Here is a 57149-nt window from a genome sequence, read left to right on the forward strand (position 1 = left end):
CCGCCTGCGCAGATGGTACTGCAGTTATGTGGGAGAGTATGTCGTCGCCTTTCTTTAAAAACCCCTATCCTTATCGGATAGGGGTTTTTTGTTTTTAATTAATTATGTATTTATGTGGGAGCTCTCCTGAAAGTTTTAGTTATGATCCCTTTTTCATGCCATCGAGCTAATTTGCTTAGACCATAAATTTTATCGGTAGTATTCTCAAAAACATTTCGTAAGTCTTGACATAGCTGGTATGCTTTTTCAATATCAGGATACAATTCGAATAAGAATCTCGCTCTTTCAGTTTGGTTTTCAGTCCATTTTGATTTGTTTTTGCATAAGATATAGCGGCTTCTAGCTAATAATTGCTTAATGGTATCACCGTTTGATAGTATTTTGGGTTCGAATTTAGTTTTTGTGGATTTAGCTTTTTCAATAGCATCATTCTCGATGTTAATTGCTTGCCATCTATATTTAATGGATCAAGCGCAAAAGTTGGGGATTAAGCAAATAATTTAGTTAATCTAAATAGAAAGAAATCAACTTTTCTAACACCTCTGAACTGATTTCTAAAAGCCTTTATTTTAGCATTGAAAGATTCTGCAGAAGCATTAGTGCTTCTATTACCAAAATAATTCAAAATAGAATCATAGTTAATTTTAATGGTATTCATTATTGTATTAAAACTTTTTATTCCTAAGCGCTCAACGTCGTTATACCAGTGTGCTAATTTTTTGATAGCTATTAGTTTATCAGTATTGTTATTGTAAATATTGCGTAATTTTTGACTTAAAAAGTAAACTGTTTTAATTTCTGGATATGCTTCAAATACTATTGTTGCCCTATCTTTTTGACTTTCGCTCCATTTGTTAGGGCTTTTGTAGAGTAGAAACCTGCTCCTGGTGAGTAATTGCCTGGCAGTATCTCCGTTAGAGAATTCTTTAGATATAAAAGGTGCATTGTTGAGTTTAGCTTCTAATATGCTTTGGTTTTCTTGATCTAGCGCCTCCCATTTTAATCTAATGCGAACTTCTTGTACAGCTTCTAAAGCAAGTTTTTGAACATGGAAACGATCTGTTACTTGTGTTGCTTTTGGAAAAGATTTTTTAGCAATTAATTTCATGCTATTAGCCATGTCTAGAGTAATTTCAATAACCTGAGAACGTTTTTTAAAATCTATCCTTTGTAAATGATTAATAACTACTTCTGCTTTTGTTCCAGCAATAATGGCTACAATAGAACCTTTTTTACCTTTTCCTGCTTTATTGGTCACTACGGTATAAAGCTCTCCCATTGAAAAGTTTACTTCGTCTATAGATAAATGACTACCCATGTTTTCAGGGAAAATTAGCCACTCATTTGCAAGTTCTCGTTGTTCCCAATTGGAAAAATTACTAAGATGTTTTTTATATTGTCGTTGCAATTTTTTACCATTAACACCAAAGAAAAAACCAATAGTATGACAATCGTTTGCTTTAGTATCTATTAATTTCTTTTAAAAAATCCGCAAACTCATGAGTCATGCGGGTTCCTTGTGCTACAATATTCCAATCTCGTTGTATGATTTCTTGAGTTTCTTTATCTGTCCAACGACGTCTTTTAATATGGAGATATACGAATTTCCCTCTAAGTGGAAAATCTTGAATAGTAATCTCATGTAAAAAACCTTTTGAAACTAGTTGTCGATTATTATACTCTTTGGGTGGAGCACTCTTTTCTTCAAAAAACAAATGCATTTTCTCTTGTTCAGTTTTGGTATTCACCAAATCAAAGTGTTCAACAATTAATTCTGGCAGTATGAGTTTTAATAGTTCTATATAATTTTCCAAGGGGTACTTTTTTATCTGCTAATTTAATAAAAATCAAATCTCTCCCCAACTTTTAGGATTGATCCGTTTTGGTATTAATAGATGGTGTATTAAAAAGTGTGTGAAAGTTGTTTTTATTGTTTCATTATTCTTTTTAATTCTGCAACTACTCTAAAGGCGGATACAAGGAATTTATATGATTTATTTTCTTTTTCCATAGCTACTGCAACCATTAAAAACAGAACTTATTCAGGACTTGGTATCGATTTTCTTATTTTTAAAACACGTTTGTCGTTCTATCCAGTTAAGTAGAATATACCATTCTTTGTATTGAAATTGGGTAGTCTAAATACGTAAAATAAGTGGTATTCCGCTGGTTTAAAATTGACTTTAAACTAAGATACTCTTTTGTACTTCTCTACGAATTTATATAAATTTTCAAATCCTTTAACAGGTGTTATATCTTTAATGTCAATTGCAAAAACTTGCAATAGTTCTTCTGCTATTTCTAATCTTTTTATTCTGGGAAAAATCGCCAATATATTGCGTTTTATAGGTACTACGCACAATTGATGCTTTATTGTTGGAAATACTTTTGCTGTAGCATTTTCAATGGAACTTAGTCCATCAGAAACCACTAAACCTAGTCTAGAAACTCCTCTAACTTTTAACTCCTCTAATTCATATTGCCACAATAATACCCCTTCAGTTGGGTGATTTATAATACTCAAATCTCCCTTGATCCATCTTCTTTAATACCTAGTATCGTAAAATATCCTTCTTTAGTAACAGATTTATCTCTGCGAGTACGAACTTTCTCAGGCAATAACCATTAGCATAATCTCTTGTGTTCTCCTGCTTCTATAAATGGCGCTCACTTTTCATAAACACGTCATGAGTCATTTGCATGAGTAAATTTGTGTCGTTTTCAAAATTTGCTATCTTCAATAATAATTCCGAAATTTAATTGTGTTTAAGGTTCATTAGCTTATAATTTTATTGATAGTAATTTAAAAACACAACTTTTTTACTTTGCATACTTTTTTAGGACAGTATCCTCCTACCTATTTGAAATCGACAATATCAAAATGAAATAATAAATCTTCGGGTAGAAAATATGAAAATATTGAAAAATCCATTTGCTTTTTCTTTAATTATAGGACTTATTCCCAATTTTTATTTGAGCCAAAAAAAGACCTCTTTTAATGGAGGTCTTTTCAAATTATAGTAAGCATTAATTTTATTATTCCTCAGTAGATTCTGGATACATTATAGACACAATTACAGAAAGCACAAGAATTCCACCCACAATTCCTAATGAAATTGGAGATGGAATATGAAACCATGGAGAAATTAGCATTTTGAATCCAATGAAACTTAAAATTATAGCCAAACCATAAGGTAATTTACTGAACATATGTATAAAATTCGCAAGCAAGAAATATAATGATCTTAACCCTAATATCGCAAAAATATTTGACGTGTAAAGGATAAATGGATCTTTAGATATGGCAAAAATTGCAGGAATACTATCTACTGCAAATAATACATCTGTAAATTCAATTACCGCTACAACAACCAGTAACGGTGTTGCCATCTTCATTCCATTCTGCAAAGTAAAGAATTTGTCACCGTCGTAATTATCTGAAACTTTATAAAATTTTTGCACAAGTTTTGCACCCGCAGTATCACTAAAATCCTCATCCTCATCACCTTCTCCGCTACCCCAAGATTGTATTCCTGCATATATCAAGAACAAACCAAATATTGTCATTACCAAATTAATTGGAGGTAAATCAAGCTGATTTACGTCAAGAAAATATTTAGCATTAACTCCTCCTAAAATAAATAATCCGAAAATTATTGCTAGAATTAAAAATGCTTTTTCATCCTTTAGGAACTTTATAGCTAATCCAATTAAAGAAAGTGCGATTAAACTCCACACCGCATAAAATGTAGTGCTATCATTCTTTAAAAATGATTCCAAATAAGTTAGATTAATAATACCTACTCCAGCAAATATAAATATGGCTCTAAATAGTAAAGCACCTATAATACCCCAAAATAACACTTTATGATGCAGGTGTTTAGGAACTTTAAAAAAGCCAAAAACTAAAATAAAAACAAAGAGATTATCTACTGAAAGTGCTTTTTCAATCCAATATGCTAATTGAAACTGTGTGAATTTTTCTACGGCAACCTCATGTCCACCAGCATCTTGGTTAAAGATATAATATACTACTCCAGAAAACACCATTGAAAGTGAAATCCAAATAACGCTCCAAGTTAACGCTTCTTTTGAAGATACTTCATGTGCTTTTTTGTTAAAGATACCTAAATCTAATAACAGCATTATAAAAATTACTACTGCGAATCCGACTACTAGTCCAGGATGTAAATCGATAATGTTTGTTTCCATTTGTTTAATTAAAGTTATTTAAATTATTTATTTATTGGCCATTGTAATTACTACAACACGTCCACCTTCTTCTTTTGAGAGTAACAATTTTTTTCCATCTGTTAATTCTACCATGCTACCTATAGGGATTTCTTTGTCTTCAGTTACATCTCTTAAAGAGGTCATTTTTTGATTTACTAATACCCATTTATTATTGTGAAAAGTAAAATACCCTACAGGAACCTTTTGCTCAGTACTTAATTTTTCATTTCGAGTGGTATTTCGATTAATATGCCACTGAAAAAGATATTGATTATCATAAACCATTAAACGATGATTCTCTGGTTTCCAAACAGCGTCTTTAAATTGATAATAAAGGTCTAAGATAGGTAATGTTCCTTTATGAGGTGTACCACAAAAGGGACATTTTGGTGAATTTGTGTTATCAAAAACATACCACTTTTGTTCACAAGAACTATTGTAGCATTTTTGCATTAAATCAGTTGTTTTTAATAAACCTATTTCCCATTCCTCAGCAGTTGGTCTTTGCATGGGGTTGTGTAAACCATCTATAAAAACTTTATCAAATAAAGCTTTTAGATAGGGACCTGTAAGTGTGTAAGGCAGTTTATTAACATCGGCCCAAGGTAGATCCCATTTAGAAACTTGGTCTAGTTTGGGTCTATTCATTGCATTGGTAGGGTGTTCAATAAATAGTGCCTTTTCTCCCATTGACAATAAATCATCTTTCTCCGTGTCTAAATCATGCACTTTCCCACCTTTTAAAGGATGTCTATGCAATAAAAACATGTAAATAAGAATAGGCAAAGCGTGCAAATCCGTTAATCTATTTGGCAGTTTTCTGTTTGGATCGTTTTTATTTAAATGTTTAGATGCTAATACTTCTGGAGCAATAAACTCAGCTGTACCTATTACTTCTGCAGGAAACATACCAGGAACAACTAAACCATCTAAATCAATTATACAAGCAGTCTTTTGAACAGGATCAATCAAAACATTTTTATATGATAAATCAGAGTGTGCCAAACCCATAGCATGCATTTTTTTTACTCCACGAGTCAAGTTTACACATACCTGAAAATAACTCAACCAGTCACCTAATTCTGATTTTGCCAGTTTCAGGGGAAACTGAGTATTTCTAAATTTTGCTCCCGCATACCATTTACCTTCTTTCTCATTATCTTTTATTAGATCACTTGTTTCGTATCCCTTTTTAAAAAAATAATTTGAATGATATAAAGGAACAATTATTCCAGTCAAACCATTATAGTCAATAATATCAGTTGGCCATCTAAATACTTCGTTCAAATAATAATCCCCAGCCTCTTTATTTTTAATTTGAGGCAAATAGTAATTTGTGATTTTTTGAAGGCGTTCTTTTTGGTTAAAATCTAATTTGTCTCTATAAATAGCAACAACATATTTCTTATCAGGACTAAAATAAACATCTTTGACACCGCCTCGCATAGGCTCTCCATTATCAACGAATTGATATGATTTAGATTTATCATTAATTGATTGTACCGTAATTGTCTTCATATTCTAATAGATTATTGCAAGAGTTCTGTCATCATGATTTCCGGGATTCCAAAAATCCATCCAATTCGAAAGTTGGTCTGCTATTTCGGCATTTTCATAGTTAAAATCTACTTTAAGACCCTCTTGATTTTCACCTTGTAAATCTACTAGAAATTCATTCCATTTTTCTATTTTTTCTAAATTTGCTTCAACTACAAATTTTGGATCATAAATACCGTCAGTCATTAGCATTAAATAAGAGAAATCATCAACTAGCTTAAACCCAAATCTTGTTTGAAATTGTTCACTCTGAAATATTTCAGGCATGGTTATAAAACGTGTTCCTCCACCAAACTCGCCTACATCTAACCAGTTCATTAGTTTAATTTCAGTCATATCTTTATTAATTAGTCCAATAGGGCAGTCCCCAACTCCAAAACTTAAAATGGCATAACCAAAATCATATTTTTTTACTAGAGTAAAAATTAAAGTAGCATGAAAATCCTTTAATGGTCTTTCTAGTTTAGTAGCAGTTTTTTCTAATTCTTTATTTACAAACCATGCTGCTTTAGAAAGGTTTTCGTAGACAAAACGGCTTATTTTTTTTGAGGTATCTTCTCCTGTTTTATTGTGATGATTAAACAATGTCTCATCAAATTCTTTTAAATTTTCTGGCGTAAAATGTTCTTCAAAATAACTAACTATTAATTCACAAGAGATCTTTGAGCCTTCTCTTGATAAACTTGCAGAACCTGCACCGTCCGAAACTGCCACAACGCTCCAGCCACTATCATTAATATTTTTGTACGTAAAATGATCATCTCTAAAAGAACCCACATTAGCATGACTTCTACCTCTTTTAGAAGCAATAACTATTTTCTTATCTAAAAAATCACTTGATGTTGAAACATTATCTTCCTTCCAAAAAGGGTCATCTTGATCACTTTCAATATTTTTCCACAATGATTTTGGATCGGGATTTATAATTAAAGTGATTGTTTTTACATTAGGAGTAATATTGTCATCTTCTCCTTCAACACGAAATAAAATTTGTATTTTTAGATCACCACTTATTTTTGGGTTTCCAAAAAGTATTTTGTCTTCGGGGTTGAATTCTAAACCAATTTGTTCTAGACCTTGAATTTCAAAAGATATGAAGTCGCTCCAACCAAGTTTGTCAAAGTCAATTTTTGTTTCATAATTTTTATTTACTGTTCCATTAGGTAATGAAATAGATTGCGAAATGATATCATCAATTCTTGTTTTTAATTTCCAATTGACCATAATCTTTCTCTGATTTTCTTGAATTATTTTTACGGAATTAATATTCTCTTCATTTTCAATAAAGGATTTAAAGAGCGCAGCTTTATTAGCCGTAATATCGATCTTATTTTGCGATAAAAATGCTTTGATGTATTTTTCTATCTCTTCCATAGATTAGCCTTGTGTCCTATTAACATCAAAACCACCGCCGCCAGTACCGTATCTACCTTGATTATCACACCAAGGACAGCTACTTATTTCTTCTTCACCAATACAATGTATTTTACCACAAGTACAAACAGCAAATGCAATTTGATTCCCGCAGCAAGGACAAGTGGGGCCACCTATCAACTCATCACTATTGACGGTATTGTTGAAACTAGTATTATCAGCTAATTCAAAATAGGAATTGTCAATTTGATAAGCTCCAACTAATTTATAGCTTTTAGTGCTTAATTCAACACCAGCAAATTGTGAGGGTACGATTGTTTTTCGGTATTTCATTAAATAAGGTCTTTTAGTATTTTGACACTTACCATTAAGAACAACAAAATTATCATCGACCGACTGATTGTTAGTATTTAATTTTTCTAAATTAATTTTAGAAAGCGTTTCACCATCTAATTTTGCTAATTCAAAGCCTGTAGTGTTATTTTCAACACTTATACTGCTTGTTTTGATAGAATCAGTTACCCATTTAAAAAACTCTTTGTAAGATTGAACATTGGTGTTTTTAAATTCTAACACTGTGTCAGTTAATTCAGATAATAGTTTAGCGTCTGTATTATTTCCAAATGAAACAGCTATTAAGTTGGCTGCTTTACTCCAATTTTGTTTCCATTCATTGATAGCTGCTTTACTATCATCAGTAGGCACTCCGTCAGTAAATAGAAAAATAATAGGTTTCCAATCACCTTTAACTTCATAGGTCGTTTTGACAATGTTAGTTCTTAGTTCATGCATTAAATGTCCTAAACCTTTACTTAAAGAAGTACCACTACCGATAGGGAATTTGGGAGGGTAGAAACTCACAATTTCTTGTAAAGGAACTAAAGTTTTAGGCTGTCCTGCAAAAACTATTATAGATACAAAAACGGTTTCTAAAGCATGGGGATCCGTCTTTAATGCTTGGATAATAGTGGCCAATCCTTCTTCAACTTGTTGAATAGGTTCCCCAACCATTGACTCTGAAATATCAATTAAGAAATATATAGGTAATCTTCTCATTTTAGAAAAATATTAGGAGAGTTAATAAAATAATCAGCAACACTATTTGTGACATATCAATTGATAAACCGTATCCCACTTGGAAAGGTTTTATCATGTTTTTAAAAAAAATAAATATCGGTGAAAAAATGCTATTAAAAAAATCAAAGATTTTCTTGTACTGAGGATTTAATTTGTTTTTGTAGGGTAATAATTTTGAATATAAAAACAGCCCTATAATCAAAATACTTATTAAAATTTTTGCTATCATATTACAACAGTTATTTCACTTGGAGGCGGAGGCAACGTAGTACTTTCTCCTGTTCCTTGGCTTTTATTACCTTGCTCAATAGTTTCAGATACCCACTTGAAAAACTGTTTTAATGTAGCACTATCAGCAGAGTCTAGGTGCACCACATTTTCAGTTAATTCTTTTAAAATTTGATCGTCAGCTTTTGGTCCAGCAGCACAACCAACAACGGCACCAAAGTTTAATCTTTTGATTTCGATAATTTTTTCTCTGTAAAGAGGCATATCAGAGGGTTTACCATCGGTGAAAACAAAAAGTAGTGGTTTCCAATCTCCTTTTTGCGTAGGCGAACTTTTTATTACATTAGTTGTCACTTTTTCAATTACAAATTCTAAACCTGCTCCTGTATTTGTTGGGCCACTTTGAGGACATATTATTTCTGGAAGTTGAAAACTAACTAATTCAGTTAACGGAGCAACTTCAATTACTTCACGGTCGTAAGTTATAATGCTAATCCATAGCGAATCTAATGCCTGAGCATCTGACCGTAATGTATTTATCATGCCACTTAAAGCATTGTTTAATGCTTGTATTGGCTCACCACGCATTGAACCTGATGTATCTAATAAAAAATAAACGGGTAATCTTCTCATGTGTTTTTTTAGATAATAAATTAATTAAAGACTTCCTAAAGTAATTTTTACTGTTATTAAGAACATAAAACCTTCGATTTTCACAAAGGTTTTATGTTTTGTATTCTATATAAGTCACTTTACTGACATTTAAAGCAATGTTTTAAAGAATCATAATCGTTAAACAACAATATTTAATTCCGAGGGTGGTGGAGGCAATTCATCTAATCCAATTACTTCTTTTCCAGATTCCTCCACCTTTGTGGAACTCACTCCAATTGAAGCGGTCACCCATTGAAAGAATTTACCAATACTTGCACTATCAGCAGTATCTAAACTAACTACATTGTCTGTAATTTGTTTTAATATATTAGTATCTGCACCATTTCCTGCAGCACAAGCTACAGTAAACGCCACTTTAGTTTTCTTGAATTCATTTAAACCGCTTTGCCAATCATCAGTAGGTATTCCATCAGTCATTATAAAAACTAATGGTTTCCAATCTCCTTTTTGCTCCGTGGTTGTTTTTTGAACTTCAGTATTAATTTTATTACTGACTAGTTTTAAAGCTTCTCCTAAAGCTGTAACTCCGGTAGCTTTAATATCTACCATTTGGAAAGAAGCTAAATCAGTTAGCGGAATTATTTGCTGTGCCGTAGTATCAAAAGTGATAACGCTTAAAAAAGCAGTTTCAATAGCTTGAGGATTTTGTCTTAATGAACTAATCATTATTTGTACCCCATTTTTTACAGCTTCTATTGGTCCTCCTGACATGGAACCAGAGGTGTCTAATAATAAATATACGGGTAGTCTTCTCATGTTATAAATATTGATTGGTTACAGTATTGACTGTTTGCTCTAATTTTTTATCCTTAGTAGGTTCTCCAATAGCATTGAATTTCCATTCTCCGTTTTTCTTATAAAAAACACCCATAACCATAGAAACGTGACCAGCAAAACCGGAACCATTTGCAATATCAAATGTTGCGAAGACTTCATTAACTCTTGTTGGTGTACCTTCATAAATTCTTATTGAAGCAAAAGGAATGGTACCAAAGTCATGTCCTTGAAAGCTATTTAATACAAATGCTACATAACTACAAGAAGCGCTTAATCTTGAAAAATCTACAGTTATAATTTCATTGTCTAATCCATCATCACCCCCCATATCTCCAGTCAAATCATCACCACTATGAGCAATTGAACCGTCTTTAGATCTTAGCTGACCGAAATATATAATGTCTATTAAATTTTTATTATCATCATATAAAGCACATGATGCATCTAAATCTACTGCCTCCTTTGATTTTCCACCGAACCAGCCTTTTTTCTCTATTGCCCCCCAGTTTATTCCAACACAAATATTTTGTAATTTATTACCATTACTTTTTTCTAGGTTTATTCTTTGTCCTTTAGTTAAGTTAATTGCCATTTTATATTTTTTTTTTTAGTTATACTTATTTAAATAATCTTGTAACCCGCCTTTCATACCAATTCCTACGGCTTCAAATTTCCACTCGTCGTTTCTTTTGTAAATTCTACCAAATTCAACTGCTGTTTCAATAGAAAAATCTTCATCTAATTCGTATTTTACTAACTCTGTATTGGTTTGGTCAACAATTCGAATAAAAGAGTTACGAACTTGTCCAAAATTTTGTCTCCTAGTATCAGCATGGTGGATTGTTACCACAAAACAAATTTCTTTGATATCTGCCGCTATTTTTGATAAATCGATTACAACTTGTTCATCATCGCCATCTCCCGCACCAGAAAGGTTGTCTCCAGAATGCGTAACAGCACCATCAGGTGACTTTAAATTATTATAATAGACAAAATGATTTTCATTACTGATTTTACCATTTTCTCCAACAAGAAATACGCTTGCATCTAAATCAAAATCTTCACCAGTACTACTGGAATTACTATCCCAACCAAGTCCTACAGTGAATTTGGGTGCATCGATAGATTGTCTTTGTCCTTTTTCTAAATTAATAGCCATAATTCTAATTAATATTAATGTTTAACATTGCCTTTAAAATATTTGTTTGCTCATCTACATTTTGTAAATCATCTAAGAAATCTACTGATGAAATTTTTTGTAAATATTCATTTAATACTATTTGGACATCATCTGTTAAATCAGTTTTTACTGTTTTTAGTTTTTTATTTAATGCTTTATTCTTTGTTTTTAAATCTTCTACAATTTCATTTTTACCAGAATAATTTTTAGAAATATCAAGACCTTCTCTGTCTTCTTCATTTAAAAAGAAAAAGGATTTATTGTTCATTATGTAAATAAACAAATCATTAGAATCTCTAAACTGGTATACTTCAATTACTTCATTTTTACAAACTAACCCACATAAGAACTTAACTTTGAAGTTTAAAATATTTAAGCGCCCTAAAAGTTTTTTTTCTACAATAGCACTTTTATTCTCATAAGTTTTTCTATCAAAACAAACTAATTCCTGATACTTTTCCAAGGATATTTCTCTGTAGTAATCAGCTTTGAAATCATTTGAAAAATTTGTAATCTCGTTCCAGTTAAAAGCTTTGTCATCATCAGTCACAAACATTTTATACATCTCCTCTAGTTTTAGAGACATTGTTTGTGAATGCAACCTTATGCGTTGAGAAATTCTTTTACTATCAATCTCTGAATTTATTTTAGAGATGTAATCATCATTTATATAAATCTCATCAGACAATAATAAATACTGCTGTTCCTTATTTTTCTTTATTTTTTGAAATAAATTGATAAGGGTATCCGTATACTGAATGTGAAAAAGTTCGAGCTTGTTGGTGTCGAGATCCTTGTTTTTTTCAAAAAGATTGTGAATTATTTTTGTTCGAATTATTATGCTAATAAAATCCTGATGGTTAAAAAAGTTGGACAACAACTTTAAAACCAACAGTCTTTTTTTACTATCACTAATTATTTGAGCAAAAAACTCTTCGTCATTTTGCATTATTGTCCTTATTGATGTTGTTAACTAACAACAGATTTTTTTAATTCACTTTCAAGACTTTGTAAACCAGCATCAAGTTGTCTTCGCGTTTCAGTACCTTGTTCGTGAATTTGTTTTACCTCTGTTAAGGTATCAATTAATGATTTTGTTGTCATTTTTAAAGTTTCAAGAGATACAATTGTATTTTCATTTTCTCTAGCTACTTCAATACTATTTTGTTTTAGCATTTCTGCATTTTTCTGTAAAATAGTATTTGTTGTTTCAGAAACTCTACGTTGTACTTCAATATTTTGCTTTTGTCTTTGTAAAGCAACAGCAAGTGTTAATTGGTTTTTCCAAACCGGCATTGTTGTCGTCAAAATAGATTGCGCTTTTTCAGCAATTGAAACATTGTTATTTTGTACTACTCTAATTTGTGCTAAAGACTGTAACATGATAAAACGTACAATTTTCATATCAGCAAGACGTTTGTCTAATCTATTGATGTAAGTTTTCTTGTCAGAGATCTGGTAGTCTTGATACTGGGCACTATTAGCTTCCATTTGAACAAGCTCTTCATTTAATTCAGCAAATCTTATTTGCCCGCCAATAATGTGTTTCTCCATCTCTTTAATAAGATTCACATTGCCATCAAACATTGTTTGTAATGAAGTATTGTCTTTAACAGAATTGATCATTCCTGCTTTTACTTTATTACTTATTTTGTCAACATTTACGGTGATTTTATCATATTGCTGAAACAATTTTTTTACGTCTATAACTAATTTATTCAAAATAGGAATTTTAGACATAAACCTTTTCACGGGTCCTTGATCTAATTCATCTACATCTACATAATTAAGTTCAGTCAATAAATCATTGATCAATGTTCCTACTTCTCCAGAATTGTAAGTTCTAACATTGTGTAAGAAAGTATCACTTTGTTTTGAAATCGAATTTTGAATTTCAGATCCATAATTTAAAATAGAATTGACATCATTCTCATTTAATTGACTCGTTATTGATTTGTAATTGCCTTTTTCTGATTCAGAAATAGTTTCTAAATTTACATTTCCGTCTTTATCAATCAATTTTTGATTGTCTGAAATTGTTGGTAAATTGTCCATATATTGCTTTTATAGGTGATCTTGTTGAATTGTAATAATGGTTTCTTCTAATTTTCTGTCGGTCGTAGAAACACCGATTGCATTAAATTTCCAGTCGTTATTTTTTTTATAAAAAACACCTAGTACCATTGATACTTTTCCTGAAAATGTAGCATCGTTTGCAATGTCATAGCGAGCAAATTCCTCAGTAACTCTTTTTGGAGTTCCTTCATAAATCCTAATTGACGCAAACGGAATATCTTTAAAATCTTGCCCTCTAAAGCTATTGACATAAAAAGCAACATAACTAGCATTAGGAGATAATTTTGAAAAATCTAATGTTATTACTTCATTATCTAATCCATCATCACCGTTTAAATCTCCAGTTAAGTCATCACCACTATGCAGAATTGCGCGATCGTTTGATTTTAATTTTTGAAAATTTACAGAATCTATATGATTTTTATTTTCATCATAAATGGCACAGCTTGCGTCTAGATCTACAGCCTCTTTCTTTTTACCAAAAAGACCTTTTTTTTCTATTGCTCCCCAATTAATACCAACACAAATATTTTGTAATTTAGTTCCGTTGTTCTTTTCTAAATTAATTCTTTGTCCTTTTTCTAAATTGATTGCCATTCTATTAATTGTATTTGTTTAAATAATCTTCTAATCCACCTTTCATTCCTGCACCAATAGCTTCAAATTTCCATTGACCGTCTTTGTTGTAAATTCTTCCAAATTCAACAGCAGTTTCTATAGAAAAATCTTCTTCTAACTCATAGTTAACTAACTCTACATTATTACTGTCATCAACAATTCTAATGAAAGAATTACGAACCTGACCAAAGTTTTGTTTTCTATTCTCAGCATCATGTATTGTTACTACAATACAAATTTCTTTAACAGATCCGTCTATTTTGCTTAAATCAATTTTAACTTGCTCATCATCACCATCACCATCACCAGTTAAATTATCACCAGTATGAATAACTGATCCATCTGGAGACTTTAAGTTGTTGTAAAATATAAAATGTGCATCAGAAATAATTTTTTTATTATCTCCTAAAATGAATACTGAAGCATCTAAATCAAAATCTACACCTGTCGTGCTACTATTAGTATCCCAACCTAAACCTATTGTAAATTTTGGTGCGTTAATGTTTTCTCTTTGTCCTTTTTGTAAATTGATTGCCATTTTTAAGTTGATTTTATTGTTTTTAAATTATTTAAATACTCGCTAATCTGATGATAATTATTACTTATTGCTAATAGAAAAAGTTCTTCTCGAACCTTAAATGTAATACTTTCTAAAAAGAGGTGTAAATCCTTTTCGTTAAAGTTTAAAATGTACTTTATGATTCGGGTGTTAAATTGAAAATCATCTCGATTAACTACAGTTATTATTTCATTAACTCCTTTTACTGAAAAATAGTTCAAATAATTCTCAATATTAGGATGAATTTCTTTATTTGTTAATTCAGCAAAGTAGACAAATAAAAACTTTCCATCAACATTATATTGACTTAAGATTTTATTAATGGTGAATTCATGACTTCCAGTAATTTTAATATCATCAACAAATACACAAAACTTATCGTTTATAAATTCTTTATCAATGTAATACGTATCATTAGAAATTAACTTTACACGCTCTTCAAAATCTAAATTTCCATAATCAGTTACATAGGTTTGGTTTCTAAATATTTTAGATTCGATTGCTGCCTTTCTATCATTTTCAAATAAAAAAATGTTTAAATATTCTTTAAAATAAAAACATAAAAAGTTAGAGGCCGTAGGAATTGATAAATAGGGACTCGGTAAAATGATGATTTCCTCTTGTTTTAAAATTGTATCACCGTGGATGATTATAAAATCATCAAAAAGTTTTTTTGCAAAAGACTTTGCGTAAAATTTATCACCAAATTTAAACCAACTGTAATCTGATGGGTTAAAACTAAAGGCATCTGCCGCTGCTATTTTATGTAAACTGTAACTCTGATTCACGTTCTATATTTATATTAATAATGCACTAAACCCAAATTTTAAAGCACCATCACGGTCTGCTATTGGGTTATCTCCTACATGTAAAACTCTTTTTTTCTCTACAAACTCTTTTTCACAAACCTGATCATAAACTAGTTTAAACATGTCTTGATTGGGCTTTGAAATTCCAGTTTCGTCTGAATACAATTGGAATGAAAAATAATCATTTAAATCATAATGAGTTAAAAGTTTTCTTAATGTAAACCCTTTTATAAACCCCGTATTGCTTAAAATGTTAATTGTTTTTCCTTTTTCAGTAACTTCTTTAAATAATAAGCCTATGTTAGGGTCAATTAAGTTGGGCTTATACTGCATAAACAATAATTCAGTTTCAGTGTAAAACGCCTCTAATTTGATTGCATCAATTACTTCTATCTTAACATTTAGGGAGTTTAAAATTAAATAATAAATTTCAAACGTATTAAAGTTGAGCCCTGTTTTTTCATTAATACTGTTGCACAATACATCATAATACCGTACTACTTCATTCACTTTTTCTATCGAGTCTTCAATTTCAAAGTAATCTTTAAATAATTTGTTTCTCTTACTTTTAAACTCTGGATTTGACTTTATTAAAGTGAGCCAAAGATCAAAGGAAAGATGGTTGTAATTTGCGTAATCTAATTTCAATTGATTGTTTTTAATTAATATATTTTTTTAAAACATCGACAAAATTGTCTGTATGTAGTGGCTCTCCAATTGCTCTAAATTTCCAGCCGTTATTATGACGGTAGGTTTCCCCAAAAACTAAAGAATGTTTATTTTCTAATTCGGGACTGTTTGAAAGGGTGTATTTCGCAATTTCCTTATTATTACTATCACATGCTCTTATAAAAGCATTTTCTACTTTACCAAATTGTTGGTTTTTTTGAATACCTTGATAAATACAAACTAAAAATACTATTTTTTCAATTCTTGCAGGAAGTGATTCTAATTTAATAATAATTTGTTCATCATCACCGTCACCTTCTCCAGTCAAGTTATCACCAGTATGAACCATAAGTTCACCATTGCTTAGTAGTTGATTGATTTTTTGTTGTATAGTATGTTTTGGTGTTCCTTCAGGAAAAAGCATATTAGAGGTACCTGTTCCAGATGGAAAAGTCATGCTATTAAAAAACACAACATCTCCACCATGCAATCCTACTTTTTGACCATTAGAAAACACTAATTCTTTCCCTAGATTGGCTACTTTCCCATTTGAATCTAATAAAAATGCGATGACATCTAAGTCAAATTCTTCTTCTTTATTTGTTCCAAATAATTTACCTAAAAAACTGCCCTCTTTTTGTTTAACGTCCCAACCTAATCCAATAGTCACTTTCGATAAATCGAATGATTCTCCTTTATCATTTTTACGCAGGTCAATTGTTTGTCCTTTTTGAAGATTTATTGCCATATATTTATTTGATTATTTGTCCACTATAGTATTTTTCAAGGAAGAAGCTTAAATCTGCTTTGTAACCAATACCAGAAGCTTCAAATTTCCAGTTTCCATTTCGTTTATACAATCTTCCAAACTCAACACCCGTTTCAATAGAAAAGTCTTCATCTAGTTCATATTTTGCTATTTCTTCACCACTGGCATCATCAACAATTCTAATATACGAATTTCTAACCTGACCAAAATTTTGCTTTCTTCTTTCAAAATCTTCAATCGTTACCACAAAAAGTACCTCTTGAACATTACTGTCAATTTTATTTAAGTCAACTCTTATTGCTTCATCATCATCACCATCACTATTTCCACCTGTAGGGTCATCTCCTGTGTGCTCTAAAGCACCATCAGGTGAGTTAAGGTTATTGTAAAATATAAAGTAATCTTCCCCTAACAATTTTCTTTCGGAATTAATCATAATTGCTGATGCGTCGAGGTCAAAATCATTGCCTGTTCCTTCATTAGGGTCCCAACCTAATCCTACAGTTATTTTGGATAAACCAATATCAATTTTTTGTCCTTTTTGTAAATTTATTGCCATAATCAATTTAAGTTAAGTTTCACACATTTAGCAATGAAACAGGTGTGTTTTTAATAATATTAATTTTTTCACAGCATAAAACTATCAATTTTAATTTTACTGCTTGTATATTTCATCAAATTTATTTTTAATTTAATAATTTTTTTAAGAATATACCGTCTGTTATTTTTATAACTGATTTTGTAAAAATGCTTGGATTAGCTGATTTTAAAGAGATGCTCTTCAAATTTGTCCTTTTGCTGATTGTAAATAAATAGCTATTATTTTAAAATAGCAATACCCACTTTTAGTGATATTATAAAAAGGAGAATTTCTAATGGAAAACTTTATCCAATTCAAAAGTAAATCTTTAAATATCGACTCACTTTAATGAAGTTTTTTAAATCCTCTGTCTATTAGAAGAGTTTCGAATTAAAAGTTGGGCTTCGAGGATGATTTTGTTTAAGGAAACAACTTTTTTAGGGTACTTGATTCGGTCTAGAAAAGCTAGGGCAGCTTGTTTTCCTATTTCGGCACTAAATTGGTTTATTGTAGAGATTTCGGGTTTGATAATAGTCCCAAAAGGTTCATTACCAAAACCTACTAACGCTATTTCATCGGGAACACGTATGCCTTCTTCTAATAAAACTTGCAAAGCACCTAAGGCAGCGTTGTCACTTGCAGCATAAACACCGTCAGGTCTGTTTTTTGAATCTAATAAGGATTTCATGATGCGCCTGCCGTCTTCAATTTGCAAGTTACTTTCGATAATTAAATCATTTTGTATAGGCAAGCCAAATTTTTCTAATGCATCCTTAAAACCTCGAATTCTGTTTTTAAAAATTCGGGTGTGGCTGAATCCGGTGATGTGAGCAATGCGTTGGCATTTTTGTGCTACTAAATGCTCAACGATCAAATGGCTGCAGTTGTAATCATCAATACCAATATAATCTACCTCTAAATCATTTTCTCCACGGTCAAATAAAATTAAAGGAACACCTTTGTCTTTAATTTTTTTATAGAAATCAAAATCAACGGTTTCATTAGCAATGGAAGCAATGATACCGTCTACTTGAATATTGAGTAAGTTATCAATGCTTTCACATTCTTTTTTGTAGGTATCGTTACTTTGCGCCATAATCACACTGTAACCATTTTCATTTAAAACAGCTTCAATATTCTCAATAACCGATGCGTAGAAATTAGTATTGATGCGAGGCACAATTAATCCTACTAAATTACTTTTTCCTTTGCGTAAAGCACTTGATAAAAAATTAGGTTGGTATTGCAGTTTAATTGCTGCTTCTTGTACAGCCGCTTTGGTTTTATCACTAATTCTAGGGTGATTGTTTAAAGCCTTAGAAACAGCCGAAGGGGTTAGTCCTAAAGTAGCTGCAATATCTTTTAGGGTTGTTTTTTTCTTTATTTCCAATTTTTTTCTACATTTGTTCCATCGATTGAACAAATGTACTTTCTTTTTCCAAAATAACATAATTTAGGAACAAAGAATATAAAGTACCAGATAAAGTAGGATAAAGGATAGTAATATTCTTTTATTTTTATCGAAAAGTTCAATCGATTGAACTAATCAAAAAACAACTAAAAAAATAGTAAGAAATGGAAAAAATAGTCACTTTTGGCGAAATTCTATTGCGTCTTTCTACCGAAAGACATTTGCGATTCTCCCAGTCTGAATCCTATAAAGCTACCTATGGCGGTGGTGAATTTAATGTTGCAGTTTCCTTAGCAAATTACGGAATGAATGTGGAGTATGTTACCCGTTTACCAGACAACGAATTAGGGATTTGCGCTGTAAAAGAAATGCGAAAACTAAATGTTGCCAATCAAAACGTATTGCTAGATGGAGAACGCATTGGAATCTATTTTTTAGAAACAGGAGCAGGAACTCGTGCGAGTAATATTGTTTACGATAGAGCCCACAGTGCGATGGCAACTTTACAAAAAGGAATGTTCAACTGGAGAGAAATTCTAAAAGATGCTACTTGGTTTCATTGGAGTGGTATAACTCCTGCGTTATCCGCATCTGCTGCTGAGGCTTGTTTAGAAGCTATTGAAATTGCCCACGAAATGGGAATTACAATTTCGACCGACTTGAATTACCGTTCTAAACTATGGAAATATGGAAAAGCTCCTAAAGAGATCATGCCAAAAATGTTGCAGTACAGCAATATTATCTTAGGTGATATTGATACAGCAAATTTTATGTTAGGAACACCAGATGTAAACCCTAATTATGACGATTTAGAAGCCTTACCTACTTTGTATGATAAATTATTTAAAGTATGCCCCAATTTAAAATATGCAGCTACAACTTTGCGTTATTCCATAAGTGCTTCGCATCAACGTATTGGCGGAATTTTATATGATGGTGAAACCGTTTATAAAGCAGCGGTGCAAGATGTAACTCCTGTAGTGGATCGTGTAGGTAGTGGGGATGCTTTTATGGGTGGTTTAATTTATGGATTAAACGAAAAACCATTTGATAAACAACGCGCTCTTAACTTTTCAGTAGCGGCTTGTTGCCTGAAACATACTATTTCAGGAGATTATAATTTAGTAACTAAAGCAGAGATCGAAAAATTAATTGAAGGTGATTTTTCAGGAAAAGTATCACGATAAAAAATAGCAATATGGCACAATTTACACGAATAGAAGTAGCGCAAGCAATGAATGATACGGGAATGATTCCGTTATTTTTTAGTAATGATATAGAATTGAGTAAAGAGATCTTAAAAGCTTGTTACGATGGAGGGGCTAGGCTAATGGAGTTTACTTCAAGAGGAGATTTTGCACATGAAATTTTTGGTGAACTTACTAAATATGCTATCAAAGAATTGCCTGGAATGATCATGGGAGTAGGGTCTGTTACGGATGCAGCGGCAGCTTCTTTATACATGCAATTAGGAGCTAATTTTATAGTTACTCCAGTATTAAGAGAAGATATTGCTATTGTTTGTAACCGTAGAAAAGTATTGTGGTCACCAGGATGTGGAACTCTTACAGAAATTACCAGAGCAGAAGAACTAGGTTGTGAAGTTGTAAAACTTTTTCCTGGAGATTTATATGGTCCAGAATTCATAAAAGCAATAAAAGGACCGCAACCATGGACTACAATTATGCCTACAGGAGGTGTGAACTTAAGCGAAGAAAATTTGAAAGGATGGTTTGACGTAGGTGTGCACTGTGTAGGAATGGGATCGCAATTGATTAGTAAAGATATTATTGCAAACAAAGATTACGCAGGATTAACGCAACGCGTGAAAGAGGTATATGCAATTATTGCAAAACTGAGAGCTTAATTTTGTGTTTTAGAAAATAGAATAGAGATTTTCTCAAATTACTTTGTAAAAAAGGCAATTCAATTAATTTGAATCGCCTTTTTTATTTGGAGTAATTGTATGGAGGTTACTTACTTTATGATAGTTATAAAACCTCAAAACTATCCTGATACGTAATCACAGAATCACTTTTTATAAACTCAAAGCACTGCTTTTTATAATTTATATCTGTTAATATTTTTTCTTTTTTAAATTCGGTTGTATTGAATTTAAAATCTTTTATATTTAAATAGTGTTCCTCAATTTCTAATTGTTGGGAAACAATTAAGCCTATCGTTTTTTGGATTACATAGATTCCTTTCTCAAAATCATTAGCAATAAAAGTATGATTTTTTTCTAAGTTGAATAACGGGAACAATACAATTTCATTGAATAATTCATGAGCTTGTATTTTGAGTACTTTTTTTCGGTTGAACCAAATTTCGATATGACTTTTTGTTGTGTTCAACATTCCACTAACCAGCGTATTTTCAAGATCATGTATAGATTTAACTTTGGTATTTTTTAATCCGTGGTAGAAAAAAGGGTCTATGAGTAACTCCGGAAGGCTACGGTTTTTTTTAATTGCAATGGTATTCCATTTTTGGTAGGTTGTAGCATCCAATTTTAATTGACGAATTTCGATTCCTTCGCCAAATGTATTTATTTTTATTTTGGGCATCGTTTTGAATTATTCTGGGTAAGTGTAGGTGGTATTTTAGTAAAGTACGAGAATTAGTTAATAGCCCAGTAAACATCAACTTAGTCAAGTTCACCATAAATATTATTCGTTAAGCTAGATATTTTAAGAATTAGTATAGTGTTCTTTATTTTTTATGAATTCGGTTTGTACTTTTATTTTTAGTAATCTACAAGGATTAAATTAATGCGTATTTGTTTCATATTATAGTAATTAGCGCTACAAAGATAAAGGACTATTATACCAAATTGTATTGGTTTAGATATATTTATTCGTTTCCTCTTTTACGATCTCTGTAAGCTTTCCAAGCACCAGATGACCACAGTGCCCAAATGATAAGTACAGGTTGAAAAAACAATCTTGCTAAACGAGCTCCATCTGAATTTAAAGCGCCAAAAGCATCTTTTCCATCCATATATTGAGCTATATTCCCAGGGAAAACAAGAACAAAAAATACAGCTAAAAACCACCCAATAGTTACGCTTTGTTGTTTCCAGAAAAGGAGAATAAGACCCAATCCTATTTCTATAACCCCAGATAATAGTACAACTAAATCTTTACTTAATGGAACCCAATCAGGTACTTGAGCCTGAAAATCTATTCGATTAAAAGTTAAGTGACTATAACCCGCAAAAATCATAAATAAAGCCAGTAAGACACGAAATATATTTTGTACTAATGTTGTTTTTACCGTTGCTTTCACTATTTAGTTTTTAAATTAATTATTTACTTGAATTTAGTATCAATCCATTCAAATATTTTTTCATAGGCCTTGTCTCTAACTACTTTTTTTGAGAGTACTAAATCATGCAACCCGTTTTCTATTTCGCGTGTTGTAACGTCTCCATTAATAGTATCAGCATAGGATTTAATTTGCTCCACGCTTAAAACAGCATCTCCATTATGTAATTTATTAGACCAATGCTTTTCATAAATTGATTTATCACTAAACAACACCAGTATGGGGACATCAATAGTATTGTGTTTCCTAATATTTTGTTGTGCTTTGTAAATTGCTCTTATAAAACCTAAGTTTATTTTAGGGATAAGCAGTGGTTTCCAAACTAAAGAATAATCCCATTCGCCATGATAGTTTTTATGGAGGCTTTGACCATATAGGGCTGAAAAACCTGCTGGGATTAGAGTATTTGGAAAATAATGACCTAAAAAAGATAATAATGGAATGCCTATTTTACGTTCAACAAAATTTAAATTATAGTCATAAAATGGACTGTTACCTATCAAACCATTAAATAAACCGCTGTTTAAATGATTTACAGCATAATTAGTTAGTATCAATCCTCCTGTCGAGTGGCCTTTTAATAGCACATGATCGTTATGTTCAGACTTAATAATTTGTAAGGCTAGATTTATTTCTTCATCATATTCTATAAGAGAACGAACATTATTCAGTTTTTGATGGGGTAAATAGGAGCGACCGTATTTTCTTAAATCAAGAGCATAAAAATTATAGCCATGCTGATTAAGTTTTAGAGCCATTTCTTCCTGAAAGAAATAATCATTAAAACCATGAATGTACAATACCGCTTTATGTGATTCATTATTAGCTTTTCGGCGTATTAACGTAGCGATTACTTTACCTTCATAATCATCGGCCATTGTTAATGTTGATTTTTCAAAACTATTACCAAGAATATCAGAAGTATAATTATTATAACTCCCGTTTGTATTTTTTTGATCTTGCATTATTTGTTGTTATATTATTTTGAAAATTGGTTAAAATTAATCTTTCTCAACCATTTGTAAAAAATCACCATCCCCATTAAATACTAAATCATAAAAAAGTGTGCCTCTTATTATCCCAACTTCATAAATAACTTTAGTTTTATTATTAATTGTTTTAGAAACTGATCTTATGGGATTTTTAGGGTAATTAGCACTCATATATTTTTGAATACTAATTGGTAATTGGCTTGTAGTAATACTTGTTTCTAGCGCTTGAAAAATTCCTTCTTTATCATAAATAACAGCATTTTGAATACTATTAATTTTAAATGTTCCAATAAAAACTAATTGTTCATCATCATTACCTTGATAATTTGAACGCCATTCAGCAGTTGAATTAGGAAATTGGTTTTGAAAAGCAAAGGAAACTTCGACAGGGATAGTCTCAAGAGTTGCGTTTTTAATATCTTGAGCAAATACATTCATTCCTAGAATAAATGCAATTGATAAAATCAAATTTCTCATTTTTTTAGAATTTAGATATTTGATTAAAAGTACAAAAAAATAGCTTTTAAATCTTAAACAGAATTGGATATTTTGTAATACAATATTTTAATTATCGAAAAGTATACTTAGATAAATTAAGAGGCAATTATTAGAGATAATTTTTAAATGATACTAATTCATTTTTTGGCTTTAGCCAAAGTGATTTTTATTGTATTTAAGTTACTAATTAATTGATTTTTGCCAAGGAAATTTTCCTTCTAATTCAACTTGAAGCGAAAGACTTAAAAACGTTCTAATAATTACAATTAAACCCAATATTGAAACAGATAATAATGTAGGTTCAGTTACTACAGTAGCCATAATATCGGCAGCGATCAAGAGTTCAAGTCCTATAAGAATTGATTTTCCTACAGCTTGGCGAAGTTCAATATAGCTCATTCCGTTTTTACTTTTTAGCAAAAAAATAAATTTTGCAAGTGCTATAATTGAGCCTACAAAAATCGTTAGGACACCTATAACTTCCATTATTTTAGCAACATAATCAATGTACTCGTTTATATTTTCCATTTTTTAATCATTTGAATTTTGTAATAAAACTTGTAAAGGAGTTGTTTTCTGAATTTCCTTCGTGAGATTTTTTACTGTAATTTTATCGCTAGGTAAATCATTAATCGTGATAATCACTTCTGTTCCAGTTATTGTAACTTCTTTGATAATTAATACATTTTTTTTATCATTTAATATCGTGGACGCTTTTTCAAAAATAGCAGTTTGATTTTGAGACTGAGAAGAAGCTAAATTGTAATTAATCGATAACGGAATTAAAATTAATAAACTAATTAAAAACACGACAACTGTTCCTGAATAAAACCATTTTGTATTGGCGGTATGCTTTGCTCCTAAGAAGAAAAAAACCGTAATAGCTGCTAATGCAATGCCTATAAAGTTAGTAAAAAATAGGAGTAAGGCACCTTTAGCAAGGATAAAATGTTGCGCTTCAAGCATCATTCCGCACGCACATAATGGAGGTACAAGAGCAACTGCTATCGCTACACCTGCAAGTACGCTAGAATATTCACTTCTAAAATAACCATAAGCACCAGCGGCACCGGCAAAAATGGCGATTCCTAAATCTCTTACATCGGGTGCAGTTCTAGCCAGAATTTGATCATTAGGATTGGCCTCATTTAAGATAAATCCAAACAAAAAACCAACGAGAATTACGGTTGCCGCTCCTAGAAGTATCAATCCTAACATTTTAACACTTTCATTGCGCCAACCTAACGCTACAGTACCGCCTAAAGCAACAATAGGTTGCCCTAGAGGAGCAACAATCATAGCGCCAATTACTGTGGCAGAGGCGTTCTCTGAAAGACCTAAAGTGGCAATTCCTGATGCAAGGATAAGCATGAACCAAAAAGACATTTTCCAATGTTCTTTGTAATTAAAAAACAAATCCGACATTGCGGATTCTCTTGACTCCTCTGGAATTTCCTTCTTAAAGAAGTTTTTTTCAATATAAATATCGTTATCTGTTGGTTGTAATTTCATTTTATAATTGGATGTTTATAATAATATCACTTATACTAAATTTTACTTATGATTTAAATTATCTAAGTTTGATAAGGTGTAAAACTGCATGTCATTTTGTTTAATATATTTACATACAAATTCTAATGTTGCTATTGTAGTTTGATAATTCGCAGTTAGATTCTTCACCGGTTTATGACTGCTTAAAATTAAAATTTTATTGTTTTTTTTAGCATCTTCAAGTAATTCTAAAAGATACGGAACAGAAAAATGAATATGATTGTTATCAATATCAAACGCATACAAAAATTTAGAATTTCGATAATAACAGCCTTCTTTTTCAGGAGCGATATCTTCAAAATCTCTTCCTCTAATCATTTTGAATTTGTGGGATAAAGCACTGTCTAATTCACTAGAGCGCTCACCATAAGGATAAGCAAAAGAGGTAACATTAAAATTTTGTCGTTTCATAGACGCCATCATTGGGTCAATTTCTTGTTTAAGATAGGCATCAATTCCATTTTTTTTGACGAATTTTACCGCATTATAATGATGGTATCCATGACCAGCAATTTCATGACCTTCGTCCTGCAGTTGATGTAGTTTTATTAATTGTGGTTGACCAATAGAGTCAATCCGGCACACACAAAATGTTGCTTTCCAATCATATTTATTTAATATTTTATCAGCATCAAGCCATTCATCAACATATGCATCATCAAAGGATATAACAACACCCGCTTTATAGTTATTTGTTTTTTTATCCTGACAAGAAAATAAGCTCAAAATTGTTAAAATAAATACTGATTTATAAATAAATATTCTCATGAATAATAAGCGTTATTAGTTAACCAAATGTAAATATTTTTTAAGAAATATAGAGAGAAAGGAAATTTAGTTTGTCAAATTTTATTTATAAAATAGCATGGAGAACGTCATTTTATAGGTTTACTATGAAATAATTAATCTAATAGCCTATAAAGTTGAATCCTTGAATGTGTTTCAAAAGGCTTTCTTCTTTCCAAGTAAATATTAAAAGTAATTTTATTGTTTGCTGGATAAAAAAGCATCTATAATTAATGCTATAAAATTCTCTATCTACTGGCCTGGTCTCTGAAATTTTATCAATGCTATTTTTAATTTTTCGGTCAGCTATTCTTTAAATTAAATTATAATCAGTTTGTCAAGAAATTCATTTATGTTTTTAGAGTCTAGTATGTATGTACTGTAGAAAAAATGTAAAGTATTTGCTTATTTTATATTTTAAAATCATGAAAATATTTATTTCAAATGATTGTGGAAATATTTGAAATTTGACTTTAATTCCCTTAGATACTTAGTTTATCAAAAGGAGGTGTACTGAATGGTGCATCAAACGATGTGTTTATAACAAATGTAGATTTTATCTATTTTTGCTTAAACGACCTAATTTATATGAACTTATAGACTATATAGCATAAAAAAACCCCAACATCTGTTGGGGTTTTGTGACCTTGACTGGATTCAAACCAGTAACCTCTTGAGCCGTAATCAAGTGCGCTATTCAGTTGCGCCACAAGGCCTTTTATTTTTAGCAGCACATATATTATGATGTGATTGCGGGTGCAAAGATAGAGATAATTTGGAGTTTTGCAAGTCTCTTTTAAAAAAAAATCAAAAAATAATTGATATTTTTTGCACTACACTAGTGCTCTTGTAGTTACATAATAACGAAAACCAATTATTGCCATTTGCCATTTACTAGCTTTGGCTAAATCTAATTGTTGCTTAGAAAAGCTGGGTAGTACTAATTTGTTGATTTTGGCTAAAATTTTAAACATAAGATTTTTTTTGTAAAGATATAAAAAAAGATGGTCCTAATTAATGACCATCTTTTGGGAATAGTATTTCAATTTTATTTAATTATTTTCTTTATCTTCGACTGCTTTCTTGCTGTCTTCTAATTCTTTTTTTCTCACTTCAAGTGCTCTCGTTCTATCTTCTAATATTTGCTTGCGTTCCTGCATCGCTTGTTCTCTATTTCTTTTTGTATCCTTAATATCATCTGAAGCTTGCGTTTTCTTATCTAATTTATTGCCTGTAAATATGTTATCAGAGTTGCTACCTGTTTTTTTAATTGCGTTAGGATCAATTTTTTCAACTTCTTCTTTAGTAGCTATTTTTCCATTAATATAATAAGTAGCTTCTGTTGGTATTCCATTTGTCTCACTTTGTACTATTTTAATTGTTTGAGTAGTCTTACTTGTTTTGATACCATTTAGATTTGTAGGGTCAATTTTTTCCAAATTTAATTGCGTCGTAGTATTGCTCGTTGTCTGCGATTGTGTCGTCCCATTATTTGTACTCGTGTTGCTGCTATTAGTTTCGGTGCTAGTTGTGGTTGTATTATAAATTTCTTCGACAGTGTCGTTGTCTTTTGAAGCTGAGTCTTTTTTATCTTCAGTATAAAATCCAATTTCAATTCTTCCATCCGCATATTTTTTTGATACAAAACGTACTGGACTAATCGGTTTATTGCCTTTTTGCTCACTAACGCCTTTGCTCCCCCTTTTATCATTAAAAGTTAACTTTATAGCTGTTATTTCACCTTTAGCATTACGTTTTAAATTTGAAAATATCAAATCTACATCCTGAGCTTCTTTCAATAGTTTGGTCAGTTGTTGAATTTCTACATCTGTAGCATCTTTATCGATGGTGCGGTCAATTACTTGTTCATTGACATTTGTTGTAATTTTTTTTATTTCCTGCGCTACAACCTTTATTTGGAACATAAATACAAACGCAACTAGTGCTGGAATAACTAGTAAATACTTCCATGAATTTACTTTTTTTGATTGACTTTTGTTTAACATAACGATTCGTTTTTTGATTAATGATTGATAAAAATGATTGGTAATGGCATCACAATTCTCCTGTGTTGTTATTTTTAATAGCGTAATTTGATAGGCTTTTTTGTCGGTTAGTTTTTTAGTAGCCTCGCTGTCAGCAATGAACTCTAAATTTTGTAAAACTGCTTTTTTGTATAACCAAACAAAAGGGTTGAACCAAAAAATAATACAAAAAGCTCTAGAAATTAGTACGTCAAGAGTGTGGCTCTGATCACTATGTACTTTTTCATGCTCAAGTATGTTTTCAAGTTCAATTGCATCGTACAATTCTGAATTGTAAACAATTGTCTTAAAAAATGAAAAAGGAGCTAGGTTTTCTTTGGTATCAACTAATCTATAATCTGCTTGGTGATAACTTGCTTTACCTTTTAAAAGTTTTTTTAAATTGTAAAAATCATACAGTAGTTTCGCTGCTAATAGCATTGCCACAAAACCATAAAGCAATATTGAAATCAGTGGCACATAATCCATAATGCTTTTTTGTTCCGCTACAATAGTAAGAGGAATCGTAGTATAATCAAAATTAGATGCTACAGGGGTAACCCAAACCACTTTGGTGTAAACTAACAAAGGCAAACCCACTGAAGTTATAAGCCCTAAAAGTAAAAACCAGCGGTTGCTGTTAAAAAAAGTCTCTTTGCGCAACAGCAGGTGATAGCTTATAAAAAACAGCGCCAATAACCCACTTGACTTCAGTAAGTAAATAAATAGTGTCTCCATAATGTTACTTTTTATTTTCGATCATTTCTAAAATTTCACGTAACTCAGCTGCCGAAATCTTTTCCTCTTTGGCGAAAAACGAGACCATATTCTTGTATGAACTATTAAAATAATTGTCAATAGCAGTGTTCATAAACTTTTTTCGGTAGTCCTCAATAGTTACAATAGGGTAGTATTGATGCGTTTTTCCAAAGGCATTATACGCCACATAGCCTTTCTCTTCTAGGTTGCGTACAATGGTCGACAAAGTATTGTAATGAGGTGGATCTACAGTGATTTCTTCCATAACTTCTTTTACAAAAGCCTTTTTTAGCTTCCATAAAATGTGCATGATCTCTTCTTCCTTATTTGTTAATTTTTGCATAGTTAGTTGTTTTTTGGGCGTTAACCCCGATTCTGATAGCCATCGCTGTATCGCGATTCAAACTTACAACTATAATTTCAGTTATACAACTATGTTTTTAGTTTTATAACTATTTTTATAGTTTAAGATTTAGATTGCTGTTGTAAAGTGTTTTAATTCTTTTAAGAATAGTGTTGAATTTGTAAAAAAAATAAATTAAGCCGATTCAGTTTCTAAAACTAATAGTTTTTTAATCCAGAGACAACAAAAAGCAGCTGCTACTCCAAAGGTTCCCATAACAAACCAGTTTACTTGGTAGCCATAATCAGCTATGATGCTTAAACCAGCCTTTGAGCTGATGATATGCGCCATACTAAAACTCATCGTGTACAAAGCCATGTAACGACCTTCGTGTCCTTTAGGCGCTCGGCTCATGGCAAAAGTATTTGAAAACGGAAAGGCAAATATTTCGCCTATCGAAATGAATACCATGCTAACAACTAACATTCCTGCCCAGACATCAATTAACAAAGTGTAAAAACTCACTCCCATCATTAAAGCTCCCCAAAAGATAACAGAGAGTTTAGGAGTTTGCTTGCGTTCAAAATAACTCACAATAGGCATTTCTAATGCAAAGATTAATAAACCGTTTAGCGTCATTAACAATCCGGTTTGAAATTCTGATAAACCAAATTGCTCACTGTGATATAAAGGTAAAGCCGTAAACAACTGAAAAAAGATCATTGCGGTTACAAAACTTACAAATAGAAAAATCCAGAAAACCTTATCCTTAAATACCGAGGTTACTTCAAGAATGGAGTTGTGAGCATCATGTTGTGCTGTTTTCTTTTTCTCCTTTACTAATAAAGCAAAAATTAAAATAGCCACTACACATGAACTACCATCTACCCAAAATAAACCTTGGTAGCCTATTCCCATGATGATTAATCCTCCTAAAGCGGGACCAGCTGCAAAACCTAAATTCACCGCTAATCGAACTAAAGTTAAAGAACGGGTTCTGTTTTCAGGTTTAGAATAAGCGCCCAGCGAAACAAACATGGCGGGTCTAAACATATCAGCCAGAGTCATGATACTGAACATTCCGAGGCAAAGTCCCCAGAAACTAGTAATGTATTGCAATACAAAAAAGAAGATTCCGCTACTAAATAAGCTAAAAACCATCACTTTGTAAAACCCTATTTTATCAGATAGTTTTCCGCCAAGCCAAGAACCTAGCATGGAGCCAAAACCAAAGGCAACCATAATCCAACCCACTTCGCCATAGGTAAAATGTAAATCTTCCTTTAAGTATTTTGATAAAAAAGGTAAAACCATCGTACCGGCTCTATTGATAAAAGTGATAATGGTTAAGATCCAAATCTCTCTTGAAAATCCTCTAAAATTATTTAAATAGCGTTGAAATGCGGTTACTAACATCGGGTTATGGTTATTTAACGCAAAGGTAGAAAACTTTGTAATGTAGCAACTTTGTCCCTTTGTAACTTTTAAGCTATTTTTGCTAAAATTATTATCATGAAAAAATACACTGTTTTACTTTTGTCATTCTTTTTTGTCTTTGGCTATAGCCAAGAAAAATTTGATACGGCCAAAGTCATAAAATTTCAAGACGAATTAAACGCAGAATATGCTAATGCTAAAACGAGTCCGTTGATGGAAGCTGATTTAGCACATTTTAAAGCACTTGACTTTTTCCCCGTGAACGAAAAGTTTTTTGTAAATGCACAGTTCACAAGAACGCCAAAAGAGAAAGCGTTCAAAATGAAAACTTCTACTGATCGTACTCCTATATATGTCAAGTATGGTGAAGTAACGTTTGAGATTGATGGAAAAACATTCAAACTAAATGTGTATAGAAATATTGAGCTTTCGAGAAAGAAGGAATTTAAAGACTATTTGTTTTTACCGTTTTCTGATCTCACATCAGGAGCAGAAAGTTACATTGGTGGTAAATACATCGATTTAAAATTACCAAAAGGAACTACTATAGCCATCGATTTTAACACATCATACAATCCGTATTGTGCTTATAGTCCTAAATATTCGTGTCCTAAAGTTCCTTTAGAGAATGATTTGAATATCGAAATCAAAGCGGGAGTTAAAAAATTTCACGATTAATGCAGTACTTTAATTTTCATACACACCAATACACAAACACTGATTTAGTAACTGAATTGGTCAATCAATATCCGCAAGAATTTGATGCTGGTATTCCGTTTTATTCTATTGGGATACATCCTTGGTATATCAATGAAGCGAGAATTAAAAGTGATTTGGTTATTATCGAAAGTAAATTAAAAGAAAATAACTGCTTAGCAATAGGCGAAAGCGGTTTAGACAAACGCATTGAAATACCGATGGACTTGCAACAGCAAGTTTTTGAAAATCAGCTACTATTAGCACAAAAATACAATAAGCCAGTAGTAATTCATTGTGTAGCCGCTTTTCAAGAGGTAATAGATACTAAAAAGCGTTTAAAAATTACAGTTCCCATGATTATTCATGGGTTTTCTAAAAGCCTACAATTAGCAAAGCAACTTGTCGATAATGGTTTTTACCTTTCTTTTGGGAAATACTTATTACGAAATCCAGAATTAGAAACGGTTTTTATCACTATTCCAAACGATCGTTTTTTTTTAGAAACAGACACCATTGAGGAAATAATTGAAGATGTGTATGCCTTGGCAGCCAAATATAAAAAGACTACAGTAATCGAAATACAACAACTAATTAGTACAAATTTTCAAACGGTTTTCAAAACTAGTTTGGAAACAACATAAAAATAATGGGAGAGAAATTTTTAAATCAATTCCCTTAAACTTTAAAATAATAAACAGAAATGGCAGAGTGGACAGAAAGAGCGGAACTTTTATTTACAAATGACGGATTAACAAAATTACAAAATGCCAACATTTTAGTCGTAGGACTGGGTGGCGTAGGTTCATTTTCGGCAGAGTTTCTAGCTAGAGCAGGAGTAGGGAAAATGACAATTGTAGATGGTGATGTGGTGGATATTACCAATATAAACCGTCAATTGCCTGCTTTGCATTCTACAGTAGGACAGCCTAAAATTACAATAGTAGGAGACCGATTGATGGATATAAATCCAGAGTTGCAATTGACTCGTGTAGAAGAGTTTCTTTCGCCAGAGCGTGCTTTTGAGATTGTTACTGAAGCGTTTGATTATGTGTTAGATTGTATTGATAGTGTCACACCAAAGCTGAATTTAATTATTGCAGCCAAACGCAAACGAGTTAAAATTATTTCAAGCATGGGAGCAGGTGGAAAAATGGAAGCGGCAAAAGTAAAAGTGGCTGATATCAATAATACCGAAAATTGCTTTTTAGCAAAAACCATCCGCAGACGCTTAAAAGAACATAAAATTGACAAGCTAAAAGTAGTTTTTTCTTCAGAGATTCAAGATGAGGCTAGTTTAAAAATGACGGATGGTTCTAATTATAAAAAATCCTTTTATGGTACGAATAGCTACATGCCAGGATTATTTGGTTTGTATGCTGCAGAAACAGTAATTAGATATATTCTTAAAAAATAGGAATACTTTTTATTTTATAACAAAACAAAACGAATTTAATTTAAAGAAGGCTTCATGTCTTTGTGCCTTCTTGGCAAAATACAAGATGATAAAAACCGTAATATTTGATATGGATGGTGTAATTGTAGATACTGAACCTGTACACCGTTATGCATACTTTCAACAATTTGGAGAATTAAATATAGCGGTTACTGAGGCTATGTTTACTTCTTTCACGGGGAATTCCACACGAAACACCTTCCAGAAAGTGAAAGAAATTTTTAATTTAGATCATGATGTAGAAGATTTGATTCAGCGTAAACGAACGATTTTTAATGATGCTTTTGATAACAAACAAGATTTAGAACTTTTAGGAGGAGTTGAAAATTTAATTAAGGATTTTCATCAAAAGGGAATGCAGTTGATTCTAGCATCTTCGGCTTCTAAAGTGACTATTTCTCGTGTTTTTAATAGATTTAAATTGCACGATTATTTTACACATATAGTAAGCGGTGAAGATTTCCCGCTTTCAAAACCGCATCCAGCAATTTTTGAACACGCAGCAACATTATCAATTGCTCCAAAAGAAAACTGTATTGTAATTGAAGACAGCACAAACGGAATAAAAGCAGCTAAAGCCGCTGGAATATATTGTATTGCTTACAATAGTTTCCACTCTAAACAACAAGATTTATCTTTAGCAGATAAGGTTGTAAACCATTTTGACGAACTTAGTTTTGAGATCGTAAGCCAAATATAATTTGAGTTTAAGTAATTATTAACAATTTTAACTACTTGAATTTGTAATTTTGAAACCAACATAAAAAACCATAAAAAAATGAGAAAAATACTGATTGCATTAGCCATTATCATCACTCAATTTACCATTGAGGCGCAGGTGAAAACACCACAGGCAAGCCCAAAGTCTGAAATCAAACAAGTTGTAGGATTAACAGATGTTGAAATTGTATATTCAAGACCATCTGCTAGAGGTAGAGCGGTTTTTGGTAATTTAGTTCCTTTTGGAAAATTATGGAGAACAGGAGCTAATGAAAATACAACTATCTCATTTAGTGATGATGTTTTGATTGATGGAAAGACATTAAAAAAAGGGAAGTACTCTTTATATACAATCCCAAATGCACAAACTTGGGACGTTATTTTTTACAAGACTACAGATAACTGGGGAACTCCAGAAGAATTTAATGAAGCAAATGTGGTTTTAAAAACTACAGTAAAAGAAACAACTTTACCAACATCAGCAGAGACTTTTACATTAGGAATCAACGGAATCGATACTAATTTTGCTTATTTAGAAATGTACTGGGAAAACTCTTTTGCTAGATTAAAGTTTGAAGTACCTACTGAAAAAATGGCCATTGCAAGCATTGAGAAAACGTTAGCTGGACCTTCTGCAAATGATTACTTTTCATCTGCACAATTTTTTTACCAAGCTAATGGAGATGTTGCTAAAGCAAGAACTTACATCGATAAATCATTAGAGTTAAGTAAAGAAAAACCTTTTTACTACTTGCGTTTAAAATCATTGATTCAAGCAAAACAAGGCGACAAAAAAGGAGCTGTTGAAACAGCAAAACAATCTTTAGCAGCATCTGAAACTGCTGGTAATCAAGATTACGTTAAAATGAATAAAGATAGTATTGCTGAATGGAGTAAGTAATTTTAATCTTTACAGATACAAGAAAACCCGTTTTACGAACTAGTAAAACGGGTTTTTTTATGGGATTGTAATTATGTTTATGCTGTGATTTTTTCTTTGTTTTTTCTAAATATTGATGCTTGCATCATTGACGATAGCAGGATGGTTAGCATAGCTCCAATGAAATTCAGCCATAAATACCCTAGTTTTTCTTCTCCACTTGGATAGATGGCTATGGCGTAATAGTAAATGATGAATATGGTTGTCTGACTGATTAAAGCACTGTAAAAGATTGCTTTTGCTTTTACAAACTTGATGTAGAAACCAACTAAGAATATTCCCAACACGGTTCCGTAAAATATAGAACCAATAATATTTACTAACTGAATTAAATTTTCGAATAAAGTACCAATACAGGCAAAAAGAATTGCAACAATTCCCCAGAATAACGTAAAAAACTTAGTTACGTTTAGATAATGTTTATCGGATTTTACTCCTTTTACGTTCCGTTTATAAATATCAATTGCCGTCGTAGACGCTAACGCATTTAAACCTGAAGCTGTAGATGACATTGCTGCAGACATGATTACGGCAAGTAATAATCCTATTAGCCCTTTAGGAAGGTAATTAAGAATGAAATGGAAAAACACATAATCCTTATCATTTGTTTCGCTATTACTGTCAGCTTTTAAAATTATTTCCTTAGCGCGATCACGCAAGTCTTTCTCTTTTGTTGATAAAGCGATCAGTTCTTTACGCAGAATTGGATTGTCATAATCTTGATTCAATTGATCAATGTACAGTAAGTTAATTACTTTTTTGTCTTCTGATAATACATCTAACTCTTTTTCTAAAACATGGTATTCGTCTTTATAAGCCGATTTTTCAATCGTAATCTTATTGTTTGGATTAAAATTTAAGGGTACAGGATTGAATTGGAAAAAAACAAAAACCATTACTCCGGTTAACAATATAAAAAACTGCATGGGTACTTTTAAAAGTCCGTTCATGATTAAACCCATTTGGCTTTCTCGAACAGACTTCCCTGATAAATAACGACCAACCTGAGACTGATCTGTACCAAAGTAGGCTAACGCCAAGAAGAAACCACCAGTAACTCCACTCCAAATTGTGTATTTATCTTCGGGATCAGTAGAAAAACTTACGATTTTCATTTTATCATTTGCACCAGCAATATGCAAGGCATTAGAGAAAGTCATGTCATTAGGTAAGAAATGCAATATCAAGAAAAAAGTGATTAGCATTCCTGACATAATCACAAACATTTGCTGTTTTTGAGTAACGTTTACCGCTTTTGTACCTCCTGAAAAAGTGTAAACAATTACTAAAACTCCAATCACAATATTCATGTAGGTAAGGTTCCAACCCAATATTGCTGATAGAATTATAGCAGGCGCGTAAATAGTTAATCCAGTTCCTAATCCTCTTTGAAATAAAAAAAGAATTGCTGCTAGTGAACGTGTTTTTAAGTCAAAACGTTTCTCTAAATATTCATAAGCGGTGTACACTTTGTATTTATGATATATAGGTATAAAGGTTAAACAAATGACAATCATGGCAAGTGGTAAACCAAAATAGAATTGAATAAATCCCATTCCGTCATGGTAGGCTTGACCAGGAGTAGATAAAAAAGTGATGGCACTAGCTTGTGTTGCCATTACTGATAATCCTACGGTGTACCAAGGTGTTTCATTGTTACCAAGGATAAATTCATCTACCGTTTTACTGCCTTTAGTTTTCCAAGCACCGTAAATTACGATGAATAATAAGGTAACGATTAATACAATCCAATCAAATAGCTGCATGTTGTTAAGAGTATAATTTCATTATTAAATAAAAAACTAAAATATAAATGGCATTGGCGATGAGCACCCAAGTATAATCTTTTTTCCAATTTCGGACTTTTTTTGGTTCCATAATAGTTAGGGTTTTACTTTTTGATTGGGAATCGTTGTTGGATTGTGTAACGAAATAATATTCGATAATAAACGGTAGGCTCCAGAAACACCTTCAGGCAATTCTCTAAAAAAGCTTAAACCAGTGTAGATGTAATATCCTTTTCCGTATTGGGCTACTAATAATGCTCCTTTTTTAGCACTTTCACCTTTATCAGATGACGAAATAATAGGTGTAAAATTTGCATCATAACTATCGGGGTAATAAAGGCCTTGTTCTTGTTTCCATCCTTTAAAATCTTCTGCAGTGATTTTATTTGGATAATTTAAAACAGGATGATTGGGAGCTAAAAATTTAACCGCAGCATCCTCTTCAGTCACGCGGTCACGCGATATTTTTAAGGGATAAGGTGCAATATTTGCAGGGAGTGCATCACTTGGTGTGTTGTACTGTACCATCATTGTTTTTCCGTTTTTTACAAAATCGAGTAATATTTTTTGTTTGTTAGCCAAAACTTGAACCGTATTATAAGCACGTATTCCGGTAATGATAACATCTAGTGATTCTAATTTTTCAGGAGTAATTTCGTCAGGATTAAGTAAGCTAACTTGGTACCCCATTTGTTTCAAACTTTCAGGTACTTCATCGCCAGCACCCATAATGTAACCAATTTTTTGGTTATTCATTTTTAAATCTAAACGAATGAATTTTGCTTCAGCATCAGGCAAAATTTGTTGCTTAGTAATGTGAGTGTAATCAATGATTATTTGGTCTTTATTGTATTTTTTATTAGCAATAGTTACCTCGCTTTTTGCATATACCTCAGTAGGTTGGGAGGGAGGAGTAACATTAAAGTACACCACTTGCTCCATTCCTTTTTTATCTAATGTAAACGGAATACTGGTAGGCGAAACTGTCCAATCCTGAGGTAAATTTAATTGAACTACGCCTTGAATAGCGTCTTTGCCAGCTTTAACCTTTACGGCAATGGCTTTATTTTTTTCAGAATTGAAAAGTGATACTTTATCAAGAATACTCGAAGTAACTTCAGGAACAATATCCAAGTAATTGTACATTTCGCCTTTTACATTATCATTGTATTTGTAAACAACCATTTGTTCAAACGGAATAATAATGTCTTCGATTTTAATATTAAAAAATAGTTTTACATTTCTAATAATATCTGGGATTCCTATGTTTTGCTGGTTAGTTACGGTATACATTCCCACCGTTGCTTTTTCTTTTAACCAGTAAGGTTGTGTGTATTCAATATCAGACGGTAATTGCAAATCAACTGCCATAGTTTCGTCTTTATTAAACTGTAAGGGTTTGTTTAAAAGTGTATTTTTAGCATCTGGTTGACTTGTTACACTTATAAGATCCATAGCAACAGTACTTCTATTTATTGCTTCTAATTTAAGATTTACAATGCTTCCAGGATACGCTTCTTGATTTGTTGCAGCAGCTTCTAAGTACAAGCCAGAACAACCAGCAATAATATTTTTTAATTCGTTTGTTTTGATTGTTTTCCAATGACTTTCGTCCAAAGACTGAATCATTTTGTACACTTTAATTAACTCAGGAATACTAGCGGAGGGATTTTGAAAATTATATTTAGCAATTACTTCTGTTACTAAAATTCCAATAGCTTTACCGCCTTGAACTCGGTTCCAAGTTGTATCAATTCCTTCAAAAATGTTGTTTTTGTCTTTTAATGGATTTCCGTTTATAAATTCAAGATATTCGGTGTCTTCACCACGACTTCCAGTGGCTCCAAAACCTTGTGATTGATGGCTACTACGACTTAACGCAGCAATTTCTTGATTAGATTTTCCTAAATTAGTGTAATAGACTCCTGTTTTAATAGTTGTCATTTTATTTTTATTAGCAGCATCAAATTTTTCTTGACTACCATAAAACCACCATGAAGTATTAAAAAACTGCCTTTTGGCTTGCCAAGGAGTTACCCATTTTAATTGTTCTGGAAAAACGGTAGGATCATTAGTTAAATCAAAACTTTTAGTACTCAAAATAGCTGATGAAGTATGGTGCCCATGTGTTGTTCCTGCTGTGCGGTGATCAAAACGGTTGATAATTACATCAGGCTGGAATTTTCGAATGGTCCAAACCACATCTGACAATACTTTTTGTTCGTCCCAAATGTTTAATGTTTCCTCTGGATTTTTAGAAAAACCAAAATCATTAGCACGTGAAAAAAATTGTTCACCACCATCAATTTTTCGCGCTTCAATAAGTTCTTGCGTTCTTATTACACCTAGTAATTCTCTTAATTGTGGTCCTATTAAATTTTGTCCTCCATCACCCCTTGTTAATGAGAGATAACCTGTTCTCGCTTTTTGATCATTGGCTAGGTAAGATATCAAACGGGTGTTTTCGTCATCAGGATGTGCTGCGATATACAAAACAGAACCTAAAAAATTCAATTTCTGGATTTGGTTGTAAATGATAACCGAATTGGGTTTTTGAGGTTTTTGTGCTGTAATTATAGCGGTTGAAAAGAGTAAAATAACAAGGAGTAAAAATTTATTTTGATGCATTTTTTAAATATTAATTGGCAATAACTTCAAATGTAGTAATAATTTTTTTTAAGTAGAATATTCTCTTTTGTATTTTGAAAAATCTTAACGATATAAAAAAAGAGCACCTAGTTAGGATGCTCTCTTATCAATTTTTTACTTTTAGACTAATGTCTTCTATGGTCATTATGCTCTTTTTTTTGTTTTTTACCATTACCTCTATGGTTATCATGTTTGTCATAACGTTTATGATTGTCTTGATAACTGTGGTCTCTAGAACTATGACGGTTTGCAACATAACGACGGTTATTAGTATACCTTGTTTTATGAGCGTAACGTCTATGGTCATTTCGGTGACCTATTGTTCTTTGATTTGCTACACGATAACCTACACGATATTTAGATCTGTGGGTATTGTAATAGCTATATGGTCTGTGTCCATGGTAGTTATTTAGGACTACTTTGTAACCTGAGTATAAATCGTAGTTTCTATATCTTCCTGGTAAATTTCGAGATCTAATCCATCTTCCTTGTCCAAAATATATAAATTGCGAAGCGCGAATATCATAATACGCTTGTACATCAGGTAAATAATAGTAATCTATATTTGAGTAACCAGCAGGTCCCCAAGATGGCGCTGTGCCTATATTTAAACTTACTGAAACTTGTGCTTGACTAGCACTGGATATTAGTAGAATTATTCCAACGGCTATTAGTTTTAATGTTTTCATATTTTCATTTTTTTTGTATTGTTATTGAATGTTGTATCGGCTAGCACAATACTTTTATGCTAAAGCCAACAACTGTGCCATGATTATTTTGTTAACATTTATTAACAGATAAAAAGACAAAAAAAAGAGAAACATATTACTGTTTCTCTTTCTAATTTAACTTTAAGTAGAGTTAATGTTTTTCTTTGTGATTGTTTTTCTTAGACTTTTCTTTATGATAACTTTTTTTAGCAGTAACCTTTTTATAACCTATTGTTTTTTGTGGTTTTCCTTTATATCCTTTATGATATTTTACTTTATGTTCTTTGTAGTGTGTGTATGGTATTTTTCCATGATAATCACTCAAAACTACTTTATAACCACTGTATAAATCGTAACCACGATATTGTTTGGGTAAATATTTTGATCGAATCCATTTATCTTGACCTAAATATATAAATTGTGAATTATGGATATCATAATAGGCCTCTACATCTGGTAAATAGTAGTATTCAACTTCTGAATAGCCTGAAGGTCCCCATTCAGGAGCTGTACCAATATTTACATTAACCGAAACTTGTGCATGACTAGAAGTTGCTGCGAACAGAATTAATCCTAGAACTAATAATTTAAATGTTTTCATTTTCATTTTTTTTATTTAATAGTAGCTTAGTAAATTCAGGCTACTAAAGTTCATAAGCCAACAACTATGCCATGTATTTATAAATTTATCCGTTTGTAGGGATAAGTATATAAATAAGAGAGAATAATTTGTAGCAATGCTTAGAAAGTAATAATTTAGCTATTTTTTAAACTAACGAACTTCTAAAGCATCACTGTGAAAAATCAGTATAATTAAAAGGTGAAGCAGTGGTAATTTAATTTCAATCTGCATGGCCCCCAAAAAAAACAGGGATTTTATTCTACAGTAGTTTATTTAAATAATACTGTTCTAGGTTTAGCCAATTCAAAACTTTGGAAACCAAAATCAGTTGTTTCAAAGGCATTTGTTCTAAATACATTGTCACCTTCAAAAGGGATCCTTGGATAGTAAGAAATAGAGAGTTGAAAAGAACTAAAAACTAAGTAATCATTATTGATTACCACGCCTACACCTATTTTAGAATAAGCTTTTCTTTCGTTTATTCCGTTATTAGAATTCCCAAGTACCGCTATGGTATAGTTAAAATAAGGATTCATTCTAAAACCCCAAATGTCCTTTGGTGAATAAGTTTGTGTTTGCATGGTCATAACTGCTTTGCTAGTTCCATATACTGCGCTGTTAAAACCTTGAATTCCGTAGTTATCATTAATTGTTAATTGGTCACCTATAATGTCTTTTCGGTTTACACCAATGATAACTTGAGGTTTTATAAACTGTCTAATTTTCCATTTTCCTAGCTCCATCAAATTAGTGAAGTAATTCGCTTGAAATGAAAACGTAGTTTGTTCTGTAGTTGAATGATTAAAAAATGTTCCTACTTCAAAATTGGTACTCAAAAATCCCCAGTCGTGGTAATTCCCAAAAGAAACTTGAGCACCTAGATACGGTCTCCATGTATTATTTTTATACTGATAGCCACCTGTGATGCCGTAAATTCTTCCAATAGGCACATCCTCAGTAATTCCGTTTTTAAAAAGGTACTTGTCTTTGACAAATTTTCGCATATTGATTCCTATTCCGCCAAGATAAAGTTGTTCGGCAGAGTAGAAATTTAAAGGGTCTAAACTACTAATCGGACTTTCTTCATAATGAATATTTAAGTAACGAGCGGCTAGAATTAAATTTGTAGTTTCGTCATCAATAGTATTTCCTTTAAAAATAGTAAATGCTTTACCACCCCATACATCACGACTGCTGAACTTGAAGTTTTGTGAAATATAGCTCAAATCAGCTGCTTGTAACGTATCCTTTCTGAACAATTGTTCAAATGATATTCCACCTGCCCATTTAGTTAATGGGGAATAAAAAGGACGTTCAATATTAATTCCTTTGTCGTAATAATTATCTAAATCAATATTGTATTTAACCACTGTTTTCACAAAAGTGTTGCGGATATTCGGAACTGTGTATGTGAAATTATGAGCATCTTTTCCATCTTCAAATCTATTTGTAAAACGGTAATCAAGTTGTTGACCTGTTCCCATAAAACTCCTTTCATTGAGTCCAATAGCAATTTTTGAACTAGAAAAGGATAATCTAGGTTGGGTACTCCAAGAATCTAAAACCCGAATGGTTATATCAACAGAGTCCGCACTAGGACTTGTGAATTCCTCCGAGATTGTTACTCGGTTCACATATCTTTGAGATCTAATAATACGTTCAGATTCAGTTACCTTAAGATTGTCATAAGGAGTGTTTTTCTTAATTAACAGCAAATTCATAATAGCAAATTTCTTTGTTTTAAGATGCATTCTGTTTCCTGTTTTCTCGAACCAGTTTTTTGGAACTCTACTACTATCAGTGTCGGAGTAACCAAAAGGATCTAGCGTAACTACCTTAATATTACGTATAATCTTACCTTGGGCATTTATAGTCTTTGGTTTTACTATTTTTGGTTGTTTTTTATGCGATGTTATTGGTCTAAAAATCAATCGATGCAATGCCTTAGTGAATTTTTTCTTTTTAGAATATTGCTGAATATCTTTATAAACCTTTGCGCTGTCTTTTTCGATTTTGCTACTTTGCGAAAACGAAAATTGACTGCTCAAAAGAAACAGAACCAATACTATTTTTAGATATATTCGAGGCATTAATTGTGATAACAGTAAATTAAGGTGAAAAATTATTTAGAATCTAAATCTAAATCAGGATCGATAGCGTTATTCTCATTATCGAAAATTATAATCGAAGGACGCTCTCGCTCCACAGGATTAGCATAACGCCAAACAAAAGTTTTGGGCATATTGTCACCCAATAAATAACCCCACGGTTCTAAGGATTCTATTCGATCAAAAATAATTTTTAAAATAGCAAGTAGAGGTATAGCTAAAAACATACCCGAAATTCCAGCAATTCCACCGCCTATTATAATTCCGATAATGGATACAAAAGCATTTATTTCGACTTTAGTATTAATAATCATAGGTACTAAAATGTTGTTGTCAATAATTTGTACTACAATATTAATGATTAATATGCCCAGCATTATCGATATATCAGGAGTTGCCGTTAATGATGATAACACAGTAATTAATCCAGCGATTAAAATCCCTACGTAAGGAATTAAGTTCAAAATTCCAGTTATGATTCCTAATAAAATAAAGTATTTCACCCCAATAATATATAAGCCTAAACCAGTAAGTACTGATACCACGATAGTTTCAATAATCAACCCTACAATATAGTTATTGATAGCACTTTTTACTTGTGATAGAATTTCCTTAAGTTTTGGGTGGTGCTGTTTTTTAACCAGTTTAGCAAAAAATAAAATAAAATGAGTTCGATATAATAAAATCAAAAATGTATAAATAGGAATTAAAGTAAGATCAGCAATTATATCAGTAACTGAAATTAAGGTGTTACCTATGGTTTTTGTACCGTTTTTCATTGAATCTTGTGTTACATCATCAATGTATTTCTTCTGTTCCCAAATACTTAAATTAAAAGTAGCGCTAATGTAGCGGTGAACATCTCTAGTGAAGAGTTCTATATTCTTTTTTATTCGATCAAAATCACTTGCAATATCACTAATTTGATAAGATATAAAAGTAAAAATGGCAATGATGATGAGTATAAATAATAGTACCGTCAAGGATACGGCTAGTATGTGAGGCAAATGTACTTTAGTTGTAAGAAAGTTGGAAACCGGCAGCAGTAAAACAGCAAATAGAAAAGCCATTAAAACAGGTATGATAACATCCTTGCCAATAAAAAAAATATAACTAATGCAAATCACGCTAATTAGTGTAAAAGCCAGTCTAATATAAAACGGATACGTAGTGATTTTGCTCATGATTTTTAGATATGAATTTGAATAGAAATGGGGAACTGCAAACCGATGCAGTACAGCACAAAAATCCTCTTTTAAAAGCGGGGAATTCTTATGTGTTTTAATGTTATTTTTATAAAATTACCACTTTTTAAAAGTACAATTAAATAAGAAGCGATTGACAGAATAATCAGAGAGAAAATTAATCGGTGAATTCGTTGTCAATAAAACGGTCTTTCCTAATTGAAATTCCTTTTTGGAAAAGTAGGTTGTTTGGATAGATAATTGTCTCACCTTCTTTTGTTTTTAACGAAACATGAAAAGCACGAATGTCTTCGATCTCACCAATAATAGGGTAGTCCTTATCTAAAATTTGGATAACATCACCTATTCTAAACGGAAAAGAGAAAAACAAGATAACCCCAGAAGTTATATTACTCAAGATAGACCACTGTGCAAACATGGCAACACCCACAACAGTTGCTACTGATGAAACGGCAATAAAAATATCCTTAGGTTGCACACCCCAAATAATGATTAGCGCAATTAAGCCAATTATAGCTACTAATATATGGATGTATTTAATAACTAGATTTGTGCGGTGTTCTATTCTATGCGTGACTTTTGCAAAGCTTTTTACTAAACGAGTAAGTACGACGCGCAAAATGATAAATACAAGAATTAATATCCCTGAACTTACTATTTCTTTGGTATAATTTTGAGCAAAATCTAGATACATTTTAGGCTAATTTATTAAGGTATTCATACACTTTATCAACTGGCATTCCCATAACATTTGCATACGAACCTTCAATTTTAGCGACTGCAATAAAACCAATCCATTCTTGAATACCGTAGGCACCTGCTTTGTCATATGGCTTGTAATTATCAATATAGTATAAGATTTCCTCGTCTGTAAGTGTGTTAAAAGTCACCTTAGTCGTTTCATGAAATACATCCGCTTTTTCATTTGTTTTAAAACAAACTGAAGTGATTACTTCGTGAGTTGCATTAGATAGTGATTTTAAAATTGTAAACGCATCATCTTTGTCTTTGGGTTTCCCCAAAGCGTTACCGTTATGCCATACAATAGTATCGCTAGTGATCAAAATTTCATTTTCTTTGAGTTCACCTTCAAAAGCATCTGATTTTAATTTTGCTAAGAAATCAGTGATTTCGCCAGCTTTCAATTCGGGTGGAAAAACTTCTTCAATTTCTTTTAAACGAATTTCGAAATCCAAGTCTAAATCTTTAAAAAACTGCTGTCTCCTTGGAGAACCAGAAGCTAAGATTAGAGTGAATTTTTTGAGTTTATTTTTAAGCATTGTATTTTATATTAAAAGTAATCACAGCAATAGATAAAATCCCGAAGAACAAAATCCACTTTAATAAAGTACTTAATTGATGAAAATCTTTAGTTGTTTTAGCAGTCCATGATTTAATTGTAAAAAAACATAATGGTGCCACTATTGTTGTAAAACCATATGCGGTAGCTATAAAAAGACTGTTGGCAACAAGGTAATTGTTAATGTAAACAAGAAGTGTTACGATAGGAATAAAGCTCAATGCAAATACTAATTTTATGGTGCGTTGAGTTCCAAAAATTATTGGTAGTGTACGCATCCCTTGATTGTAATCACCATTTATATCCTCTAAATCTTTGACTATTTCGCGTAGCAAATTAAGCATAAAAGCATAAATGGCATAATCGAGCAATATGGAGAAAAAGCTGGCCATGAGTGCTTTGTTCTCGGGGTTTATTACTGGATAAATATCAAAAATACCAATAATAATAATACTAAAAGACAACAATAAAGCAACAATGATATTGCCAACAATAGGCATTTGTTTTAAGCTTGATGCGTAAATATACAACGATGCTGCGATCAGAATAAATACAACAGCAAAACCAGGTTTTTCGATCACATTAGATAAGTAAAATCCAATTCCAACTCCCACACTATTTAAAGCAATATAAATATTATAAGCCGTAGTTTCTGGAAAACTCTTGCCTACTATTACCTGCTCTGGTTTGTTTTGGAGATCAGTTTCTTGATCAAAAATATTATTAACCACATAACCTGCAGCAGCAATTAATACCGTACTTAGTACTAGTAATAGGTATTGCCAATCAGCTAGAGCTAAAGTGATATTTTGCATTTTTAAAAAACCATACCTAAAAATGAGTTGCATAAAAGCTAGCATTAATAAATTTTTGTATCTAATGAGAGTTAGGAAATTCATGTTTTTTAGTATTCAGATTTAGTATTTAAGGGGTAATTCTCGACTTCTTTCGAACTCATAATTGGACTTTTATAATTAGTTTACATGGAAAAAAAACACTAATTACTGTGATTTAATCATGTTGACCATTAAAATGTTCCATCCATTTTCCTTGTACTTTCATTACTTGCTCAATTACATCGCGAGCAGCACCTGTTCCTCCATTTTTATGCGAGATATACGTTGAAATTGTTTTAATCTCTGGACTTGCATCTTGTGGACAAGTAGGTAATCCTACTAATTTCATTACGTGATAATCCGGGATGTCATCACCCATGTACAACACTTGTTCAGGTTTTATATGGTATAATTCAATATATTCTTTAAAAGTTTCTACTTTATCAGGAGTACCTAAGTGAATGTCTGTAATCCCTAAATTACGCAAACGTACACGAACACCTTCATTACTTCCGCCAGAAATGATGCACACATTATAGCCACTTTCTACAGCTGCTTTCATGGCGTAACCGTCACGGATATTCATAGTCCTTAGTATTTCTCCTTCAGTAGTTACTACAACAGAACTGTCAGTAAGTACGCCATCGACATCAAAAATAAAAGTTGTGATGTCATTCATTAATTCTTTATAACTTTTTGCCATTATTTTGTATTGATTGTGTTAGTATTTTATAAATATTCAATTGGTTTTCATCTGTTATGAATTGTTCCTGCGCTTCAATTGTTTTTTGATCGTTTCGTTTTGCAGGACCAGTTTGCGCTTTTTCAGGAGTGAGCTCCAGTATTTTTTGTGCTGTTTCCTGAATTAAAGGCTTCAGGATTGCAAACGGTACCTGATGTTCGTTGCAAATATCGTTTCCTATTTGGTAAATATGATTGGTGAAATTATTGACAAATACAGCTGCAACATGCAGTGCTTTGCGTTGTTCTGAATTAATTGCGGTTGCTTGGTTAGAAATCAGTTTTCCTACTTTATTAATTAATTCAAAATCAGCATCGTTTTCGGCTTCTAAGCAAATGGGAATCGTTTTAAAGTCGACGGCTTTATTTTTAGTAAAAGTTTGTAATGGATAAAAAACCGCTCTTCTATTACTCGAATTCAAAACAGTCATAGGTGCACTACCAGAAGTATGAGCAACCAAACGGTTTTTAAAAGGCAAAGCATTAGAGACCTCTTCGATAGCGTCATCAGAAACAGCAATCAGGTATAAGTCGGCTGCTAAAAGGTCACTGAATTGGTTGGTTATTTTATCTAGAGGAAGTAGGGAAATGAGGCTTTCTTTTTTACGAGAAAAAATCTGAATTAATTCGATTCCGTTTCCTCTTTTTTCTTCATTCTGAAACGCGTTTATTAAATGCTGCGCTACATTTCCAGATCCTATAATAATTACTTTAATCATGGTGCAAAAATAACAAAAAAAAGTGAAGCCATTATAGTAATTAAGAGCGAGTTTATTTTAGTTAGAATGGTAGTAGAATTGTTTTTTGGAAACAATATTTTATAGAGGTGTTATATTTTCAACAGTTCAATTCGTTTCATCCAGAAAATTTCAGAATCTAGGAATTGTATTCTTGTTTTAATTATTTTATCGGATTTATTTTAGGCGATTTTGTGATGAATCTAGAATTTGATAGATACTAATTTATAAAAAAAAAATACAAATTTCTTTCTTTTATCAAAATAACACCTCCTTTTAAGCAGGTCTCGCGTGAGGGGTAGGAGCAAGCTACCGAAGTAGCGCGGATAACCCGACAGCATCCTGAAAGAAGGGCTTATATTGAATAAGTGAAATAGCCCTTTATTTAGGATGGTGGCACGCCCAAAATAAAGCGTGAAATAAGGTACTTGCCCCCTTAATTTTTGATTAAATTAACAATTGTAAAAATATAGAAGTCAACATTTTTAAGTACTTTTGTGACTATTTTATAAAACACAATTCCCTTAAAATGAATAAAAAATTATTCTCCTTTTTATTTTCAACACGATTAATGGCGCTTCTTTTTATTACTTATGCAGTAGCAATGGGAGTAGGAACTTTTATCGAAAGTAAATACAATACTGACACTGCTCGAATTATGATTTATAATTCTTGGTGGTTTGAAGCAATTCATGTCTTTTTCTTGATTAATTTCATTGGAAATATTAAACGCTATCAATTGTTAAAAAAAGAAAAATGGGCTACTTTAATGCTTCATTTAGCCTTTATATTTATCTTGCTTGGTGCATTTGTAACTCGTTATATTAGTTATGAGGGAATGATGCCAATACGTGAAGGTGCTGCTGAAAACCAATTTTACTCGGATAAAACGTTTTTGACTGTCTTTGTTGACGGTGAATACAAAGGCGAAATGAAACGTAGGGTTTTTGAGAAGCCGTTGTTGCTTTCTCCAGTTACAAATAATAGTTTTTCTATAATGGAAAAATTTGCTGATACTCCTTTTGAAGTATCCTACGAAAATTTTATCATGGGAGCTAAGGAATATGTAAAACCAGACCCAAAGGGTGTAGAATATTTAAAATTAGTTGAAGCTGGTGATGGTGGTCGTGAAGAACACTTTTTGAAATCAGGAGAAGTACAAAATGTTCATAATGTACTTATTGCTTTGAACAAACCTACTGAAGGTGCAATCAATATAACCACTACAGGAAAAGAATATACGATACAAACTCCGTTTGAAGGGAACTTTATGCGTATGGCTGATAAACTTGAAGGTGCGGTGACTAAGGATATCGTGCAGCCGTTAATGATGCGTTCCCTTTATAGCATAGGTGAAAAACGTTTTGTTTTTCCTGATCCTGCGGTTAAAGGAGTAATTGCCTACGAATCTAATAATGACTTTAAGGCTAAAAATCATGAGGATGCTTTAGTTTTAAAAATAAAAGCTAATGGTGAAGAAAAAGAAGTAACGATTGTAGGTTCAAAAGGAAAAATAGGAGAGGCTAAAACCGTAAGAATTGGTCAAATTGATTATAGTTTTTTCTACGGAAGTAAAGCTTATGTATTGCCTTTTAAAATTAAATTGAACGACTTTATTGCTCAAAAATATCCAGGGACAGAGAAAAGTTACTCTTCATTTGAGAGTAAAGTAACTGTTCAAGATCCATCAGAAACTTTTGACGCCAGAATTTTTATGAATAATGTATTAGATTATAAAGGATACCGCTTTTTTCAATCTTCATTTGATCCAGATGAAAAAGGTACAGTGCTGTCAGTTAATCATGATTTTTGGGGCACAGCAATCACTTATGCAGGTTATTTTATGTTGTTCTTTGCTATGATGGCAATTATGTTTACAAAGCACTCTCGCTTTACCGATTTAAAAAGAAAATTAGAAGTGGTTAAAACTAAAAAATCAAAATTATTGACCATCCTTGTCTTAATGATGAGTTTGAGTGGTTTTTCGCAAGCGCACAACCACGATCATGATGAAAATGGCGATCACGCAGATCATATAGAAAACGGAACGCACACTAGAGTAGCGCCTACAGAGAAGCAACTAGATTCTTTATTGAATAAATTCAAAATTAAAGAGGAGCACGCGGCAAAATTTGGTCGTTTAGTGATTCAGGATGCTGGTGGTAGAATGAAACCTATCAATACATTCTCATCAGAGTTATTACGTAAGGTGAGTCATTCTAATTCTTACAAAGGAATGAATCCTGATCAAGTGTTTCTTTCTATGTCACAGTATGCACAGTTTTGGATTGAAATTCCTTTAGTGTATATGAGGGAAGGAAATGATAGTATTAGAAAAATTATAGGAGTTGACTCCAAGATGGTTAACGCTCCTTTTATCGCTTTCTTTGACGAAAAAGGGAATTATAAATTATCTCCCTACTTAGATGCAGCTTACAAAGCAGCAAATCCAAATCAATTTGAGAAAGATTTTATCGAGACAGATAAGAAAGTAAATTTAATGGAATCAGCCTTGAGCGGAAGAATATTAAAGATTTTCCCTATCCCAAATGATCCTAATAATAAATGGGTATCTGCATTAGAATTAGGTGAAGCTGGTTTAAAAGGAATGGATTCTACGTATACTAAAAGCGTTTTACCTTTGTATTTTGGTTCTTTGAATCAAGCATCACAAACGGGTGATTTTAAAAATGCAAATGATTTAGTCGAAAGTTTGAATGGTTTCCAAAAGAAATTTGGTTCCAAAGTAAGACCAAGTGAAGATAAAATTGATTTAGAAATTATGTACAATAAGTACGATATTCTTCCTAAATTATTCTTTTGTTATGCTATTGGTGGAATTTTTATGTTGATTTTTACTTTGTTGAGTATTTTCTTTGATAAAAAGTATTTACGTGTAACTGTAAATGGTTTTCATATTCTTATTGGTGTGTTTTTTGTTTTGCATACCATTGCATTAATTGCTCGTTGGTTTATTTCAGGTCATGCACCGTGGAGTAATGCTTATGAAGCCATTATTTATGTGGCATGGGCAACGATGTTTTTTGGATTGGCATTTGATAGTAAATCTAAGCTGACAGTAGCTTCTGCTTCTTTCGTTACTTCAATGATTTTTATGGCAGCCTATGCTAACTGGTTAGATCCAGAAATTGCTAATTTACAACCTGTTCTTAATTCTTACTGGTTAATGATTCACGTAGCGGTTATTGTGGCTAGTTACGGTCCATTTGCATTAGGGATGATTCTAGGTTTTGTATCGCTTTTATTGATCTTTTTTACTAATGAAAAGAACAAGGCAAAAATGGATTTGAATATTCAAGAGATTACGTACATTAACGAAATGGCATTGACAATTGGTTTAATCATGCTTACCATAGGGAATTTCCTTGGAGGACAATGGGCTAATGAAAGTTGGGGACGTTACTGGGGATGGGATCCAAAAGAAACTTGGGCCTTGATAAGCATCATGGTATATGCATTTGTAATTCACGCTCGTTTTGTACCTGCGTTAAGAGGAAAATGGATTTTTAACCTGATGAGTATGTTTGCTTTTATCTCGATATTGTTTACTTATTATGGTGTAAACTTTCACTTAGTGGGATTACACTCGTATGCAAGTGGAGAAGCACATTCATTGAGTTGGATTTGGTATTCACTAGGAACAATTACTTTTATTGGGGCAATCACTTATCCTAAATATAGAAAATATTACAAGAAATAATGCTGTTATAAACAGGGTATAAAAAAAGTGTCAACTAATTTAGTTGACACTTTTTTTTTGGGGTTTAAAACCTTTCGGCTTTTAGTATTTCTGCAACAGCTATTTCGTAATTTTTTATGCTATTTGCCTTTTTTATTTTCTTGTGTACTTTATGAGGATTCGTAAAAATCACTGAAAAATATTCCCACAAATGGTGCATTTTTAAAAGAATGTGCGTCGCTCCAGAAAGGGACTCACTATATCCTTGATACAAAGTATCATGAAACTCACTGATCAAATCGATCTTGTTTTTAGGATATTCTAAAGTGTCGTTTTTAATCATGCTAGGTAAAAAAGGATCAGAAATCAAACCACGACCTATCATCCAGTGATCAATACTAGGAAAACGCGCTTGCATTTCTTTGAACTTAGTTACGGTGGTAATATCACCATTATAATATAGTTTTACTTTACTTTGATCAACGCAAGTTTGAAAAGCATCTAAGTGCACACCACCTTTATATAATTGCTTGCCTAGACGGGCATGGATGGCAACATTTTTAACATTGTATTTTTCTAAAATTGGCAATACATCTAGAATTTCCTCTGTGGTTTCATAACCCAAACGCATTTTCATCGAAACAATAACATCAGATTCGTTTTGTACGCGATGCAATATCTCCTCAATTTTTGCTGTATTGCTTATTAGTCCAGATCCCATACCACACTTAGTGACCATAGGATAAGGGCAACCAAGATTCCAGTTTAGTTCTTTGTAGCCTAGTTCGCGTACATACTTAGAAACAAATAGAAACTCATCAGCATCGTTAGTAATAATTTGGGGAATGACCTCTAATTCAGAATTGTTCTCTGGCAATAAATCGCGTTGGTACGAATTCTTGATGATCATTTTTCCGTTTAAACGAATGTATGGTGCGTAAAAAGTATCTATTCCGCCAAAAATTTTGTTTTGTGCATTTCTAAATCGGAAATCTGTAAATCCTTGTAAAGGAGAGGAAAGTAGGGTATAGCTCATGTAATATATAAAAGTGCAAATATAACATACTTTATAGTGCAATGGATTCATTTAACAGGAATGTTGTAAAAGTGTATTTCTGCTGCTAGTAAGCTGGCTCATCAGCGATATAAAAGCATAAAAAAAACCAGACAATCTGCTGATTGTCTGGTTTTTTTATGATATCAAAATTAAGACCGCAGTCTTTACTTTCGAAAATAAATAATTTTATACTTTTCCTAGTGTATATAATTGTTCCATTGTAGGAGTTAAGCTTCCGCCTTTTGGTTCTAATGTGATTCCAAAAGCTTCTGCATCAGCTGTTTTGTCTACTGCAAATATATGTTGGTTATTAGCAACAAAATTGTCTAGTAAACCAATACTTGTAGGAGTAAGAGGGTTTAGTTTTAATGCCCATACTTGATACACCATTCCGTCTGGTGGCTCTGGTAAATTAGCGGCATCAACATAAACAACTTCAGTTTCCTTATTCCAATATATTTTTGCTGATGATTCAGGAGCAACAACTTGTCCGCCTAAGTTTACAACGGTATTTTTTGGATCCCTTACAACGGCTAAATTTGTTTCAGATGTAGCGTTTTTTAGTTCTAAAATCTTGAACTCTTTCTCTAATTTTGCTTTTTCAACTGCAGTTGTAGCCACTTGATTAGCAGTGATGTTTAATTCATTGTATTGGTATCCAATACCTACTAATAATAATATAGCAGCAGCCCAACCTAAATATTGTGCTCTATTGCTTGTTTCAGGTTCAAATTCGATCACTTTAGCATGCTTAAGTTCTAGTTTTTCCTTTATTTTTTCATAATTAGCAACCGAGTGAAATGGCGAAAAGCTAGATGACAAAGCCACAATAGCTTTTTCGATCGCAATTATTTCGTCGTTTATTGCTGGGTTTGTTTTGGCATGACTTGCAATTTCTTCATTTTCTTTTTCAGTCAGTAAACCATAAACATACATCTCTAAAATGCCGGATTCGATATATTCTTTGTTTTCGTTTTCCATTATGCTTTCAAATAGTTTCTTAAATCATTTATACAATTTCTATTATGTGTTTTTACTGTTCCTAACGGAATATCCAGCTCCTCAGAAGCTTCTTGCTGGGTATATCCTTTAAAAAACAATAAATCAATAATTTGTATACACTTTGGTTTGAGTCTTTTTACAAACTCTTGTATTCCAATAGTATCTACTTTGCTAGTCAGTTTGTTACTGTCTTCTAATAGATTTACGAAATTATCTGAGGATAGGTTTTTTTGACTGTTGTTAAAGTTTTTAGAACGCAATTTATCGATAGAGGTGTTTCTAGCTATATTGAGGATCCAAGTATAAAAACGGCCTTTACTTTCATTATAAGAATCAATGTTTTTCCAGATTTTTACAAAGACATCTTGAAGAACATCTTCGGCCTCTTCTCTATTTCGGACTAAAACATTTATAACCGAAAATAAACTCTTAGAATACATATCATATAGATGTGTAAATGCTCTTTCGTCCTTTTTATATATTAAGACTAATAATTCTTCTTGGGTCATATATCTCTCTTTTAATACTACAAACTTACTTACTATTGAAGTAATTACAACCTACATAGTAAAAAAAAAGAATAATATAAAAATAATTATATTTTTTTTAAGGTTTTAAATTATTGGTAATCAGTTAATTGAGTAATTTGTTGGTTTTTTTTTGACTATTTATAAAACCGCAACTTAAACAAGCCCGTAAGTGCTATTATAACCTTTTAAACTATTATAAAATGAAAAAGTCAAAAATGATTTTAGGCCTATCGCTAGTGGCGATTTCGGGTTTGGTGTTAATAGCAGCAGATCACATTGATGCACCATCTGTTACAGGTAACGCAGCAGACATTACGGATATGTATGCTTTTCAAGGACAAGATACTAACAATTTAGTATTTGCAGTCAACACACAAGGATTACTTAGTCCAGGGGCAACAGGAGCCGCTACTTTTAGCGAAAACGTAATGATTGAAGTTAACATTGATAATACTGGAGATAATGTTGAGGATCTAGTTATACAAGCAATAAGAAAAGGAGATAAGATGTATTTCTTTGGTCCTTATGTACCATCAGTAAAAGGAACTTCAAGTACAATTGATGTAAGCAAAGCTTCAGGAAGTGTTGCTATTTCTAAGTACGGAGCGACTGCTACAGTAGCAACTGAAAACGGAATGAAATTTTTTGCTGGACCAAGAGACGATCCTTTTTTCTTTGACTTAGGTCAGTTTCAAGCAATCCTAGGAAGTACAGCTACGGCTTTTAACAATCCAGGTACGGATACTTTTGCAGAAACTAATGTTCTTGCAGTAGTTATAGAGGTTCCTAAATCAAAGTTAGGTACTGCTGATGCTATTAATGTATGGTCAGAAACTAAGAAAAAACAATAATTATTAGTATTTAAACAAAATATATTATGAAATCACAAGTGAACGAATTCCGTAATAATATAAACAACAACATGATGAGCAAATCAAATAAATTTAAAATTATAGCAATGGCATTAGTTGCCTCAGTTACTATCGTAAGTTGTAATGACGACGATAATAATAACGATACAATGGTAAGTGCTGATTTTTCAGGAACTTTTGTACAACAAGATCAAATGGCTAGACCAGCAATTAACACTGTTTTTATTGCATCAGGACAACCTAAAGATGATTTTAATGGAACGGTACCTTCTGCAATGGGAGCCAAATACCAATCTGTTTTTCAATCTAGATTAATGGATTTAAACCCTGCATTTTCTACAAATGCTTTAGGACAAACGGCAGCTCAATTCACAGGATTGTTAGCGACTGATGTTCTTGGAGTTAAAACAACTGGTAAAACAACTTTTTTTGACGGTCCAAATGTACTTACAGGTAGAGCATTAGCAGATGATGTTATTGATGTAGAGCTTTTATTAATCTTTGGTGGGTCTGATGGAACTGCTAATCCAGGATTGACTTCAGATCACGTTGATGCAAATGACAAAGAATTTACTACTGCATTTCCTTACTTAGCAACAGCTTGGTAATAATAAGTATTTAAAAAACAGGGTGCTTGATAATTTAAGCACGCTGTTTTTTATTTTTTTTCCAAAACAAACAAACAAACAAACAAACAAAAATGAAACAGTATAAAATAATTCCGTTACTGATTTTTACAATTTTATTCCTTTTCGGTTGTGAAACTAAAAAGGATCAAATAACAAAAACGGCCGACTATGAACAATATCTTGATTTAAAAAAGAATCCATCATTGGATTTTGCAAATGAGGAAATCACTTTTTGGCAAACAAAATATGATAAAGCGCCTAATCAAAAGAGCTATCTTGGGATTATTGCTTCTAAATATGCCACGCTTTTTGAATATACAGGGAACATTAATTACCTGTACAAAACCGAAAAATTATTAGTAGCGTCAAATCAAGCGAGCAATTATTCTAAAGTAAGCACGCTACGTTCTTTAGCCCGTAATTACATTGCGCAACACCGTTTTAAAGAAGCTTTGGCTCTAGCCGAAAAAGCATTTACTATTGGTGAAGGTAAAAAGGAAACCCAAAAATTATTATTTGATGTACAAATGGAATTAGGCGATTTTGATAGTGCCTTAACTAATCTTGATGCCTTAAAAGATATGAAAGAATATGATTATCTTATTCGATTAGCAAAATGGAACGACCATAAAGGAGATTTGAATACTGCCATTGGTTTCATGGAAAAAGCAAGAGATATTGCTGAGAAAGAAGATAATAAAACACTTAAAATATGGTCATATTCTAATCTAGGAGATTTTTACGGTCATGCCGGAAGAGTTCAAGAGTCTTATGACTGTTACTTAAAAACATTAAAAATAGATCCCAATTATTCCTACGCATTAAAAGGAATTGCTTGGATAGTTTTCTCTCACGAAAGAAACACTACTGAAGCAAAGAGAATTGTTGAAGCTATTGAAGTTACCCATAATACTCCAGATTTCTTCTTGATGAAATCACAAATTGACCAGTTTGCAGGAAATAAGGAAGACGCTATAGCAAATGAAAAAGCGTATTTCAAAATGTTAACAGACCATAATTATGGCGCAATGTATAATAAATACAACGTTTTAATTTATGCTGATCAAAAACAAAATGCTGCAAAAGCACTCGAAATTGCTAAGATCGAAGTTGATCATAGGCCTACGCCAGATTCTTATTCATTATTAGCTTGGTCTTATTTAAATATTGGTGAGCATGAAAAAGCATTGGCTATAGCCAAAGAACACGTTATAGGAAATTCATTTGAACCAAAAGTGCAATACCATTTAGCAATGATATATAAAGCGAATAAAATGGAAGATAAAATTGCTCCTATTAAAGAGGAATTATTAGAAAGCATTTATGAATTAGGTCCAAATTTTGAACAGAAGATTAATACCCTGTAACTATGAAATTTTTTGTAACTAGTATTATTTTGTTTTTCGGAATCCTATCGTATGGGCAAACGCAGCAGGGGAAAATTACAGATGAATTGGGCAACCCAATAGAAAACGCCTACGTAACTAATTTAAAAACAAATACACACGCGCACACTAATGAGTTAGGGATATTTAGTATTGATAAAACGGGAGTTTCTGATGTTTTAAAAGTAAGTGCTTTAGGATATAAAAAAGCGAATTACATAGTTATAGAATTAGAAAATACGATTATTTTACTTGATGATATTTTTAGACTGAATGAAATCATAATCCAGCCAAAATTATCGGCTATGAATATCGTTTCTAAAATTGATTTGCAAACAACGCCTGTTAACTCATCTCAGGAAATACTCAGGAAAGTACCTGGATTATTCATAGGGCAACATGCTGGTGGAGGTAAGGCTGAGCAAATTTTTTTGAGAGGATTTGATATTGACCACGGTACTGATGTCGCTATTTCTGTAGACGGGATGCCTGTAAATATGGTGTCACATGCACACGGTCAGGGTTATGCTGATTTGCATTTTGTAATTCCTGAAACAGTAGAAAAAATAGATTTTGGAAAAGGTGCGTATACTGCCAGTAAAGGGGATTTTGCAACCGCAGGATACGTTGCCTTCCAAACTAAAGATAAATTAGACAGCAATAGCATTAGTTTTGAAGTGGGACAATTTAATACATTGAGAACAGTAGGGTTGTTTGATTTATTAGGCAAACAAAACAAACAATCCGCTTACATTGCAACAGAATATATCCTAACAGATGGGCCTTTTGATTCTCCCCAAAATTTTAATAGAGTCAATTTGTTAGGAAAATATAGTGTGATTTTAGACGATAATAGTAAGTTTTCCATATCGGCATCACGATTTTCAAGTAAATGGGATGCTTCAGGCCAAATTCCGCAACGATTGGTTGATTCGGGTGCAATTTCACGATTTGGTGCCGTTGATGATACTGAAGGTGGTAAAACTGCTCGTACTAATGTAAACGCAACTTTAAGCAAATCTATTGATGAAAATACGTTCTTAAAAGCCAATGCTTTTTATTCTAAATCATTGTTGTCCGGTAAAAATAATTTGAAAGTTATTTTTTCTTTATTTTGCAAGGCTTGACGAGGTTTTAACCTAGTTCAGCTTGTTTTCG

58 protein-coding genes and 1 tRNA gene are annotated in these 57149 nt (G+C 32.0%); 12 read left to right on the forward strand and 47 right to left on the reverse strand.

From position 1 onward, the window contains the following. Nucleotides 1-110: 110 nt before the first annotated feature. From HNP99_RS16520 to HNP99_RS16625, 21 genes are all read right to left on the reverse strand, one after another. Nucleotides 111-464, reverse strand: coding sequence for a transposase (locus HNP99_RS16520; RefSeq protein ID WP_173854613.1), 354 nt, complete (start codon nucleotides 462-464; stop codon nucleotides 111-113). Between the two features lie 23 nt (nucleotides 465-487). Next, nucleotides 488-1471, reverse strand: a complete 984-nt coding sequence (locus tag HNP99_RS16525; RefSeq protein ID WP_173854614.1) for an ISAon1 family transposase — start codon at nucleotides 1469-1471, stop codon at nucleotides 488-490. Beyond that, nucleotides 1461-1814: an ISAon1 family transposase N-terminal region protein gene (locus HNP99_RS16530; protein WP_173854557.1), complete on the reverse strand. Its 354-nt coding sequence runs from the start codon at nucleotides 1812-1814 to the stop codon at nucleotides 1461-1463. Before HNP99_RS16530 ends, HNP99_RS16525 begins: the two co-directional genes overlap by 11 nt. A gap of 374 nt (nucleotides 1815-2188) precedes the next feature. Further along, nucleotides 2189-2524, reverse strand: coding sequence for a transposase (locus HNP99_RS16535; protein WP_173854558.1), 336 nt, complete (start codon nucleotides 2522-2524; stop codon nucleotides 2189-2191). A gap of 512 nt (nucleotides 2525-3036) precedes the next feature. Further along, nucleotides 3037-4212: a TerC family protein gene (locus HNP99_RS16540; protein ID WP_173854559.1), complete on the reverse strand. Its 1176-nt coding sequence runs from the start codon at nucleotides 4210-4212 to the stop codon at nucleotides 3037-3039. A 27-nt stretch (nucleotides 4213-4239) separates the two neighbouring features. After that, on the reverse strand, nucleotides 4240-5751 hold the full coding sequence (locus HNP99_RS16545; protein WP_173854560.1) for a helix-hairpin-helix domain-containing protein: 1512 nt from the start codon (nucleotides 5749-5751) through the stop codon (nucleotides 4240-4242). Between the two features lie 3 nt (nucleotides 5752-5754). Next, nucleotides 5755-7164 carry a PP2C family serine/threonine-protein phosphatase gene (locus HNP99_RS16550; RefSeq protein WP_173854561.1) on the reverse strand — a complete coding sequence of 470 codons (1410 nt, stop codon included), beginning with the start codon at nucleotides 7162-7164 and terminating at the stop codon, nucleotides 5755-5757. Nucleotides 7165-7167: 3 nt separating this feature from the next. After that, nucleotides 7168-8220 (reverse strand): TerY-C metal binding domain-containing protein, encoded by a 1053-nt coding sequence (locus tag HNP99_RS16555; RefSeq protein WP_173854562.1) that lies wholly within the window; start codon nucleotides 8218-8220, stop codon nucleotides 7168-7170. A gap of 246 nt (nucleotides 8221-8466) precedes the next feature. Beyond that, entirely contained in the window at nucleotides 8467-9102 is a 636-nt protein-coding gene (locus HNP99_RS16565) for a vWA domain-containing protein (RefSeq protein ID WP_173854564.1), read from the reverse strand. A gap of 159 nt (nucleotides 9103-9261) precedes the next feature. Beyond that, entirely contained in the window at nucleotides 9262-9900 is a 639-nt protein-coding gene (locus HNP99_RS16570) for a vWA domain-containing protein (RefSeq protein ID WP_173854565.1), read from the reverse strand. A gap of 1 nt (nucleotide 9901) precedes the next feature. Continuing rightward, complete coding sequence (locus HNP99_RS16575) at nucleotides 9902-10513, reverse strand: TerD family protein (RefSeq protein ID WP_173854566.1); 612 nt, start codon at nucleotides 10511-10513, stop codon at nucleotides 9902-9904. Between the two features lie 15 nt (nucleotides 10514-10528). After that, on the reverse strand, nucleotides 10529-11080 hold the full coding sequence (locus HNP99_RS16580) for a TerD family protein (protein WP_173854567.1): 552 nt from the start codon (nucleotides 11078-11080) through the stop codon (nucleotides 10529-10531). Between the two features lie 4 nt (nucleotides 11081-11084). Then, nucleotides 11085-12050, reverse strand: coding sequence for a hypothetical protein (locus tag HNP99_RS16585; RefSeq protein WP_173854568.1), 966 nt, complete (start codon nucleotides 12048-12050; stop codon nucleotides 11085-11087). A 20-nt stretch (nucleotides 12051-12070) separates the two neighbouring features. Beyond that, nucleotides 12071-13156 (reverse strand): toxic anion resistance protein, encoded by a 1086-nt coding sequence (locus tag HNP99_RS16590; RefSeq protein ID WP_173854569.1) that lies wholly within the window; start codon nucleotides 13154-13156, stop codon nucleotides 12071-12073. Between the two features lie 9 nt (nucleotides 13157-13165). After that, a complete protein-coding gene (locus tag HNP99_RS16595) occupies nucleotides 13166-13774 on the reverse strand; it encodes a TerD family protein (RefSeq protein WP_173854570.1) in 609 nt (202 codons plus the stop codon). A 4-nt stretch (nucleotides 13775-13778) separates the two neighbouring features. Further along, nucleotides 13779-14333: a TerD family protein gene (locus tag HNP99_RS16600; RefSeq protein ID WP_173854571.1), complete on the reverse strand. Its 555-nt coding sequence runs from the start codon at nucleotides 14331-14333 to the stop codon at nucleotides 13779-13781. Between the two features lie 2 nt (nucleotides 14334-14335). Continuing rightward, nucleotides 14336-15142, reverse strand: coding sequence for a phosphoribosyltransferase family protein (locus HNP99_RS16605; protein ID WP_173854572.1), 807 nt, complete (start codon nucleotides 15140-15142; stop codon nucleotides 14336-14338). Nucleotides 15143-15151: 9 nt separating this feature from the next. Then, nucleotides 15152-15811: an HAD family hydrolase gene (locus tag HNP99_RS16610; RefSeq protein WP_173854573.1), complete on the reverse strand. Its 660-nt coding sequence runs from the start codon at nucleotides 15809-15811 to the stop codon at nucleotides 15152-15154. A gap of 10 nt (nucleotides 15812-15821) precedes the next feature. Next, nucleotides 15822-16580, reverse strand: a complete 759-nt coding sequence (locus HNP99_RS16615; RefSeq protein ID WP_173854574.1) for a TerD family protein — start codon at nucleotides 16578-16580, stop codon at nucleotides 15822-15824. 4 nt (nucleotides 16581-16584) lie between these two features. Continuing rightward, the gene (locus HNP99_RS16620; RefSeq protein WP_173854575.1) at nucleotides 16585-17160 is read right to left on the reverse strand and encodes a TerD family protein; all 576 of its coding nucleotides are present in this window, start codon (nucleotides 17158-17160) and stop codon (nucleotides 16585-16587) included. Nucleotides 17161-17539: 379 nt separating this feature from the next. Continuing rightward, nucleotides 17540-18571 (reverse strand): LacI family DNA-binding transcriptional regulator, encoded by a 1032-nt coding sequence (locus HNP99_RS16625; protein ID WP_254596885.1) that lies wholly within the window; start codon nucleotides 18569-18571, stop codon nucleotides 17540-17542. A 185-nt stretch (nucleotides 18572-18756) separates the two neighbouring features. Here HNP99_RS16625 and HNP99_RS16630 point away from each other — a divergent pair, with 185 nt between their 5' ends. Continuing rightward, on the forward strand, nucleotides 18757-19779 hold the full coding sequence (locus tag HNP99_RS16630; protein ID WP_173854577.1) for a sugar kinase: 1023 nt from the start codon (nucleotides 18757-18759) through the stop codon (nucleotides 19777-19779). Between the two features lie 11 nt (nucleotides 19780-19790). Beyond that, nucleotides 19791-20459 carry a bifunctional 4-hydroxy-2-oxoglutarate aldolase/2-dehydro-3-deoxy-phosphogluconate aldolase gene (locus HNP99_RS16635; protein WP_173854578.1) on the forward strand — a complete coding sequence of 223 codons (669 nt, stop codon included), beginning with the start codon at nucleotides 19791-19793 and terminating at the stop codon, nucleotides 20457-20459. Nucleotides 20460-20583: 124 nt separating this feature from the next. Here HNP99_RS16635 and HNP99_RS16640 read toward each other — a convergent pair whose 3' ends face one another. From HNP99_RS16640 to HNP99_RS16695, 12 genes are all read right to left on the reverse strand, one after another. Then, nucleotides 20584-21159: a hypothetical protein gene (locus HNP99_RS16640; RefSeq protein WP_173854579.1), complete on the reverse strand. Its 576-nt coding sequence runs from the start codon at nucleotides 21157-21159 to the stop codon at nucleotides 20584-20586. A 286-nt stretch (nucleotides 21160-21445) separates the two neighbouring features. After that, a complete protein-coding gene (locus HNP99_RS16645; protein WP_173854580.1) occupies nucleotides 21446-21880 on the reverse strand; it encodes a DoxX family protein in 435 nt (144 codons plus the stop codon). 23 nt (nucleotides 21881-21903) lie between these two features. Further along, nucleotides 21904-22884, reverse strand: coding sequence for an alpha/beta hydrolase (locus HNP99_RS16650; protein ID WP_173854581.1), 981 nt, complete (start codon nucleotides 22882-22884; stop codon nucleotides 21904-21906). Nucleotides 22885-22920: 36 nt separating this feature from the next. Continuing rightward, complete coding sequence (locus HNP99_RS16655; RefSeq protein WP_173854582.1) at nucleotides 22921-23388, reverse strand: PepSY-like domain-containing protein; 468 nt, start codon at nucleotides 23386-23388, stop codon at nucleotides 22921-22923. A gap of 204 nt (nucleotides 23389-23592) precedes the next feature. Further along, complete coding sequence (locus HNP99_RS16660) at nucleotides 23593-23937, reverse strand: DUF1622 domain-containing protein (RefSeq protein ID WP_173854583.1); 345 nt, start codon at nucleotides 23935-23937, stop codon at nucleotides 23593-23595. A 3-nt stretch (nucleotides 23938-23940) separates the two neighbouring features. Beyond that, entirely contained in the window at nucleotides 23941-24921 is a 981-nt protein-coding gene (locus tag HNP99_RS16665) for a DUF389 domain-containing protein (protein ID WP_173854584.1), read from the reverse strand. Nucleotides 24922-24963: 42 nt separating this feature from the next. Next, nucleotides 24964-25728: a polysaccharide deacetylase family protein gene (locus tag HNP99_RS16670; RefSeq protein WP_173854585.1), complete on the reverse strand. Its 765-nt coding sequence runs from the start codon at nucleotides 25726-25728 to the stop codon at nucleotides 24964-24966. 660 nt (nucleotides 25729-26388) lie between these two features. After that, a tRNA-Arg gene (locus tag HNP99_RS16675) sits at nucleotides 26389-26462 on the reverse strand. A 117-nt stretch (nucleotides 26463-26579) separates the two neighbouring features. After that, the gene (locus HNP99_RS16680; RefSeq protein WP_173854586.1) at nucleotides 26580-26720 is read right to left on the reverse strand and encodes an SsrA-binding protein; all 141 of its coding nucleotides are present in this window, start codon (nucleotides 26718-26720) and stop codon (nucleotides 26580-26582) included. Between the two features lie 78 nt (nucleotides 26721-26798). Then, nucleotides 26799-28508: a M56 family metallopeptidase gene (locus tag HNP99_RS16685; protein ID WP_173854587.1), complete on the reverse strand. Its 1710-nt coding sequence runs from the start codon at nucleotides 28506-28508 to the stop codon at nucleotides 26799-26801. A 4-nt stretch (nucleotides 28509-28512) separates the two neighbouring features. Beyond that, nucleotides 28513-28872: a BlaI/MecI/CopY family transcriptional regulator gene (locus HNP99_RS16690; RefSeq protein ID WP_173854588.1), complete on the reverse strand. Its 360-nt coding sequence runs from the start codon at nucleotides 28870-28872 to the stop codon at nucleotides 28513-28515. A gap of 195 nt (nucleotides 28873-29067) precedes the next feature. Then, nucleotides 29068-30288, reverse strand: a complete 1221-nt coding sequence (locus HNP99_RS16695; protein ID WP_173854589.1) for an MDR family MFS transporter — start codon at nucleotides 30286-30288, stop codon at nucleotides 29068-29070. A 96-nt stretch (nucleotides 30289-30384) separates the two neighbouring features. On the opposite strand from HNP99_RS16695, the gene HNP99_RS16700 reads away from it, so the two are divergent. The 5 genes from HNP99_RS16700 (at nucleotide 30385) to HNP99_RS16720 (ending at nucleotide 34082) form a co-directional block, all read left to right on the forward strand. Continuing rightward, nucleotides 30385-30987 carry a DUF1684 domain-containing protein gene (locus HNP99_RS16700; protein WP_173854590.1) on the forward strand — a complete coding sequence of 201 codons (603 nt, stop codon included), beginning with the start codon at nucleotides 30385-30387 and terminating at the stop codon, nucleotides 30985-30987. After that, on the forward strand, nucleotides 30987-31649 hold the full coding sequence (locus HNP99_RS16705; protein ID WP_173854591.1) for a TatD family hydrolase: 663 nt from the start codon (nucleotides 30987-30989) through the stop codon (nucleotides 31647-31649). Before HNP99_RS16700 ends, HNP99_RS16705 begins: the two co-directional genes overlap by 1 nt. Before the next feature lie 59 nt (nucleotides 31650-31708). Continuing rightward, on the forward strand, nucleotides 31709-32422 hold the full coding sequence (locus HNP99_RS16710) for a tRNA threonylcarbamoyladenosine dehydratase (protein WP_173854592.1): 714 nt from the start codon (nucleotides 31709-31711) through the stop codon (nucleotides 32420-32422). Nucleotides 32423-32507: 85 nt separating this feature from the next. Further along, nucleotides 32508-33161: an HAD family hydrolase gene (locus HNP99_RS16715; protein WP_173854593.1), complete on the forward strand. Its 654-nt coding sequence runs from the start codon at nucleotides 32508-32510 to the stop codon at nucleotides 33159-33161. Nucleotides 33162-33239: 78 nt separating this feature from the next. Further along, nucleotides 33240-34082: a DUF2911 domain-containing protein gene (locus HNP99_RS16720; RefSeq protein WP_173854594.1), complete on the forward strand. Its 843-nt coding sequence runs from the start codon at nucleotides 33240-33242 to the stop codon at nucleotides 34080-34082. Nucleotides 34083-34159: 77 nt separating this feature from the next. Here HNP99_RS16720 and HNP99_RS16725 read toward each other — a convergent pair whose 3' ends face one another. From HNP99_RS16725 to HNP99_RS16775, 11 genes are all read right to left on the reverse strand, one after another. Continuing rightward, nucleotides 34160-35887: a sodium:solute symporter family protein gene (locus HNP99_RS16725; protein WP_173854595.1), complete on the reverse strand. Its 1728-nt coding sequence runs from the start codon at nucleotides 35885-35887 to the stop codon at nucleotides 34160-34162. 117 nt (nucleotides 35888-36004) lie between these two features. Beyond that, nucleotides 36005-38536 (reverse strand): PIG-L family deacetylase, encoded by a 2532-nt coding sequence (locus HNP99_RS16730; RefSeq protein ID WP_173854596.1) that lies wholly within the window; start codon nucleotides 38534-38536, stop codon nucleotides 36005-36007. 146 nt (nucleotides 38537-38682) lie between these two features. Then, the gene (locus HNP99_RS16735) at nucleotides 38683-39246 is read right to left on the reverse strand and encodes a hypothetical protein (RefSeq protein ID WP_173854597.1); all 564 of its coding nucleotides are present in this window, start codon (nucleotides 39244-39246) and stop codon (nucleotides 38683-38685) included. Between the two features lie 172 nt (nucleotides 39247-39418). Then, nucleotides 39419-39868, reverse strand: a complete 450-nt coding sequence (locus tag HNP99_RS16740) for a hypothetical protein (RefSeq protein ID WP_173854598.1) — start codon at nucleotides 39866-39868, stop codon at nucleotides 39419-39421. 290 nt (nucleotides 39869-40158) lie between these two features. After that, a complete protein-coding gene (locus tag HNP99_RS16745; protein WP_371810478.1) occupies nucleotides 40159-41937 on the reverse strand; it encodes a BamA/TamA family outer membrane protein in 1779 nt (592 codons plus the stop codon). 74 nt (nucleotides 41938-42011) lie between these two features. Next, nucleotides 42012-43181 (reverse strand): AI-2E family transporter, encoded by a 1170-nt coding sequence (locus HNP99_RS16750; protein WP_173854600.1) that lies wholly within the window; start codon nucleotides 43179-43181, stop codon nucleotides 42012-42014. A gap of 178 nt (nucleotides 43182-43359) precedes the next feature. Beyond that, nucleotides 43360-43896 carry a mechanosensitive ion channel domain-containing protein gene (locus tag HNP99_RS16755; protein WP_173854601.1) on the reverse strand — a complete coding sequence of 179 codons (537 nt, stop codon included), beginning with the start codon at nucleotides 43894-43896 and terminating at the stop codon, nucleotides 43360-43362. 1 nt (nucleotide 43897) lies between these two features. Further along, on the reverse strand, nucleotides 43898-44482 hold the full coding sequence (locus HNP99_RS16760; RefSeq protein ID WP_173854602.1) for a Maf-like protein: 585 nt from the start codon (nucleotides 44480-44482) through the stop codon (nucleotides 43898-43900). Then, nucleotides 44475-45401: a geranylgeranylglycerol-phosphate geranylgeranyltransferase gene (locus HNP99_RS16765; RefSeq protein ID WP_173854603.1), complete on the reverse strand. Its 927-nt coding sequence runs from the start codon at nucleotides 45399-45401 to the stop codon at nucleotides 44475-44477. Before HNP99_RS16765 ends, HNP99_RS16760 begins: the two co-directional genes overlap by 8 nt. A 112-nt stretch (nucleotides 45402-45513) precedes the next feature. Further along, nucleotides 45514-46041, reverse strand: a complete 528-nt coding sequence (locus tag HNP99_RS16770; protein WP_173854604.1) for a KdsC family phosphatase — start codon at nucleotides 46039-46041, stop codon at nucleotides 45514-45516. Then, nucleotides 46025-46798 carry a Rossmann-like and DUF2520 domain-containing protein gene (locus HNP99_RS16775; RefSeq protein WP_173854605.1) on the reverse strand — a complete coding sequence of 258 codons (774 nt, stop codon included), beginning with the start codon at nucleotides 46796-46798 and terminating at the stop codon, nucleotides 46025-46027. The genes HNP99_RS16770 and HNP99_RS16775 overlap by 17 nt, the downstream gene beginning before the upstream one ends. A 547-nt stretch (nucleotides 46799-47345) precedes the next feature. Between HNP99_RS16775 and HNP99_RS16780 the strand changes: the two genes are divergently transcribed. Then, on the forward strand, nucleotides 47346-50537 hold the full coding sequence (locus HNP99_RS16780; protein WP_173854606.1) for a cytochrome c biogenesis protein CcsA: 3192 nt from the start codon (nucleotides 47346-47348) through the stop codon (nucleotides 50535-50537). Nucleotides 50538-50601: 64 nt separating this feature from the next. On the opposite strand, the gene HNP99_RS16785 is transcribed toward HNP99_RS16780, so the two are convergent. The 3 genes from HNP99_RS16785 to HNP99_RS16795 form a co-directional block, all read right to left on the reverse strand. Then, the gene (locus HNP99_RS16785) at nucleotides 50602-51552 is read right to left on the reverse strand and encodes a tRNA dihydrouridine synthase (protein WP_173854607.1); all 951 of its coding nucleotides are present in this window, start codon (nucleotides 51550-51552) and stop codon (nucleotides 50602-50604) included. Between the two features lie 207 nt (nucleotides 51553-51759). Next, nucleotides 51760-52554, reverse strand: a complete 795-nt coding sequence (locus HNP99_RS16790; RefSeq protein WP_173854608.1) for an anti-sigma factor — start codon at nucleotides 52552-52554, stop codon at nucleotides 51760-51762. Continuing rightward, on the reverse strand, nucleotides 52554-53084 hold the full coding sequence (locus tag HNP99_RS16795) for an RNA polymerase sigma factor (RefSeq protein ID WP_173854609.1): 531 nt from the start codon (nucleotides 53082-53084) through the stop codon (nucleotides 52554-52556). Before HNP99_RS16795 ends, HNP99_RS16790 begins: the two co-directional genes overlap by 1 nt. A gap of 221 nt (nucleotides 53085-53305) precedes the next feature. Between HNP99_RS16795 and HNP99_RS16800 the strand changes: the two genes are divergently transcribed. From HNP99_RS16800 to HNP99_RS16815, 4 genes are all read left to right on the forward strand, one after another. Beyond that, on the forward strand, nucleotides 53306-53956 hold the full coding sequence (locus HNP99_RS16800; protein WP_173854610.1) for a DUF4331 family protein: 651 nt from the start codon (nucleotides 53306-53308) through the stop codon (nucleotides 53954-53956). A 26-nt stretch (nucleotides 53957-53982) separates the two neighbouring features. Continuing rightward, on the forward strand, nucleotides 53983-54585 hold the full coding sequence (locus HNP99_RS16805) for a DUF4331 family protein (RefSeq protein WP_173854611.1): 603 nt from the start codon (nucleotides 53983-53985) through the stop codon (nucleotides 54583-54585). 92 nt (nucleotides 54586-54677) lie between these two features. Next, nucleotides 54678-55973: a tetratricopeptide repeat protein gene (locus HNP99_RS16810; RefSeq protein WP_173854612.1), complete on the forward strand. Its 1296-nt coding sequence runs from the start codon at nucleotides 54678-54680 to the stop codon at nucleotides 55971-55973. A 2-nt stretch (nucleotides 55974-55975) separates the two neighbouring features. Further along, entirely contained in the window at nucleotides 55976-57118 is a 1143-nt protein-coding gene (locus HNP99_RS16815; protein WP_254596886.1) for a TonB-dependent receptor, read from the forward strand. Nucleotides 57119-57149 lie beyond the last annotated feature (31 nt).

It is taken from the genome of Flavobacterium gelidicaeli (assembly GCF_013294005.1).
GTDB lineage: Bacteria > Bacteroidota > Bacteroidia > Flavobacteriales > Flavobacteriaceae > Flavobacterium.

Excerpts from the sequence above, each read along its gene's own strand:
- HNP99_RS16540 (WP_173854559.1), bottom strand. The coding sequence starts at position 4,212 with ATGGAAACAAACATTATCGATTTACATCCTGGACTAGTAGTCGGATTC.
- HNP99_RS16545 (WP_173854560.1), bottom strand. The coding sequence starts at position 5,751 with ATGAAGACAATTACGGTACAATCAATTAATGATAAATCTAAATCATAT.
- HNP99_RS16550 (WP_173854561.1), bottom strand. The coding sequence starts at position 7,164 with ATGGAAGAGATAGAAAAATACATCAAAGCATTTTTATCGCAAAATAAG.
- HNP99_RS16555 (WP_173854562.1), bottom strand. The coding sequence starts at position 8,220 with ATGAGAAGATTACCTATATATTTCTTAATTGATATTTCAGAGTCAATG.
- HNP99_RS16565 (WP_173854564.1), bottom strand. The coding sequence starts at position 9,102 with ATGAGAAGATTACCCGTTTATTTTTTATTAGATACATCAGGTTCAATG.
- HNP99_RS16570 (WP_173854565.1), bottom strand. The coding sequence starts at position 9,900 with ATGAGAAGACTACCCGTATATTTATTATTAGACACCTCTGGTTCCATG.
- HNP99_RS16575 (WP_173854566.1), bottom strand. The coding sequence starts at position 10,513 with ATGGCAATTAACTTAACTAAAGGACAAAGAATAAACCTAGAAAAAAGT.
- HNP99_RS16580 (WP_173854567.1), bottom strand. The coding sequence starts at position 11,080 with ATGGCTATTAATTTAGAAAAAGGACAAAGACAATCTATCGATGCACCC.
- HNP99_RS16585 (WP_173854568.1), bottom strand. The coding sequence starts at position 12,050 with ATGCAAAATGACGAAGAGTTTTTTGCTCAAATAATTAGTGATAGTAAA.
- HNP99_RS16590 (WP_173854569.1), bottom strand. The coding sequence starts at position 13,156 with ATGGACAATTTACCAACAATTTCAGACAATCAAAAATTGATTGATAAA.
- HNP99_RS16595 (WP_173854570.1), bottom strand. The coding sequence starts at position 13,774 with ATGGCAATCAATTTAGAAAAAGGACAAAGAATTAATTTAGAAAAGAAC.
- HNP99_RS16600 (WP_173854571.1), bottom strand. The coding sequence starts at position 14,333 with ATGGCAATCAATTTACAAAAAGGACAAAGAGAAAACATTAACGCACCA.
- HNP99_RS16615 (WP_173854574.1), bottom strand. The coding sequence starts at position 16,580 with ATGGCAATAAATCTTCAAAAAGGACAAACAATTGACCTGCGTAAAAAT.
- HNP99_RS16620 (WP_173854575.1), bottom strand. The coding sequence starts at position 17,160 with ATGGCAATAAATTTACAAAAAGGACAAAAAATTGATATTGGTTTATCC.
- HNP99_RS16630 (WP_173854577.1), top strand. The coding sequence starts at position 18,757 with ATGGAAAAAATAGTCACTTTTGGCGAAATTCTATTGCGTCTTTCTACC.
- HNP99_RS16635 (WP_173854578.1), top strand. The coding sequence starts at position 19,791 with ATGGCACAATTTACACGAATAGAAGTAGCGCAAGCAATGAATGATACG.
- HNP99_RS16640 (WP_173854579.1), bottom strand. The coding sequence starts at position 21,159 with ATGCCCAAAATAAAAATAAATACATTTGGCGAAGGAATCGAAATTCGT.
- HNP99_RS16650 (WP_173854581.1), bottom strand. The coding sequence starts at position 22,884 with ATGCAAGATCAAAAAAATACAAACGGGAGTTATAATAATTATACTTCT.
- HNP99_RS16655 (WP_173854582.1), bottom strand. The coding sequence starts at position 23,388 with ATGAGAAATTTGATTTTATCAATTGCATTTATTCTAGGAATGAATGTA.
- HNP99_RS16660 (WP_173854583.1), bottom strand. The coding sequence starts at position 23,937 with ATGGAAAATATAAACGAGTACATTGATTATGTTGCTAAAATAATGGAA.
- HNP99_RS16665 (WP_173854584.1), bottom strand. The coding sequence starts at position 24,921 with ATGAAATTACAACCAACAGATAACGATATTTATATTGAAAAAAACTTC.
- HNP99_RS16670 (WP_173854585.1), bottom strand. The coding sequence starts at position 25,728 with ATGAGAATATTTATTTATAAATCAGTATTTATTTTAACAATTTTGAGC.
- HNP99_RS16680 (WP_173854586.1), bottom strand. The coding sequence starts at position 26,720 with ATGTTTAAAATTTTAGCCAAAATCAACAAATTAGTACTACCCAGCTTT.
- HNP99_RS16685 (WP_173854587.1), bottom strand. The coding sequence starts at position 28,508 with ATGGAGACACTATTTATTTACTTACTGAAGTCAAGTGGGTTATTGGCG.
- HNP99_RS16690 (WP_173854588.1), bottom strand. The coding sequence starts at position 28,872 with ATGCAAAAATTAACAAATAAGGAAGAAGAGATCATGCACATTTTATGG.
- HNP99_RS16695 (WP_173854589.1), bottom strand. The coding sequence starts at position 30,288 with ATGTTAGTAACCGCATTTCAACGCTATTTAAATAATTTTAGAGGATTT.
- HNP99_RS16700 (WP_173854590.1), top strand. The coding sequence starts at position 30,385 with ATGAAAAAATACACTGTTTTACTTTTGTCATTCTTTTTTGTCTTTGGC.
- HNP99_RS16705 (WP_173854591.1), top strand. The coding sequence starts at position 30,987 with ATGCAGTACTTTAATTTTCATACACACCAATACACAAACACTGATTTA.
- HNP99_RS16710 (WP_173854592.1), top strand. The coding sequence starts at position 31,709 with ATGGCAGAGTGGACAGAAAGAGCGGAACTTTTATTTACAAATGACGGA.
- HNP99_RS16715 (WP_173854593.1), top strand. The coding sequence starts at position 32,508 with ATGATAAAAACCGTAATATTTGATATGGATGGTGTAATTGTAGATACT.
- HNP99_RS16720 (WP_173854594.1), top strand. The coding sequence starts at position 33,240 with ATGAGAAAAATACTGATTGCATTAGCCATTATCATCACTCAATTTACC.
- HNP99_RS16725 (WP_173854595.1), bottom strand. The coding sequence starts at position 35,887 with ATGCAGCTATTTGATTGGATTGTATTAATCGTTACCTTATTATTCATC.
- HNP99_RS16730 (WP_173854596.1), bottom strand. The coding sequence starts at position 38,536 with ATGCATCAAAATAAATTTTTACTCCTTGTTATTTTACTCTTTTCAACC.
- HNP99_RS16735 (WP_173854597.1), bottom strand. The coding sequence starts at position 39,246 with ATGAAAACATTAAAACTAATAGCCGTTGGAATAATTCTACTAATATCC.
- HNP99_RS16740 (WP_173854598.1), bottom strand. The coding sequence starts at position 39,868 with ATGAAAACATTTAAATTATTAGTTCTAGGATTAATTCTGTTCGCAGCA.
- HNP99_RS16750 (WP_173854600.1), bottom strand. The coding sequence starts at position 43,181 with ATGAGCAAAATCACTACGTATCCGTTTTATATTAGACTGGCTTTTACA.
- HNP99_RS16755 (WP_173854601.1), bottom strand. The coding sequence starts at position 43,896 with ATGTATCTAGATTTTGCTCAAAATTATACCAAAGAAATAGTAAGTTCA.
- HNP99_RS16760 (WP_173854602.1), bottom strand. The coding sequence starts at position 44,482 with ATGCTTAAAAATAAACTCAAAAAATTCACTCTAATCTTAGCTTCTGGT.
- HNP99_RS16765 (WP_173854603.1), bottom strand. The coding sequence starts at position 45,401 with ATGAATTTCCTAACTCTCATTAGATACAAAAATTTATTAATGCTAGCT.
- HNP99_RS16770 (WP_173854604.1), bottom strand. The coding sequence starts at position 46,041 with ATGGCAAAAAGTTATAAAGAATTAATGAATGACATCACAACTTTTATT.
- HNP99_RS16775 (WP_173854605.1), bottom strand. The coding sequence starts at position 46,798 with ATGATTAAAGTAATTATTATAGGATCTGGAAATGTAGCGCAGCATTTA.
- HNP99_RS16780 (WP_173854606.1), top strand. The coding sequence starts at position 47,346 with ATGAATAAAAAATTATTCTCCTTTTTATTTTCAACACGATTAATGGCG.
- HNP99_RS16785 (WP_173854607.1), bottom strand. The coding sequence starts at position 51,552 with ATGAGCTATACCCTACTTTCCTCTCCTTTACAAGGATTTACAGATTTC.
- HNP99_RS16790 (WP_173854608.1), bottom strand. The coding sequence starts at position 52,554 with ATGGAAAACGAAAACAAAGAATATATCGAATCCGGCATTTTAGAGATG.
- HNP99_RS16795 (WP_173854609.1), bottom strand. The coding sequence starts at position 53,084 with ATGACCCAAGAAGAATTATTAGTCTTAATATATAAAAAGGACGAAAGA.
- HNP99_RS16800 (WP_173854610.1), top strand. The coding sequence starts at position 53,306 with ATGAAAAAGTCAAAAATGATTTTAGGCCTATCGCTAGTGGCGATTTCG.
- HNP99_RS16805 (WP_173854611.1), top strand. The coding sequence starts at position 53,983 with ATGAAATCACAAGTGAACGAATTCCGTAATAATATAAACAACAACATG.
- HNP99_RS16810 (WP_173854612.1), top strand. The coding sequence starts at position 54,678 with ATGAAACAGTATAAAATAATTCCGTTACTGATTTTTACAATTTTATTC.
- HNP99_RS16815 (WP_254596886.1), top strand. The coding sequence starts at position 55,976 with ATGAAATTTTTTGTAACTAGTATTATTTTGTTTTTCGGAATCCTATCG.